This is a genomic window from Erwinia typographi (assembly GCF_000773975.1).
In the GTDB taxonomy this organism is placed as follows: Bacteria; Pseudomonadota; Gammaproteobacteria; order Enterobacterales; family Enterobacteriaceae; genus Erwinia; species Erwinia typographi.
In genome coordinates this window covers 1-40,605 of sequence record NZ_JRUQ01000022.1, presented here as the reverse complement: position 1 = coordinate 40,605, position 40,605 = coordinate 1, and the positions used below count along the sequence as shown (strand labels likewise).

Annotated in this window: 44 protein-coding genes and 1 other annotated feature; of the genes, 22 read left to right on the top strand and 22 right to left on the bottom strand. The window is 55.4% G+C overall.

The features are described from left to right. Positions 1-288: 288 nt before the first annotated feature. The 4 genes from NG99_RS06270 to NG99_RS06255 all read right to left on the bottom strand — a co-directional run bounded on the left by NG99_RS06270 (position 289) and on the right by NG99_RS06255 (position 2,171). On the bottom strand, positions 289-684 hold the full coding sequence (locus NG99_RS06270; RefSeq protein WP_034889653.1) for a RidA family protein: 396 nt from the start codon (positions 682-684) through the stop codon (positions 289-291). 360 nt (positions 685-1,044) lie between these two features. Continuing rightward, positions 1,045-1,263: an HHA domain-containing protein gene (locus NG99_RS06265; RefSeq protein WP_034889649.1), complete on the bottom strand. Its 219-nt coding sequence runs from the start codon at positions 1,261-1,263 to the stop codon at positions 1,045-1,047. 29 nt (positions 1,264-1,292) lie between these two features. Then, positions 1,293-1,673 carry an Hha toxicity modulator TomB gene (gene tomB / locus NG99_RS06260; RefSeq protein ID WP_034889661.1) on the bottom strand — a complete coding sequence of 127 codons (381 nt, stop codon included), beginning with the start codon at positions 1,671-1,673 and terminating at the stop codon, positions 1,293-1,295. Between the two features lie 144 nt (positions 1,674-1,817). After that, entirely contained in the window at positions 1,818-2,171 is a 354-nt protein-coding gene (locus tag NG99_RS06255) for a hypothetical protein (protein WP_034889645.1), read from the bottom strand. Positions 2,172-2,425: 254 nt separating this feature from the next. On the opposite strand from NG99_RS06255, the gene NG99_RS29125 reads away from it, so the two are divergent. Genes NG99_RS29125 through NG99_RS06240 form a run of 4 tightly spaced genes read left to right on the top strand, consistent with a single transcriptional unit; the run spans position 2,426 to position 5,020 of the window. Next, complete coding sequence (locus tag NG99_RS29125; protein WP_157032568.1) at positions 2,426-2,590, top strand: hypothetical protein; 165 nt, start codon at positions 2,426-2,428, stop codon at positions 2,588-2,590. After that, on the top strand, positions 2,590-3,276 hold the full coding sequence (locus NG99_RS06250) for a metal ABC transporter ATP-binding protein (protein ID WP_034889659.1): 687 nt from the start codon (positions 2,590-2,592) through the stop codon (positions 3,274-3,276). The genes NG99_RS29125 and NG99_RS06250 overlap by 1 nt, the downstream gene beginning before the upstream one ends. After that, a complete protein-coding gene (locus NG99_RS06245) occupies positions 3,276-4,145 on the top strand; it encodes a metal ABC transporter permease (RefSeq protein ID WP_408606390.1) in 870 nt (289 codons plus the stop codon). Before NG99_RS06250 ends, NG99_RS06245 begins: the two co-directional genes overlap by 1 nt. Beyond that, a complete protein-coding gene (locus NG99_RS06240) occupies positions 4,142-5,020 on the top strand; it encodes a metal ABC transporter substrate-binding protein (RefSeq protein ID WP_034889644.1) in 879 nt (292 codons plus the stop codon). The genes NG99_RS06245 and NG99_RS06240 overlap by 4 nt, the downstream gene beginning before the upstream one ends. A gap of 96 nt (positions 5,021-5,116) precedes the next feature. On the opposite strand, the gene ykgO is transcribed toward NG99_RS06240, so the two are convergent. From ykgO to NG99_RS06220, 4 genes are all read right to left on the bottom strand, one after another. Further along, complete coding sequence (gene ykgO / locus NG99_RS06235; RefSeq protein WP_034889641.1) at positions 5,117-5,257, bottom strand: type B 50S ribosomal protein L36; 141 nt, start codon at positions 5,255-5,257, stop codon at positions 5,117-5,119. Positions 5,258-5,266: 9 nt separating this feature from the next. Further along, complete coding sequence (locus NG99_RS06230; protein WP_034889638.1) at positions 5,267-5,524, bottom strand: type B 50S ribosomal protein L31; 258 nt, start codon at positions 5,522-5,524, stop codon at positions 5,267-5,269. A gap of 147 nt (positions 5,525-5,671) precedes the next feature. After that, complete coding sequence (locus tag NG99_RS06225; protein ID WP_034889635.1) at positions 5,672-8,824, bottom strand: multidrug efflux RND transporter permease subunit AcrB; 3,153 nt, start codon at positions 8,822-8,824, stop codon at positions 5,672-5,674. Positions 8,825-8,841: 17 nt separating this feature from the next. Next, positions 8,842-10,026: an efflux RND transporter periplasmic adaptor subunit gene (locus NG99_RS06220; RefSeq protein WP_034889632.1), complete on the bottom strand. Its 1,185-nt coding sequence runs from the start codon at positions 10,024-10,026 to the stop codon at positions 8,842-8,844. Between the two features lie 140 nt (positions 10,027-10,166). Here NG99_RS06220 and acrR point away from each other — a divergent pair, with 140 nt between their 5' ends. Beyond that, entirely contained in the window at positions 10,167-10,808 is a 642-nt protein-coding gene (gene acrR, locus NG99_RS06215; protein ID WP_034889629.1) for a multidrug efflux transporter transcriptional repressor AcrR, read from the top strand. 11 nt (positions 10,809-10,819) lie between these two features. On the opposite strand, the gene rsmS is transcribed toward acrR, so the two are convergent. From rsmS to priC, 3 genes are read right to left on the bottom strand one after another with little or no spacing between them, the layout of a single operon-like run. Further along, positions 10,820-10,969 (bottom strand): pleiotropic regulatory protein RsmS, encoded by a 150-nt coding sequence (gene rsmS / locus NG99_RS28070; protein WP_072017549.1) that lies wholly within the window; start codon positions 10,967-10,969, stop codon positions 10,820-10,822. Positions 10,970-10,995: 26 nt separating this feature from the next. Next, positions 10,996-11,241: a GlsB/YeaQ/YmgE family stress response membrane protein gene (locus NG99_RS06210; protein ID WP_034889626.1), complete on the bottom strand. Its 246-nt coding sequence runs from the start codon at positions 11,239-11,241 to the stop codon at positions 10,996-10,998. Positions 11,242-11,299: 58 nt separating this feature from the next. Continuing rightward, positions 11,300-11,830 carry a primosomal replication protein PriC gene (priC, locus tag NG99_RS06205; RefSeq protein ID WP_034889623.1) on the bottom strand — a complete coding sequence of 177 codons (531 nt, stop codon included), beginning with the start codon at positions 11,828-11,830 and terminating at the stop codon, positions 11,300-11,302. A gap of 47 nt (positions 11,831-11,877) precedes the next feature. On the opposite strand from priC, the gene NG99_RS06200 reads away from it, so the two are divergent. The 6 genes from NG99_RS06200 to htpG all read left to right on the top strand — a co-directional run bounded on the left by NG99_RS06200 (position 11,878) and on the right by htpG (position 17,966). After that, a complete protein-coding gene (locus tag NG99_RS06200; protein ID WP_034889620.1) occupies positions 11,878-12,276 on the top strand; it encodes a DUF454 family protein in 399 nt (132 codons plus the stop codon). Positions 12,277-12,433: 157 nt separating this feature from the next. Next, positions 12,434-12,985 carry an adenine phosphoribosyltransferase gene (gene apt / locus NG99_RS06195; RefSeq protein ID WP_034889616.1) on the top strand — a complete coding sequence of 184 codons (552 nt, stop codon included), beginning with the start codon at positions 12,434-12,436 and terminating at the stop codon, positions 12,983-12,985. An 81-nt stretch (positions 12,986-13,066) separates the two neighbouring features. Continuing rightward, positions 13,067-15,004 carry a DNA polymerase III subunit gamma/tau gene (dnaX, locus tag NG99_RS06190; protein WP_034889613.1) on the top strand — a complete coding sequence of 646 codons (1,938 nt, stop codon included), beginning with the start codon at positions 13,067-13,069 and terminating at the stop codon, positions 15,002-15,004. Next, positions 14,346-14,407: a sequence feature (DnaX frameshifting element), on the top strand. Its footprint overlaps the gene before it by 62 nt. Positions 15,005-15,055: 51 nt before the next feature. After that, positions 15,056-15,385, top strand: coding sequence for a YbaB/EbfC family nucleoid-associated protein (locus NG99_RS06185; RefSeq protein ID WP_034889610.1), 330 nt, complete (start codon positions 15,056-15,058; stop codon positions 15,383-15,385). Continuing rightward, the gene (gene recR / locus NG99_RS06180) at positions 15,385-15,990 is read left to right on the top strand and encodes a recombination mediator RecR (RefSeq protein WP_034889607.1); all 606 of its coding nucleotides are present in this window, start codon (positions 15,385-15,387) and stop codon (positions 15,988-15,990) included. Before NG99_RS06185 ends, recR begins: the two co-directional genes overlap by 1 nt. 98 nt (positions 15,991-16,088) lie before the next feature. Further along, positions 16,089-17,966, top strand: a complete 1,878-nt coding sequence (htpG, locus tag NG99_RS06175; protein WP_034889604.1) for a molecular chaperone HtpG — start codon at positions 16,089-16,091, stop codon at positions 17,964-17,966. A gap of 79 nt (positions 17,967-18,045) precedes the next feature. Here the strand turns inward: htpG and NG99_RS06170 are convergent, their stop codons facing one another. Then, positions 18,046-18,921 carry a LysR substrate-binding domain-containing protein gene (locus tag NG99_RS06170; RefSeq protein ID WP_034889601.1) on the bottom strand — a complete coding sequence of 292 codons (876 nt, stop codon included), beginning with the start codon at positions 18,919-18,921 and terminating at the stop codon, positions 18,046-18,048. A 200-nt stretch (positions 18,922-19,121) separates the two neighbouring features. Between NG99_RS06170 and NG99_RS06165 the strand changes: the two genes are divergently transcribed. From NG99_RS06165 to NG99_RS06135, 7 genes are all read left to right on the top strand, one after another. Further along, positions 19,122-19,832, top strand: a complete 711-nt coding sequence (locus NG99_RS06165; protein ID WP_034889598.1) for a hypothetical protein — start codon at positions 19,122-19,124, stop codon at positions 19,830-19,832. A 56-nt stretch (positions 19,833-19,888) separates the two neighbouring features. Then, complete coding sequence (locus NG99_RS06160; protein ID WP_034889596.1) at positions 19,889-20,287, top strand: NUDIX hydrolase; 399 nt, start codon at positions 19,889-19,891, stop codon at positions 20,285-20,287. Next, positions 20,287-21,162, top strand: coding sequence for a DUF6024 family protein (locus tag NG99_RS06155; RefSeq protein ID WP_034889593.1), 876 nt, complete (start codon positions 20,287-20,289; stop codon positions 21,160-21,162). The genes NG99_RS06160 and NG99_RS06155 overlap by 1 nt, the downstream gene beginning before the upstream one ends. Beyond that, positions 21,159-22,061 carry a DMT family transporter gene (locus NG99_RS06150; RefSeq protein WP_034889590.1) on the top strand — a complete coding sequence of 301 codons (903 nt, stop codon included), beginning with the start codon at positions 21,159-21,161 and terminating at the stop codon, positions 22,059-22,061. The genes NG99_RS06155 and NG99_RS06150 overlap by 4 nt, the downstream gene beginning before the upstream one ends. A gap of 92 nt (positions 22,062-22,153) precedes the next feature. Further along, positions 22,154-22,798 carry an adenylate kinase gene (gene adk / locus NG99_RS06145; protein ID WP_034889586.1) on the top strand — a complete coding sequence of 215 codons (645 nt, stop codon included), beginning with the start codon at positions 22,154-22,156 and terminating at the stop codon, positions 22,796-22,798. 118 nt (positions 22,799-22,916) lie between these two features. Further along, on the top strand, positions 22,917-23,903 hold the full coding sequence (gene hemH, locus NG99_RS06140) for a ferrochelatase (protein ID WP_034889583.1): 987 nt from the start codon (positions 22,917-22,919) through the stop codon (positions 23,901-23,903). Beyond that, on the top strand, positions 23,881-25,185 hold the full coding sequence (locus NG99_RS06135; RefSeq protein ID WP_034889580.1) for an inosine/guanosine kinase: 1,305 nt from the start codon (positions 23,881-23,883) through the stop codon (positions 25,183-25,185). The genes hemH and NG99_RS06135 overlap by 23 nt, the downstream gene beginning before the upstream one ends. 42 nt (positions 25,186-25,227) lie before the next feature. On the opposite strand, the gene ybaL is transcribed toward NG99_RS06135, so the two are convergent. Both ybaL and NG99_RS06125 read right to left on the bottom strand, forming a co-directional pair. Next, complete coding sequence (gene ybaL / locus NG99_RS06130) at positions 25,228-26,910, bottom strand: YbaL family putative K(+) efflux transporter (protein ID WP_034889576.1); 1,683 nt, start codon at positions 26,908-26,910, stop codon at positions 25,228-25,230. A 210-nt stretch (positions 26,911-27,120) separates the two neighbouring features. Beyond that, complete coding sequence (locus NG99_RS06125) at positions 27,121-28,323, bottom strand: MFS transporter (protein WP_034889573.1); 1,203 nt, start codon at positions 28,321-28,323, stop codon at positions 27,121-27,123. A 282-nt stretch (positions 28,324-28,605) separates the two neighbouring features. On the opposite strand from NG99_RS06125, the gene ushA reads away from it, so the two are divergent. Next, positions 28,606-30,291, top strand: a complete 1,686-nt coding sequence (gene ushA / locus NG99_RS06120; RefSeq protein WP_232298205.1) for a bifunctional UDP-sugar hydrolase/5'-nucleotidase UshA — start codon at positions 28,606-28,608, stop codon at positions 30,289-30,291. 63 nt (positions 30,292-30,354) lie between these two features. On the opposite strand, the gene NG99_RS06115 is transcribed toward ushA, so the two are convergent. Beyond that, a complete protein-coding gene (locus tag NG99_RS06115; RefSeq protein ID WP_034889567.1) occupies positions 30,355-30,786 on the bottom strand; it encodes a multidrug/biocide efflux PACE transporter in 432 nt (143 codons plus the stop codon). A gap of 88 nt (positions 30,787-30,874) precedes the next feature. On the opposite strand from NG99_RS06115, the gene NG99_RS06110 reads away from it, so the two are divergent. Continuing rightward, on the top strand, positions 30,875-31,744 hold the full coding sequence (locus tag NG99_RS06110) for a LysR family transcriptional regulator (RefSeq protein ID WP_034889565.1): 870 nt from the start codon (positions 30,875-30,877) through the stop codon (positions 31,742-31,744). On the opposite strand, the gene ybaK is transcribed toward NG99_RS06110, so the two are convergent. The 3 genes from ybaK to copA all read right to left on the bottom strand — a co-directional run bounded on the left by ybaK (position 31,741) and on the right by copA (position 35,796). After that, on the bottom strand, positions 31,741-32,220 hold the full coding sequence (ybaK, locus tag NG99_RS06105) for a Cys-tRNA(Pro)/Cys-tRNA(Cys) deacylase YbaK (RefSeq protein WP_034889562.1): 480 nt from the start codon (positions 32,218-32,220) through the stop codon (positions 31,741-31,743). The two genes, NG99_RS06110 and ybaK, sit on opposite strands and share 4 nt — an antisense overlap. Before the next feature lie 176 nt (positions 32,221-32,396). Beyond that, positions 32,397-33,197 carry a TraB/GumN family protein gene (locus NG99_RS06100; protein WP_034889559.1) on the bottom strand — a complete coding sequence of 267 codons (801 nt, stop codon included), beginning with the start codon at positions 33,195-33,197 and terminating at the stop codon, positions 32,397-32,399. Between the two features lie 91 nt (positions 33,198-33,288). Then, positions 33,289-35,796, bottom strand: coding sequence for a copper-exporting P-type ATPase CopA (gene copA, locus NG99_RS06095; RefSeq protein ID WP_034889557.1), 2,508 nt, complete (start codon positions 35,794-35,796; stop codon positions 33,289-33,291). Between the two features lie 96 nt (positions 35,797-35,892). On the opposite strand from copA, the gene cueR reads away from it, so the two are divergent. Next, entirely contained in the window at positions 35,893-36,303 is a 411-nt protein-coding gene (gene cueR / locus NG99_RS06090) for a Cu(I)-responsive transcriptional regulator (RefSeq protein ID WP_034889554.1), read from the top strand. A gap of 91 nt (positions 36,304-36,394) precedes the next feature. Here cueR and NG99_RS06085 read toward each other — a convergent pair whose 3' ends face one another. From NG99_RS06085 to NG99_RS06070, 4 genes are all read right to left on the bottom strand, one after another. Next, the gene (locus NG99_RS06085; RefSeq protein ID WP_034889551.1) at positions 36,395-36,850 is read right to left on the bottom strand and encodes an NfeD family protein; all 456 of its coding nucleotides are present in this window, start codon (positions 36,848-36,850) and stop codon (positions 36,395-36,397) included. Next, positions 36,847-37,764 (bottom strand): SPFH domain-containing protein, encoded by a 918-nt coding sequence (locus NG99_RS06080; RefSeq protein ID WP_034889548.1) that lies wholly within the window; start codon positions 37,762-37,764, stop codon positions 36,847-36,849. The genes NG99_RS06085 and NG99_RS06080 overlap by 4 nt, the downstream gene beginning before the upstream one ends. A gap of 95 nt (positions 37,765-37,859) precedes the next feature. Next, positions 37,860-38,717 carry a co-chaperone YbbN gene (locus NG99_RS06075; RefSeq protein ID WP_034889545.1) on the bottom strand — a complete coding sequence of 286 codons (858 nt, stop codon included), beginning with the start codon at positions 38,715-38,717 and terminating at the stop codon, positions 37,860-37,862. A 78-nt stretch (positions 38,718-38,795) separates the two neighbouring features. Beyond that, the gene (locus NG99_RS06070) at positions 38,796-39,572 is read right to left on the bottom strand and encodes an SDR family oxidoreductase (RefSeq protein WP_034889542.1); all 777 of its coding nucleotides are present in this window, start codon (positions 39,570-39,572) and stop codon (positions 38,796-38,798) included. Between the two features lie 601 nt (positions 39,573-40,173). Between NG99_RS06070 and NG99_RS06065 the strand changes: the two genes are divergently transcribed. After that, the coding region (locus tag NG99_RS06065) for an Ig-like domain-containing protein (protein WP_157032567.1) at positions 40,174-40,605 on the top strand (432 nt) is incomplete at its 3' end.

The following is a 40,605-nucleotide window of genomic DNA, read 5'->3' as shown; positions in this document are numbered from 1 at the left end:
AAATCTATGTACAGGCTCGGCAACCCGGCCTTTTTTGTGTCTGTCGCATGAGAAAACGGCTTGCCAGTGTCATCATTTGGTGATACAAATTCATTGCCTCACTGCTTTTTAGTGCATTGAAATACATCGGGTTTATTCTAAAAACCTTAGCTGGCAGGGCCCCCACCCAATTCTGCTAACTGCATGATGCCCACTCTATAATCCCCTTTGTTTTCGTACCTTGAAAATGTGGCGATAACACTTTTGTGAATCACTCAGGGCGCTCATCGCTGGCGTGTCTTATGTCCGTCACCAGGGCGGACAGGCAACACATTTTATTTCCACCAGCAGCCCCGGATGCGCCAGGTTGGTCACACCGACACAGGTCCACGCGCTTCTACCGCGTGGGAAAAGCTTATCCTTGACACGCCGAAAGGTATCCATGTGTTTTGCCATATCAACGTGATAGGTGGTCATCTCAACCACGTCATCAAAGCTGCAACCCGCTTCATTCAACACTAATTCCAGATTACGCCAGCAGGCAATGAATTGTTGTTCAGGGTCTGTAATCACTTCGAGTTCACTCGTCCGGCCCACCTGTCCGGCACAATAAAGCGTCTTACCGACCAGCACGGCGGGGACATAGCCCGTTCGTTCAGAAAGCTCCCGCATAGAGGCAGGAATAATGAATTTTCTGTCAGTCATATCGTATTTAATCCTTTCGTAGACGAGCGAACGGCTTGCACTAATCCCTCTGGCGCTTACGCAACGCCAGTCTCTGTAACAGGAGAAAAGGTTTAACACAGAAAGCAGGGAAAGTTGTCATATTAGTCAGCTCGAATCCATGCTCCGCTTTTTGGATGCAATCGATTACCCACCTGAATAGCTGGTAGCGCTGACATGCCTTCTGAAGAGGGTCAAAACGTAAATTATACAGCCGGCATGTTTAACTTTATGCATTTAATGCATTGAAGAGAAAAGTTTTTGTGGATAAAACTTAGCTGGCAGGAGGGCGACCCCATGTTGCCGCTCAATGCCAGCCAACACATCATTCAGACGCTAAACCTATCGGACGAATTTCCACACGGATACAGGGATTTTGTCGTAGAGCTTATTCATAGTCAGTTCAGCCAGACGGTGATCCGCAGCGGAATAAAATACGGCCAGCTCATTATCGGATAATTCGTATTTGTTTTTTTCGATCACGCGTTCAAGGGTATCGATTGACCGACAGCGTCTTAAACGCATCAGATAATCAGTTTTAGTGAGAAGTTTATCTGTCATTGTTAAACCGTTGAAAAAATAAAGGGTTGCTAAAATGAATGGCTCGTCTGTACAGGAACAAGAGCGCATTCCTCTGCGAAAATGCTAAAAAGACGTTTGGCTGACTTTTGCCAACGCTGCAAATCCTGAACGTTAATGCCGTAATTACTAAACAGCATAAACGTATCATCGAGATATTCATCTATCTGACTAATCAAGTCGCTATCTTCGATATGTTTGATTTTGTAATTCATGGTGAAGCCAGCAATATGCTCAATCAGTTCATTGAGCTGCAAATTGGCCGCAGAGGTAGGATCGTTAACCCAACCGTGATGACTGTCGCCTATTGTTGCCAGGCTTTCATCGTACAAATTTTCACACAAGAATTTCAGCTGGGCGATATCATGCCTTTTTGGTGAGTATTCGTCCATCTTTTTCCCCTCCATAGCGAGTGAAAGATGCCGATAGCGCGGGCTTTCAGCGATGAGTGTGCCAGGAAGCGATAATTAAGCTCAAGCAAATCTATTAATAAATATAACGTAATAAAAGGGTATTTGGGATGCTATTACGCAATATTACAATTCATCTGCTGTTGTGGCCTGCTGGTTGTCGATGAAATCGAAAATCAGGTGACCAGAGTACCATTTGAAATTGACCGTTTCAGTTATGGTCTGGTCTGCATCTATATCGAGACAGGCATTAAAAACGTTCCAGCGAAAGCTGTATGTCATCTTATAACGCGATTCAGCTAAATATTCTATAGAAATAATTTTTACGCTTTCGGGAACATATTGCGCATTCTGTGAATACCATAACAACGAACCGGTGAGTCCCTCCTCTAATTGGGGAATCAACGGCTGAATGTTTTCCTTCAGCTGAATCAGATCCTGTTCATTACCCGCGTAGAGAAAGGGAATGGTTTTGCGCATTTTTTCCTCACAGAGTTAATTAGCGCTTATAGAGATAATTGGTCGACACGAAGAAATAATCAAGTACCTGAACTACTTTCTTAACTATCTTAATGATTTGGTTATTAATTATCTTAGTAGAAAATGCCATTCTCCGCGATGCCCGTTCTAAGAAGTTGAAAAAAGTTTATATAACCCTGAGTAATGAATGACTTAAGTAAGGTAATAATTGGATACACTTTGCCTGAGGTAATTTAAGCAGGACGCCGTATGATATGATGTTATGTTATAACATCATGTCGGTTGTCGCTATGTCTCACTCTTCTTCTTCTTTAATTAGCTTTGGTACGCTACTCACCCAGTCTGCACTGGCGCGGCTGGCGCTGGCTGCTGCCATAGTGCTGCTGCTGCTGGCCTTAACTTATTGGGCGACGGCCTGATGATTACGCTGAATCAGCTAACCGTAGGTTACCAGGGGAATGCTGTTACCCCGGCGCTCGAGGGTGTTTTTGCCACCGGGTCGATGACTGCGCTGGTGGGGGCTAACGGCTCCGGTAAATCCACCTTACTTAAGACCATGGCCGGTTTGTTAAGACCTGTCAGTGGCTCGGTGAGTATGCCACGCCCGAGGATAAACCTCGGCTGGCTGCCGCAGCAATCAGAAATTGAGAAAACGTTCCCCATCAGCGTATTCGACCTGGTCGCCATGGGATGCTGGCAAAAATGCGGCTGGTTTGGCGCCATTAACCGTAGCCTGCGTGAGGCGATCATGACGGCGCTGGAAAAAGTCGGTATGCAGGCTTTTGCCACCGCCCAGCCTGGCACGCTCTCCGGCGGTCAGCTACAGCGAGTGCTGTTCGCTCGCCTTTTAGTGCAGGATGCGCCGCTGATGATGCTCGATGAGCCTTTCGCCGGCGTAGATAGTCAGACGACCGAACTCCTGCTGCACCTGTTGCAGGAGCGTCATCAGGCTGGCTGCACGCTGATTGTGGTGCTGCACGACATGGCTACGGTAGAAAAGTATTTCCCTCAAACGCTACGTTTAAAAAATAGCCATGCCGAATGGTCAGGTTTCGGCTCAGCGGTCACGCAGCTGAATTTTAATCGTACTCATGGAGCATCCTGATGCTGGCGATGCTTCATCCTTTTATTGAATTTGGTTTTATGCGCCGTGCGCTGGTTGCCTGCATGGCCCTCTCGCTTAGCGCGACGCCGCTGGGCGTTTTTTTGCTGCTGCGGCGAATGAGCCTGGTCGGCGACGCATTATCCCATGCGGTATTGCCTGGCGCGGCTATCGGCTATCTGATCTCTGGCTTGTCGCTGGTGGCGATGGGCGTCGGTGGAATTATTGCCGGGCTTTCCGTTGCGCTTCTTTCCGGGGCCGTCAGCCGCTATACCCCATTAAAAGAAGATGCCAGCTTTGCCGGTTTTTACCTTGGCTCGCTGGCGTTAGGCGTGACGCTGGTCTCGTTACGCGGCTCCAGTGTCGATCTGCTGCACGTACTTTTTGGCTCACTGCTGGCGGTTGATAACCCCTCCCTCCTGCTGGTTAGCAGTATCGCCGCCGTCTCACTGCTGTTGCTGGCGCTGATCTATCGCCCGCTGGTGATCGATGCTTTTGACCCCGGTTTTTTACGTGCGCAAAACCGTTGGACGGCGTTACTGGTGCACGGCATTTTCCTGATTCTGGTGGTCACGAATCTCGTTGCAGGCTTTCAGGTACTGGGCACGCTGATGTGCGTGGGGCTGATGATGCTGCCTGCTGCGGCCGCCCGGTTTTGGGGCAGGGGACTGCCGGGCATGATTGCTTCAGCGATGATCCTCGCGCTGATTGCCAGCTTGAGCGGGCTGATTGCCTCTTTCTATCTCTCACTGCCTGCCGGTCCGGCGGTGGTGCTCAGTGCAGCCATGCTGTTTTTTATCTCAATTCTAGTGGGGCCTCGCGGCGGTATTTTTCGGCTGCGGCCGTTTTCAGTTGGTAAGGAGAAAGTATGAAGAAGTTACCTGTAGCGCTGGCTCTGGCGGGGATTCTACTCACCCCAATGGTGATGGCAAAAACGGTGAATACCGTCGCCAGCTTTTCTGTGCTGGCGGATATTGTAAAAGAAGTGGGCGGCGATCACGTCAAGGTGAAAAGCCTGGTGGGGCCAGATGGCGACCCGCACAGCTTTGAACCTACGCCACAGGATAGCCAGGCATTGACTAAAGCGGATGTGGTTTTTGTCAGCGGTCTGGGGCTGGAAGGGTGGCTGGATCGGCTGATCTCCGCGTCTGAGTACAAGGGCAAAGTGATTGTCTCCTCAGAGGGGATTGAAACCCGTTCAATGGAGGAGGATGGCAAAACAATTACCGATCCCCACGCATGGAACAGCATGAAGAATGGCGTAGTGTATGCCAATAATGTGATGAACGCGCTGATTGCGGCCGATCCTGAAGATGCCGCGTATTTCCGCCAGCGTGGCTCAGCCTATGTTGCTCAACTGAATAAGCTGGATAGCTGGGCTGCCGCCAGCTTTGCCGCTGTTCCTGTGGCAAAACGCAAGGTGCTGACAAGCCATGATGCCTTCGGCTATTTCGGGCAGCGCTACGGCGTCAGCTTTATGTCGCCGGTCGGATTCTCCACCGAATCCGAGGCCAGCGCTTCCGATGTCGCGAAGCTGATCGATCAGCTTAAAACGGAGCATATCCACAGCTATTTCATTGAGAATCAGACCGATCCGCGTCTGGTGAAGCAGATTGCCGCGGCGACGGGCGCCCAGCCGGGTGGCGAGCTTTATCCTGAAGCTCTGACTAAAAAAGATGGGCCGGCAGCGACCTATGTTGCCGCCTTCACCCACAACGTGACGGCTATGGTCAGCAGCATGAAGTAATCGCGGAAGACGGCCAGCCGGCTGGCCGTTTTTTGCATCAGGCATAAAAAAAGCGAGCCTCAGTGCAACGGCTCGCTTTTTCAGCAACGGAGTAAATTAGCGTTTTTTCTTGCGGCCCTGTACGGCCTTGAAACGCGGGTTGCTTTTACAGATGACGTATACGCGACCATGGCGGCGCACGATTTTGCAGTCTTTGTGGCGTTTTTTAGCCGAAGCCAGTGAGCTTAATACCTGCATGATGGCTCCTTATTTCACTGACGTGAAGAAACGGCCAAAGCGCTGATTGAAGCGGTGCGCGCTGCCTTCTTTAGCAAACTCTTTCTGCTTGCCGGTGTAGTAAGCATGGGAGGCGGAGGAAACGTCCAGCGGCACGTAGGGCAGTGTCTTGCCGTCCAGTTCAATAGTGCGATCGGTTTTGATCGTTGAGCCTACGGTGAAATAAGTGTCTGCGCTGGTGTCGTGGAACGCCACGGTGCGGTAAGCCGGATGGATATCCTTTTTCATAAATCCCCACTGAATTGAGATATGTTATAACATAACAATAATTATGCGCGCGCCGCCGCAGGAATGCAACAGTAAAAAGGGCAGGGAAGAGAGGAAAAAAAAGAGGCCGCATAAGCGGCCTCTTGCAGTACAGCAACGGAGTGCTGATTAATGCGGGTGATGCTCTTCAGGATGACCCTTCTCAATCTCTTCTTTATTCTTGCCGAAGCGGCGGCGCACCACCACAAAGAACACGGGAACGAAGAAGATTGCCAGAATCGTTGCGGTCACCATACCACCCATAACCCCGGTACCTACCGCATTCTGCGCACCGGAACCTGCACCGGTGCTGATAGTCAGCGGCAGTACGCCGAGGATAAAGGCCAGAGAGGTCATCAGAATCGGACGCAGACGCATACGCACGGCTTCCAGCGTCGATTCAACCAGGCCCTTGCCCTCTTTCTCCATCAGGTCCTTGGCGAATTCCACGATAAGTATCGCGTTCTTCGCCGCCAGGCCAATGGTTGTCAGCAGGCCCACCACAAAGTAAACGTCATTGCTGAGGCCGCGCAAGGTGGTAAACAGCAGCGCACCGATAACCCCTAGCGGCACCACCAGCATGACCGAGAACGGGATAGACCAGCTCTCGTACAGCGCGGCCAGACAGAGGAACACCACAATCAGCGAGATAGCGTAAAGCGCCGGAGCCTGGTTACCAGAGAGACGTTCCTGGTAGGACATGCCCGTCCAGTCGTAGCCAATCCCCTGCGGCAGCTGAGAAGCCAGCTGTTCCATCAGGCCCATGGCTTCACCCGAACTCTTGCCTGGCGCGGCCTGTCCAAGGATCTCCATCGAAGGCAGACCGTTGTAACGCTCCAGACGCGGCGAACCATACTGCCATTTGGCAGAAGAGAACGCGGAGAACGGCACCATCTCTCCAGAGGCATTCCGCACGAACCATTTGTTGACGTCTTCCGGCAACATGCGGGAGTCCGCCTGACCCATTACGTAAACTTTCTTCACGCGACCGCGGTCGATGAAGTCGTTGACGTAAGAGCCGCCCCAGGACGCGCCCAGCGTGGTGTTGATGTCGGAAATCGAGACGCCAAGTGCCTCTGCCTTCTCCTGGTCAATCAACAGCTTATACTGCGGCGTGTCTTCCAGACCGTTTGGACGAACGCCGACCAGCGTATCGGGGTGTTTGGCAACGGCGCCAAGCAGCTGGTTACGGGCCTGAGTCAGCGCATCGTGGCCAAGGTTAGCCTGGTCAATCAGCTCAAAGTCAAAGCCGGTGGCGTTACCCAGCTCAATAATCGCCGGCAGGTTAAACGGAATGACCATGGCGTCTTTGATCGCGCCAAACGCTTGCATCGCGCGTCCGGCAATCCCATCAACCTTGTTTGCCGCGTCATGACGTTCGTCCCACGGTTTAAGGCTGACGAAGGCGATACCGGTATTTTGTCCCCGACCGGCAAAGCCAAAGCCGTTAACGGTAAAGACCGAGCGGACGTTGTCTTTCTCTTTGGTCAGGAAGTAATCCGTCACCTGGTCAAGCACTTTCTGAGTACGTCCCTGCGTTGCACCCGCCGGCAGCTGTGCCTGAGCCAGCAGCAGCCCCTGATCCTCTTCCGGCAGGAAGGAGGTCGGCAGCTTGATGAACATATAGGCCATGCCGACCACAATCAGCAGATAAATCACCAGATAACGCCCGGTGCTGCGGATAATGTGGCCCACGCTGTCGGTGTAGTGATGGGTGCTTTTGTCGAACATGCGGTTAAACCAGCCGAAAAATCCGGTAGTGATACCGTGGTCGCCCTGCTTGATCGGCTTCAGCATGGTGGCACACAGCGCTGGCGTCAGCACCAATGCCACAATTACCGAAAGCACCATTGCCGAAACAATCGTGATCGAGAACTGACGATAAATCACCCCGGTCGACCCACCAAAGAAGGCCATCGGGATAAATACCGCTGACAGCACCAGAGCAATCCCCACCAGGGCGCCCTGAATCTGATCCATCGACTTACGGGTGGCTTCCTTCGGCGGAAGGCCATCTTCAGCCATCACGCGCTCGACGTTCTCGACCACGACGATGGCGTCATCCACCAACAGGCCTATCGCCAGCACCATCCCGAACATCGTCAGGGTGTTTATCGAGTAGCCAAAGGCACTGATGATGGCGAAGGTTCCCAGTAACACCACCGGTACGGCAATGGTTGGGATCAGCGTGGCGCGGAAGTTCTGCAGGAACAGATACATCACGATAAACACCAGCACGATCGCTTCAATCAGGGTTTTTACCACTTCCATAATTGAGATTTTAACGAACGGCGTAGTGTCGTACGGATAAACGGTCTTCAACCCGTCTGGGAAGAAGGGTTCCAGCTTAGCCAGCTCGGCTTTTACCGCTGCTGCGGTATCCAGGGCGTTCGCGCCTGTCGCCAGCTTGATACCGATACCGGAGGCCGGTTTACCGTTGTAACGCGCAACAATCTCGTAGTTTTCACCGCCCAGCTCAATTTTCGCCACGTCCTTCAGCAGCACGCGTGAGCCATCGGCATTCACCTTCAGCAAAATTTTGCCGAATTCATCGGTTGAGGTCAGACGGGTTTGCGCAATGATTGAGGCGTTAAGCTGCTGGCCTGGCACCGGCGGCGAGCCGCCTAACTGACCGGCTGCAACCTGGGAGTTTTGTGAATCAATGGCGCTGATCACATCTACCGGGGTCAGCTGAAAGTTATTGAGCTTGTGCGGATCCATCCAGATACGCATCGCATACTGCGCACCGAATATCTGGGTATCACCCACGCCGAGCGTACGACTGATGGGATCTTTGATATTCGACGCCACGTAGTCGGCGATGTCGTTCTGCGTCATGTTGTCGTTATCACTGACAAAACCGGCAACCATCAGGAAGCTGCTGGAGGATTTCTGAACCTGAATCCCCTGCTGTTGAACTTCCTGCGGCAGCAATGGCGTAGCCAGCTGCAGTTTGTTCTGCACCTGTACCTGAGCGATATCCGGGTTGGTGCCTGACTCGAAGGTCAGCGTCAGCTGCAACGTACCGGAAGAATCACTGTTCGATGACATATACATCAGGCCATCGATACCATTCATGTTTTGTTCAATAACCTGAGTTACTGAGTCCTGCAGCGTTTTAGCATCGGCACCAGGATAGGTAGCTCGAATCTGCACGGCCGGTGGCGCAACATTGGGGTATTGCTCAATCGGCAGTTTTAGAATCGACAGCACACCCATCAGCATGATGATGATGGCGATTACCCAGGCAAATATGGGGCGATCGATAAAGAACTTAGCCATGTATCAGCGGCTCCTGTTTAAGACTTCGGTTGTTCAGAACCAGCCTGTTTAGCCTCGTCTGTACTCACTTCCTGCGGAGTAACCTGCGCACCCGGTTTCGCTCGCTGAACACCAACAGTAATCACTTTGTCGCCTTCTTTCAGGCCACTGGTCACCAGCCATTTATCACCGATAGCCTGATCGGCCGTCAGGGTGCGAACTTCCACTTTGTTATCTGCGCCGACAATCATCGCCGTCGCCTGGCCCGTTGGCGTACGGGTAACCGCCTGCTGCGGCACTAACAGCGCGCTTGGGTTGGTTCCCTCATCGAGACGGGCGCGAACGAACATGCCCGGTAGCAGCGAGTGGGTTGGATTCGGGAATACCGCACGCAGCGTGATAGAGCCGGTCGTCTCGTCTACGGTGACATCAGAGAATTCTAATGTTCCGCTCTGACCATACTCATTACCATTTTGCAGTAGCAGTTTTACCTGAGCTTTCCCGTTAACCTGCTCCAGCTTGCCGGAATTCAGCTCATCCCGCAGACGCATAAAGTCTTCGCTCGACTGAGTGACGTCAACATAGATAGGGTCAAGCTGCTGCACGGTAGCCAGCGCGGTGGTCTGAGCGCTTTGAACCAGCGCCCCTTCCGTCACGGAAGATTTACCAATGCGTCCGCTGATAGGGGAGGTCACTTTGGTATAGGCCAGGTTGATGCGCGCCGTTTCAACGTTGGCCTTCGCAGCCTGAACGGCGGCGGCCGTCTGGCTTTCGGTGGCCTTCGCCGTGTCATAATCCTGCTGGCTGATGTACTTCGTTCCCAGCAGCGGCTGGTAGCGTTTGACGGTGACGGCAGCGATCTGCGCGTTGGCCACGGCCTGCGCTAAATCCCCTTTGGCACTGTCATAAGCCGCCTGGTACGTCGCCGGATCGATCTGGTAAAGAGATTCCCCAGCTTTGATGTCGCTCCCTTCTACGAAATTACGTTTCAAAATAATGCCCGAAACCTGCGGGCGAACTTCTGCAATACGGAACGAAGAGGTGCGACCCGGAAGGTCGGTAGTAATATTTAGCGGAGCGCTTTTCAGCGTAACAACACCCACTTCGGGTGCCTGTTGCTGTCCGGCCTGTTGCGCTTCTTTGTTGTCACATCCTGTCAGCACTAAGCTGCCTGAAAGCATCAGGACGGCCGCCAGAGGCGTTAACCCTCTGTTTTTGTTCATAAATAAACCTCGAGTGTCCGATATCGATTGTCCAATGGATCACAAACCCATAAACCCATTGCTGCGTTTAAATTATGGTCGTGCTATGGTACATACATTCGCAAATGTATGTAAGTACACCCTTTTGTAAAAATCACCCTATGGCACGAAAAACCAAACAACAGGCGTTAGAAACGCGAAATCACATTATTGACGCGGCAATTGAACGGTTTTCCGAACACGGTGTGTCCAAAACGTCACTGGCTGATATCGCGGCTGCGGCAGGCGTGACGCGCGGGGCAATTTACTGGCATTTCAAAAACAAAACTGACTTGCTCAATGAAATTTGGGCCCAGTCCGAATCAGGGCTGGAAGACTTAGAACATGAGTATCAGTTAAAATACCCTTCCGATCCACTGTCCGTTGTGCGCGCAATGATTATCTATGTCCTTGAAGCCACGGTCAGAGACCAGCGCAGACGCTCACTTATGGAAATAATTTTTCATAAATGTGAATTTGTGGGCGAAATGACCACTTTACAGCTGATGCAGCAAACCCTGTACCTTGAATGTTACGAGAAGATTGAAGACGTGCTTCGCCAGTGTATTGAAGCCGGACAGCTGCCGCCCGCTCTCGACACGCGCCGCGCTGCCGTGGTGATGCGAGCCTACATTACGGGGTTAATGGAAAACTGGTTATTTATGCCCGAGAGCTTTGATTTGGCTGCCGATGCGCCGCAGCTGGTTGAAGCCCTGATTGAGATGCTGCGACATACGACCACGCTGCGTGCGGCTCCTCGCTAAATGCCCGACGGCTAAGCCTGGCTGGCCACTTTCTTTTCAAAATCCTTTTGCACTATTGCCAGTGCGGCAAGCACTGTTTTTGCAGCAATGTTGTTCTCTTCCAGCAGCATGATCAAATCCACCGCCAGCTTGACTTCTTCAGGGGCGTTTTCCAGCGACATAGCCTGTTCCTCAAGGTTTTCCGGGACTAAATCCGTAGCTTTTTCACCACCAGCACCATCATTAACGCCCCAGCAAGCGCTATCAGTATCGCTCTGGGCTCCATTTCAGCCAGGGTGCCATAATTAAAGAAGGCGCTGACATAGCCGCCGATCAGGGCGCCCACCACTGCCAGTACCAGGGTGGGGATCAGGCCGCCAGGCCGCCCTGGGAAAAAACGTCGGGCAAGAAATCCTGTCAGCAACCCAATGATTATCCAGGAGAGAAGTCCCATCTGCGGTCCTCAGAAAGAAATTTATGCAAGTATAGTCGCCCGGTTCAGCTGTCTGACGTTAGCGATCGTCTTTTTCGATCGCTCGCTCAATACGTTTGGTGGCCTGCAAACAGCGTTGCAGCCTGCCTTCCTGCGCCGCTATCTCGCGCTGCAAGGTCTGCTGCTGGGCCAGCGTTTCACAACGGTTCAGCTGACTTTCCCGATCGGCAATCATCGTGCGCAGGCGTCGTTCGTAATCCTGATGCTTTGCCAGCTTTTCGTAGAGACTCTCGCCGAGCGGCTCGGCAACGATCTCGCTTTTGCGCAGGGTTTGCGTCGCCAGCTCCCGCTGCAAAGCGCCCATCTGTAGCACCACGCGCTCGGCCATCCAGGCTACGCGATCGGTTCGCTGGTCAGCCACGCTTTGTTTCAGCAGAGCGAGGCTTTGTCGGATCTCCAGCAGATAGTCTCCCAGTCGGGTGCTGTGCGAGTGAAACAGCTGCTCATCAAAACGCGCTTTGGGCGTACGCCTGCCGCTATGAGGGGCGACGGCTTCAGCCAGCTGTTCCAGCTTTGCTTCCAGCTGCTGAAGCAAGAGGGCACTTTTCATGTTGGGGTCTCCAGTGATTGCCCTGCTTATGTTACGCTCAGACCTTCGTGCGGAATGGGCTTCAGGCAACGCAACGTATCATTCTACTGATTATTGGCTGGTTGGCGATGGGATTAGCGACGCTGGGCGTGATTTTACCGCTGTTGCCGACTACGCCCTTTCTGCTACTGGCTGCCTGGTGCTTTGCCCGTAGCTCTCCCCGGTTTCACCACTGGCTGCTGCACCGCTCGGTGTTTGGTCCTTATCTGCGTCACTGGCAACGGTATCGCGCCCTGCCGCCCGGGGCTAAAGGACGTATGGTGACGTTTACCCTAATCACCTTTGCCGTTTCATTGTGGCTGGTCAAAATCCTCTGGCTGCGGCTGATGTTACTTTGTATGCTTTGCCTTCTGCTCCTCTTTATGGTCCGGCTTCCGGTTGTTGAGGAAAGGCAAGAAAAACCGTGATTTTGTGGCGTCTGGTTGCAATTGCCCGACGCTTTGCATAAATTTGGTCGTTTTCGTGTGCGGCTTCCCTGGACGCTTCATTTTGCCTGGCGATTTTTTCATCGTCAGCGCAGAGGAAGCCGCGCGAGTCAGATTTGTATTTACCAGGCATAACACTATGACCGCAACTGCGCAGCAGCTTGAATTCCTTAAAAACAGCATCAAAAGCATCCCGGATTACCCTAAGCCGGGCATTCTGTTTCGTGACGTGACCAGCCTGCTGGAAGATCCCCAAGCGTTTGCGCTCAGTATTGAACTGTTGGTGGAGCGTTATCGTGATATGGGCATCACCAAGGTGGTGGGCACCGAAGCTCGCGGCTTCTTATTTGGCGCGCCGGTTGCTTTAGGCCTGGGCGTCGGTTTTGTTCCCGTGCGCAAGCCGGGCAAGCTGCCGCGTAAAACGTTCGCCGAATCTTACGAGCTGGAATACGGCACTGACCAGCTGGAGCTGCACTGTGACGCGATTAGCGCCGGTGATCGCGTGCTGGTGGTCGACGATCTGTTAGCCACTGGCGGTACGATTGAAGCGACCGTCAAACTGATCCGCCGTGCAGGGGGAGAAGTGAAACACGCCGCCTTTGTTATCAATCTGTTTGATCTGAGCGGTGAAGCCCGCCTGAAGGCGCAGGGCATTGAGTCCTTCAGCCTGGTGAACTTCCCCGGTCACTGATCCGTCAACGTTCAGCCTCGCCGTAAAGGTGGGGCTGTGTTAGCATTACCCTCCGGTTCACTCAACACATCCCGCTAATTAATGAGCTATCAGGTACTGGCCCGCAAGTGGCGTCCACAAGCGTTTACTGATGTCGTCGGTCAGGAGCATGTCCTGACAGCGCTGGCTAATGGCCTGTCGCTCGGCCGCATCCATCACGCCTATCTGTTTTCCGGCACCCGCGGTGTGGGAAAGACCACTATTGCCCGCCTGCTGGCGAAAGGGCTGAATTGCGAAACGGGAATTACTGCCACCCCGTGCGGCCAGTGTGATAACTGTCGTGAAATTGAGCAGGGGCGCTTTGTCGATCTGATCGAGATCGATGCCGCGTCCCGTACTAAGGTCGAAGACACGCGCGACCTGCTGGATAATGTCCAGTACGCCCCTGCGCGCGGTCGCTTTAAAGTCTACCTGATTGATGAAGTACACATGCTCTCGCGCCATAGCTTTAACGCGCTGTTAAAGACGCTGGAAGAGCCGCCCGAGCATGTGAAATTCCTGCTGGCGACCACCGATCCGCAAAAATTGCCGGTCACCATCCTGTCGCGCTGTTTGCAATTCCATCTGAAAGCGCTGGACGTTGAACAGATCCGCGGCCAGCTTGAATACGTCCTGCGGGAAGAGAAAATTGACGCAGAGCCTCGCTCGCTGCAACTGCTGGCGCGCGCCGCCGATGGCAGTATGCGCGACGCGCTGAGTCTGACCGATCAGGCGATCGCGATGGGAGAGGGGCAGGTCACTACCGCGACGGTTAATGCCATGCTCGGTACGCTGGATGACGAGCAGCCGCTGGCGCTGATTGAGGCGCTGGTCAATGCGCAAGGCGAACAGGTGATGTCGCTGTTGAATCAGGCCGCGTCGCGCGGGGTGGAGTGGGAAGCCCTGCTGGTTGAAATGCTGACCCTGCTGCACCGGGTGGCGATGATTCAGCTGCTGCCCTCTGCTCTGGGGCAAGACTATGCGCCGGTTGAGCAGCGTCTGCGCGAGCTGGCCCGCGTGCTGCCGCCAGCAGACGTACAGCTTTATTACCAGACGCTGCTGGTGGGCCGTAAAGAGCTGCCGCTGGCGCCGGATCGCCGGATGGGCGTTGAGATGACGCTGCTCCGCGCGCTGGCTTTCCACCCTAAACAGGTGATTGCGGAGCCGCTAGCCCGCCCGACTATGCTGCCGCAGGCTCAGCCTGCCCCGACGCCGCCTGCGCCAGCGATGCCTCCGGCGGCGACTACGCCAGCCCACACGGTGCAGCAGGCCGAGCCGCCGCCGGGCAACATGTCGGACACCACCAGCCAGCTGTTGCAGGCGCGAACGCAGCTAATGCGGCAGCAGGGAGCGACCAAACCAAAAAAAGCTGAGCCGGCGGCGCAAGGTGCGCGGCCGGCAAGTTCGGCGCTGGAGCGGCTGGCTTCAGTTACCGAGCGCAGTCAGAAGCGGCAGGCTGCCGCTGAGCCTGCCGCACCGGTAAAAAAAGAAGCCTATCGCTGGAAGGCGCAGGTCCAGGACGAGGTGAAACCGCAGCCGGTCGCCACGCCAAAAGCCTTGCGTACCGCGCTGGAGCATGAGAAAACCCCAGAGCTGATGGCCAGGCTGGCTGCCGAATCGCTGCTGAGGGACGCATGGGCCGCCGAGATTGCCGGTCTGACGCTGCCCAAGCTGGTTCAGCAACTGGCGCTGAATGCCTGGAAAGAGGAGACGGAAAGCGGAATATGTCTGCACCTGCGCTCCAACCAGCGTCACCTGAATTCCCCGTCGGCGCAAAAAGCGCTGACCGAAGCTATCAGCGCCGTCGCCGGTAAGCCGGTTGAACTGACGCTGGTAGAAGATGATAATCCGGCGGTATTAACGCCGCTGGAGTGGCGTCAGGCGATTTATGAAGAAAAGCTGGCGCAGGCGCGCCAGTCGATTAGTGCGGATAATCATATTCAGACGCTGCGTCGGTTCTTCGACGCGGACGTGGATGAAGAGAGTATTCGCCCCGTTTGAAACGCTGCACGATCGCCTGGCGGCGTGCGGCCCGATCTGAGAGAGAAAACTATGTTTGGAAAAGGCGGACTGGGTAACCTGATGAAACAGGCCCAGCAGATGCAGGACAAAATGGGTCAGGTGCAGGAAGAGATCGCGGCCCTGGAAGTGACTGGCGAATCGGGCGCAGGCCTGGTCAAGGTCACCATCAACGGCGCGCATAACTGCCGTCGCGTTGAGGTCGATCCAAGCCTGCTGGAAGATGATAAAGAGATGCTGGAAGATCTGGTCGCCGCCGCGTTTAACGATGCCGCGCGCCGTATCGCCGAAGTGCAGAAAGAAAAAATGGCCAGCGTTTCCAGTGGAATGCAGCTGCCGCCTGGCTTCAAGATGCCGTTCTGATGCAAACCAGCCCGCTCCTTGAAAGTTTGATGGAGGCGCTGCGCTGTCTGCCGGGCGTTGGGCCGAAGTCGGCCCAGCGTATGGCGTTTCAGCTGTTGCAGCGTGACCGCAGCGGCGGCATGCGTCTGGCTCAGGCTCTGACGCGCGCCATGTCGGAAATTGGTCACTGCGCCGACTGTCGGACCTTTACCGAACAGGAAGTCTGCACCATCTGCGCTAACCCGCGCCGACAGCAAAACGGGCTGATTTGCGTGGTGGAAAGCCCGGCGGATATTCACGCCATCGAGCAGACCGGGCAGTTCGCCGGACGCTACTTTGTGCTGATGGGGCACCTCTCGCCGCTTGACGGCATCGGCCCCAATGACATTGGTCTCGATCGGCTGGAGCAGCGGCTGGAGAAAGAGTCGATTCAGGAAGTGATCCTCGCCACCAACCCCACGGTGGAAGGCGAAGCTACGGCCAACTACATCGCCGAGATGTGCGGGCAGTATGGCGTTGACGCCAGCCGCATTGCTCACGGCGTGCCGGTAGGCGGTGAGCTGGAAATGGTCGATGGCACCACGCTGTCGCACTCTCTGGCCGGACGTCACAAGATTAGATTCTAGCCATTCAACGGCACGATTCGTCGTGCCTGCTTGAAATTCTTCCTTTCGCCCCCACACTACTTTTCAACGTTTATCCATCTGTATTAGTTGAGGTAGCAATGACCATGAAAGGACAAGAGACGCGTGGCTTCCAGTCAGAGGTAAAACAGCTTCTGCACCTGATGATCCATTCCCTCTATTCAAACAAAGAAATCTTCCTGCGCGAGTTGATCTCCAACGCCTCCGATGCCGCCGACAAGCTGCGCTTCCGCGCGCTGTCCACGCCGGATCTTTATCAGGGCGACGGCGATCTGCGCGTACGAGTTTCCGTTGATAAGGAGCAGCGCACGCTGACGCTAAGCGATAACGGCATCGGCATGACGCGTGATGAAGTCATTGAAAACCTGGGCACCATTGCTAAATCCGGGACGAAATCCTTCTTAGAATCGCTGGGGTCCGATCAGGCTAAAGACAGCCAACTGATTGGTCAGTTTGGCGTAGGTTTCTACTCGGCGTTTATCGTGGCGGATAAAGTATCGGTTCGCACTCGTGCCGCTGGCGCGTCGGCTGATGAAGGCGTGTTCTGGGAATCCGCCGGTGAAGGCGAATACACCGTTGCCGATATCACCCTCGAGGATCGTGGTACTGAAATCACTCTGCACCTGCGTGAAGGTGAGGACGAGTTCCTCGACGCCTGGCGCGTCCGTAGCATCATCAGCAAATATTCCGACCATATCGCTTTGCCTGTCGAAATCGAGAGCCACAACGAAGAAGACGACACCACCAGCTGGGAAAAAATCAACAAGGCGCAGGCGCTGTGGACGCGGAATAAGTCCGATATCAGCGAAGAAGAATACAAAGAGTTCTACAAGCATGTTTCCCACGATTTCGCCGATCCGCTGACCTGGAGCCATAACCGGGTTGAAGGGAAGCAGGAATATACCAGCCTGCTTTATATCCCCACTCAGGCACCGTTTGACATGTGGAACCGCGACCACAAGCACGGGCTGAAACTGTACGTGCAGCGCGTGTTTATTATGGACGATGCCGAGCAGTTTATGCCGAACTACCTGCGCTTTGTGCGCGGCCTGATAGATTCCAGCGATCTGCCGCTGAACGTCTCCCGTGAAATTTTGCAGGACAGCCGTATCACCCAAAGTCTGCGCAACGCGCTGAGCAAGCGTGCGCTACAGATGCTGGAGAAAGTGGCGAAGGATGATGAAGAGAAATATCAGCAGTTCTGGCAGCAGTTTGGCCTGGTACTGAAAGAAGGCCCGGCCGAGGACAGCAGCAACGGCGAAACTATCGCTAAACTGCTGCGCTTCGCCAGCACCAGCGGCGAGGGTTCTGCCCAGACCGTGTCGCTGGAAGACTACGTCAGCCGCATGGTGGAAGGCCAGGAGAAGATTTACTATATCACTGCCGACAGCTATGCCGCCGCGAAAAGCAGTCCGCATCTGGAACTGTTCCGCAAGAAAGGCATTGAGGTGCTGTTGCTCTCCGATCGCATCGATGAGTGGATGATGAGCTATCTGACCGAGTTCGACGGCAAACAGTTCCAGTCCGTCAGCAAGGCGGATGATGAGCTGAGCAAGCTGGCCGACGAAGAGGGTAGCGAAGAGCAGAAAGAAGCGGAAAAAGCGCTGGAGCCGTTTGTTGAACGGGTGAAAACGCTGCTGGGCGACCGCGTGAAGGAAGTGCGTCTGACTCACCGCCTGACCGATACGCCAGCGATTGTCACCACCGAAGCGAATGACATGAGCACCCAGATGGCAAAACTGTTTGCCGCCGCGGGCCAGGCCGTCCCGGAAGTGAAGTATCTGTTTGAGCTGAACCCGGATCACGCGCTGGTGAAGCGCGCCGCAGACACTCAGGATGATGCACGCTTTGCCGAGTGGGTTGAGCTGCTGCTGGATCAGGCCATGTTTGCTGAGCGCGGCACGCTGGAAGATCCTAACCAGTTTATCCGTCGCATGAACCAGCTGCTGCTGGGCTAATTGTTCACACCCTCCTCACGAGGCGGAATCTGTTCCGCCTCGTTTTTAGCTCACTGACTCTCGCCATCTCAGGGGCCATTTACCCCACCATCGCGGCTTCTTCCAGCAGCCAACGGCGAAACGCCTCGATTTCCATCTCTTCCCGGCGTGAGGCCTTAACCATCATCCAGGTGGCCCGGTCGACCTCAGCAAACCCCAACGGCGCAATCAGCGTACCTTCCCGCACCTCTTTCTTTACCAGAATTTGCGGCGTCATGATGATCCCCAGCCCGTTTCTGGCGGCCTGAATAGCCAGCGTCAGATTATCAAAGTGTTTGCCTGCCCAGAAATCGCCCCGCGCGCCGGTCTTTTTCGCCCACTCCGCCCAGGCGTGCAGCTTGGTATCCGCGTGCAGCAGCGGCAGGGTGGAAAAGTCGGTTTCATAAGTGAAACGGTTGGCGAACGAGGGGGCGCAAACCGGGCCAATGTAATCCACAGTAATCAGCGTGGCGGTAATATCCTCCTGCACCGGCTGCTCGTGGCTGAGGATCAGCACGTCGGACTGCTCGCGGCGCACGCGCTCAATATCCACATGCGTCTGAAACGTCAGCGCAATATCTTTATAGCGCTCGGTAAAGCGGCTGATCCTCGGGATCAGCCACTGGGCCAGAAAGCTTGGCGCGCAGGAGACGGTCAGGCTGTTGAGGTTTCTTTCGCGGATCTTCTCACAGGTTGTTTCGATCTCCCGGAACGTTTGCATACAGCACACCTTCAGGCGTTCGCCGTCAGCGGTCAGCTGAACCCGACCATTAGCCCGTAAAAACAACGGTTTACCAAGCCACTCCTCCAGTTGCTTGATCTGGTGGCTGACGGCGCTGTGGGTGACGTTCAGCGACTGCGCCGCCAGGCTAAAATTTTGATGCAATGCCGCCTGGTGAAAATAGCGCAGAGCGCGCAGGGAAGGTAGGCCGGACATGATGACCCCTGTGAGAAAAAATAACAGTTAGTGTCTGTTTATATCATTTTAAAGTCCAGCTTGTTTTCCCTAGTCTGAGGTTGAAGACGGCAGGATCTGCGCCGCAGCGAAGCGACGGCCCTGCCGATATCACTCCTTAAGCAGCCGTTTCTTCCAGAAATCCCACTATTACATTCAACAGCTACGTGAAGGAAAGGAAAATGACCAATCAGCATTCCGTAAAAACACAGCTCGTAATGTTTACCGGGGGAAGGGATAGCACGCTGGCAGCGTGTTATCTGATGTTACAGGGTATCCCTGTGCACCTCTGGTCAGGAAACAGTGGATGTTCACTGCATCGTGGCATTTTATCGCACCGTGTGGAGGAGTTGAAAAGCCGCTTTGGCGACCTGGTCGTCGACCATACCGTGGTCGACATCAGCGGGGCCTTTCGCTCTATCGCGATTGAACATCTGGAAGAGGACATCCTTAAGTACCGGAAAAACCTGGTATTGCTGGGAGAGAAGCTGGCTATCCACGCGCATCTGGTGGATTTCTGTCGCCGTAACGACATCAATACCATCAACGATGGCATCACCCATTATCAAATGGAGTTCCCGGAGCAGCGGCAGGTAGCGAAATCGTTTTTGATGGAGATGATGGCGCAGTTTGATATTAACTATCAGTCGCCAATCTATGAATTCGCTCAGTCGGCGGAAGACGTGAAGTATCGCCTGCTACAGCTCGGGATTTCCACCAAATCGCTGGAAGGTATCAGCATTTTTGCCGACAGCTTCTCCACGCCGAGTGATGAGGTGATCCTTTCTTATCTGAAAGATAAAACCCCTCTGGCCCTCAACATCGTGCGTTTTCTGTCGGGAGAAACGCTGGCGGCCCCGCTAATGGGAAAAATGACCAGCGCCGCGGCCTGAGACGCTCTCTTTGCGCGACGTAACCTCCGGGTTACGTCTTTTTCTGGAGCCTGAGTATGAAAGTCATCGTGAAGTGCGCCGCCGTGATTATTTTTCAGCGTTCTCTGCTGCTGACGCGCAAACGCGGCACCTCTGTCTTCATCTCCCCCGGCGGCAAGCCGCTGCCGGGGGAAGACCATCTGTCCTGCCTGCGGCGTGAGCTTCAGGAGGAGCTGGGGGTACAAATCAAAACCTTCCGGCCCTTTGGTCTGTTTCATGGCCTGGCCGAGTTTGAGGCGGCGGCCATTGAGAACCATGTCTATCACGTTGAAATCGGCGGTCAGCCCAGCGCTGGTTCAGAAATTGAAGAAATTGCCTGGGTGAATTACCGCAGGCCGCCTTGTGAGATCGCGGTAGGCTCGATTTTCCGCGATAACGTTATGCCACTGCTTTATCAGCAAGAGTTGATCAACTAATGGACGCATCCTCCTTATCTCCCCAATTACAGTCGCTTCATGGCGATCAATTTTTTAAGCGAGCGCGTATGTACAGAGATGAATTACGTGAAGAGATCTCCCGCGTCTATAAATTGCAGGAATACGACATTTTCTTCGTGCAGTCGGTGCGGGTGGGGTTGGTTATCCTGTCGCATCTTTTCCACAAGCAGGAGACCACGCTTTGCCTGGCGAAACATGCGCATTATCAGCCGGTCAGCGAGCTTTTCCATCATCCTGCTTCGCAGTTTTCCGGGCCTGGCAACGTGCCGATTATTACCCACGTCAATCCTTACACCGGGGCAATAAATAGCCTGAGCGACTGTAAAGGGAAGGGCGTAGTAGATGCTTCCCACAGCTTTGCGACTAACCTGCACAGCGATCTGGTTGAGCACAGCTCAATTTTTGTCGCGCCGCTGCACAAACACGCCTCGCTGGCCGTGGGGTTGGCGATGATAGCGCTGAGGCCGGAGCACTTCAGCACGCTGATGCGCAGCGAACTGCGGCTGTTTGAAGAGTCCACCGCCTCTTCCCGGCCGCTGGAGGAAGCGTTGAGCAATATCCGCAGCGCCAGCTGGCAGCCCTATAATGTGGCGCAGGTGATGAAGGTGCAGATGAAGGACGTGGCCGGGATGGACTTCAACTCGATCAGCCAGCCAAATCTGCCGTTCAGCTGCTTTAACGTGCCGCCGCTTAGCGAAGCGCTGGAGCGACAGGTCAAAGCTGCGGGCGCCAGCTATTTCCCGCATTCAAAAACCATCCGGCTTTCCTGCTGGGCAAGAGGCGACGGAAAAAAGCCGGTCGATATGACCGCGCAGGTTGAACGCAATCTGGCTCAGCTATGGGAGCAGCAATGAAACGGAATACTCAGGTAAACGGCAATATGATCGGCATTCTGGGCGGGGTGATCCTCAGCACGGACTCTGTCTTTATCCGCATGATGAACATCCCTGACTCATGGACGATCGTGGCGCTACGGGGCGTTTTTATGTGGGCTGTCTGCCTGCTGGTTTGGGCATTCTGGGGCAGAAGCCGCAGCACCCTTGGTCAGCCCTGGCTGACGAAAGACAATGCGCTGGCGACGCTGTTTTTCTGCATCGCGTCTGCCTGTTTTGTCAACGCGCTGAACCGGGGGAATGTAGCAACGGTACTGGTGATCATCTCCTCGACGCCGTTTATTTCCGCGCTGATCTCCAGGGTATTTTTTCACATCAAAAGCGATCGCAGCGTGATGATCGCCGCTCTGGCCGGGGTGGCTGGGGTGATCATCGTCATGTCCGGCCGAACGGAGGGGCACCATGCTCTGGCTAACGCCTTTGCGCTGGCTACGGCCGTTTCAATGGCGCTGGCCTTTATTTTTGCCTCACGGATCAAAGGCGGCACGGTGGGGCTGCCCTCTCTGGGCGGTCTGCTGGCCTCGCTGGTGATTGCGCTGCTAATGGGGCCTGAACTGGGTGAAAATCTGAAAACGCTGAGTTTTGCGCAATACGGCTGGTCGCTGGCCGAAGGTGCGCTAATCATGCCGTTGGCGATGGGGTTAATCACTTTATCGACCCGTTATGTTTCCCCAGCCAATGCCGGCCTGTTCCTGCTGCTGGAAACTGCGCTTGCCCCGCTGTGGATGGCTCTGTTCCTGGATGAAATGCCTACAATACAGGCGGTTATTGGCGGGGCGACGATCGTGGCCGCGGTGATTTTACAAACGCTCCACGCCCGTGCTCAGGTTGACCCGGCACGCTATGCCGATGCAGGTTAACCGCTGCGTTCCTTGTGGATACAGGGCCATAATGGTATGTTCTTCGCCTGGATAATGAGATCATTTAAGCGATTCGCAAGGGGATTTACGCAATGCGTATTATTCTGCTCGGTGCACCGGGTGCAGGTAAGGGGACTCAGGCTCAGTTCATTATGGAGAAATACGGTATTCCGCAAATCTCCACGGGCGACATGCTGCGTGCGGCGGTAAAAGCCGGCAGCGAACTGGGAAAACAAGCCAAAGAGATCATGGACGCCGGTAAGCTGGTTACCGACGAATTGGTTATTGCGCTGGTCAAAGAGCGTATCGCCCAGCAAGACTGCCGTAACGGTTTTCTGCTGGACGGCTTCCCTCGTACGATTCCTCAGGCTGACGCCATGAAGGACGCGGGGATCAAGGTTGATAACGTGTTGGAATTTGCCGTACCAGACGAACTGATCGTTGAGCGCATCGTGGGCCGTCGCGTTCATGCCCCTTCTGGTCGTGTGTATCACGTCACCTTTAATCCACCAAAAGTGGAAGGCAAAGACGACGTGACTGGCGAAGAGCTGACCACGCGTAAAGACGATCAGGAAGAAACCGTGCGCAAGCGTCTGGTGGAATATCACCAGATGACGGCTCCGCTGATTGCTTATTACAGCAAAGAAGCGGCCGCCGGTAACACCGCGTATCACAAAATCGACGGGACGCGCAAAGTGGCCGAAGTCAGTGCCGAGCTGGCAAAAATCCTCGGGTAAGTCGTAAAGGGTCAGGCTTTGTCTGGCCCCTACCGCAGCAATTGGTTTTCCCCCCGCATTTTTCCGCTAGAATAAGTCTTCGTTTTCAACACCTGTAATGCCCGGATAAGGAATAATAATGAGGCAAGACAAACCCGGCGTGCTGTTGGTGAACTTAGGCACGCCTGATGCGCCCACTACGTCAGCTGTCAAACGCTACCTGAAACAGTTCCTCAGCGATCCGCGCGTCGTAGATACCCCGCGCTGGTTATGGTGGCCGCTGCTTAATGGCGGCATTTTGCCCATCCGCTCGCCGCGCGTTGCTAAGCTTTACGCCTCGGTATGGATGGACGAAGGTTCGCCGCTGATGGTGTACAGCCAGCGGCAGCGTAACGCGCTGGCCGCCCGTCTGGATATGCCCGTTGAGCTGGCGATGACCTACGGCAAGCCGAGCCTGAAGAGCGGGCTGGACAGCCTGATGGCGCAGGGCGTGAACCGGCTTATCGTCCTGTCGCTCTATCCGCAGTTCTCCTGTTCAACCATTGCTGCCGTCTGGGACGGAATAACCAAGGTGTTTGCCGGTTATCGCAGCCTGCCGTCGGTGGAATTTATTCGTGATTATGCGGAGCACCCGGCCTATATTGCGGCGCTGAAAGCATCCGTCGAGCGCTCCTTCGCTACCCATGGCAAGCCCGACCTGCTGGTGATGTCGTTCCACGGCATCCCGCAGCGCTTTGCCGACGAGGGCGATGACTATCCTCAGCGCTGCCACGATACCAGCGAAGCGCTGAAAGCCGCACTGGGCCTCAGCTGCCAGAATGCGATGCTGACCTTCCAGTCCCGCTTTGGCCGCGAGCCGTGGCTGACGCCCTATACCGACCAAACCATGAAGTCGCTGCCCGCGCAAGGCATCAGCCATGTGCAGATTATGAGCCCGGGCTTCTCCGCAGACTGTCTGGAGACGCTGGAAGAGATCAGCGAGCAAAATCGTGAATTCTTCCTGCACGCGGGCGGCAGCAAATTTGAATATATTCCTGCCCTGAACGATGATCCATTGCATATAGATATGATGGTCGAGCTGGTCAACGGGCGGAGAGAGCCAGATGAAATTTCCCGGCAAGCGTAAATCCAAACACTACTTCCCGGTCAGCGCGCGCGATCCTTTGCTTCAGCAGGCGCAGCCTGAGCAGGAAGCGATGGGAAGCTGGATCGTCGGCATCGATCAGACGCTGGTGGATATCGAAGCGAAGGTGGATGACGAGTTTGTGGCCCGCTATGGGCTGAGCAGCGGCCACTCGCTGGTGATAGCCGATGACGTGGCGGAAGCGCTCTATAACGAACTGACCAGGGAAAACCTGATTACCCACCAGTTTGCCGGCGGCACCATCGGCAATACGCTGCACAATTACTCGGTGCTGGCGGACGATCGCTCGGTGCTGCTGGGCGTAATGTGCAATAACGTGCAGATCGGCAGCTATGCCTATCGCTATCTCTGCAATACCTCAAGCCGCACCGACCTGAACTATCTTCAGGGCGTGGACGGGGCGATTGGCCGCTGTTTTACCCTGATAGGGGAGAACGGAGAGCGAACCTTTGCTATCAGCCCTGGGCTGATGAACCAGCTGCACAAAGAGAGTATCCCGGAAGAGGTGATTGCCGGAGCCTCGGCGCTGGTTTTAACCTCCTATCTGGTACGTTGCGCCCCCGGAGAGCCAATGCCCGAAGCGACCATGCAGGCGATTGGCTTTGCCAAAAAGCACAACGTCCCGGTGGTGCTGACCCTGGGCACGAAATATGTGATTGGTGATAATCCCGACTTTTGGCAGGCTTTCCTGCGCGATCATGTCTCGATCCTGGCCATGAACGAAGACGAGGCCGAGGCGCTGACCGGGCTAAGCGATCCGCTGATGGCTTCAAATATGGCGCTGGACTGGGTTGATCTGGTGCTCTGCACGGCGGGCCCGAACGGCCTGTTTATGGCTGGATTTACCGAGGAGGAGGGCAAGCGCGTTACGCAGCATCCTTTGTTGCCCGGCGCGATCCCGGAGTTTAACCAGTACGAGTTCAGCCGGGCAATGCGCCACAAGGATTGCCAACAGCCGCGGCGGATTTTCTCCCATATTGCGCCCTACATGGGAGGCCCGGAGAAAATCATGAATACCAACGGGGCAGGCGACGGAGCGCTGGCCGCGATGCTGCATGACATTACCGCCAATAATTACCACCGCCTGAAGGTGCCGAACTCCAGCAAACACGGGCGCAGTTATCTGACCTACTCTTCGCTGGCGCAGGTCTGCAAATATGCCAACCGGGTCAGTTATCAGGTACTGAATCAGCATTCGCCGCGCCTGTCGCGCGGCCTGCCGGAGCGGGAAGATAGTCTGGAAGAATCCTACTGGGAACGTTAAAGGTCTCCCCGGCTGAGGTTAACCAGCGGCCGGGGAGAGGGTTCAGATTGGGCACTCTACCGGCGGCTCACTGCGTTCGCTCTCCATCAGTATCAGCATACTGTTAGCAATTTCCCTTTCTCCCATCACCACCTGATTGGCGCCGCGTTCGGTGATGTAATCCACCTCATCGTCGTAGTGCGCCCTGGCAATGATCTCAATGTTTGGCCTTTTTTCCCGCGCGGCGGCAATAATCTCGCCAGCTTCGTAGCCGTTAGGAATGGTCAGCAGCAGCCAGCGTGCGCAGTCCAGACGCGCCAGTTCCATGGTTTCCGCCCGCGCAGCATTACCCAGCACCGCGTTGATCCCTTGTTCTCGCAGAGCCTCGACTCTGGTACGGCTGTTCTCAACCACCACAAGAGGAACGTCAGCTCCAATTAGCTTTCTTCCCAGCAGGCCGCCAACGCGGCCAAAGCCAACGATAATGGCATGATTGCAGAGATCGACCGGGATCTGCTTCTCTTCCTCAACGGCCTCTCCTGGGTTTTGATCGTCCAGCGTTTTAATTTTGTCGAGATAGCCCTGCAGCATCGCAAACAGAATCGGGTTGAGCATAATTGACAGGATCGCCCCGGCCAGTACCAGATTGCGCGCCTCTTCGGAGAGCAGATTGAGGGAAATGCCCAGCCCGGCGAGGATAAAGGCAAACTCCCCGATTTGCGCGAGGCTGACGGAAATCGTCAGCGCCGTGCTCTGCGAGTGCCCAAACATCCGCACCAGCAGCAGCGCCGCCAGTGATTTGCCCAGCACAATAATCGCCAGCACGCCAATGACCGCCAGCGGCGATTTCAGCAGAACCATCGGGTCGAACAGCATACCTACCGAGACGAAGAACAGCACGGCGAACGCATCGCGCAGCGGCAGCGTGTCGTGTGCGGCGCGGTGGCTGAGTTCTGATTCGTTCAGCACCATACCGGCAAAGAAAGCGCCCAGCGCAAACGAGACGTCAAAGAACTCGACGGCACCGAACGCGATGCCCAGCGCCAGGGCGAGAACGGCAAGCGTGAACAGTTCGCGCGAGCCGGTGGCCGCGCTGCGGGCAAGTATCCACGGCACTACGCGGCGACCTACCACCATCATCAGCACCATAAACGCTACCACCTTGCCAATGGTAATCAGCAGATCCAGCAGCACCATGCTGACGCTGGCGTTGCCTTCTTCAAACATCCCTGCAATAGCGGGCAGCAGCACCAGCGCCAGCACCATCACCAGGTCTTCTACAATCAGCCAGCCGATGGCGATTTGCCCACGCTGGCTGTCAATAAGCTGACGCTCTTCCAGCGCGCGCAGCAGCACCACCGTGCTGGCTGTGGAAAGGCAGAGGCCAAACACCAGGCCGGTTAACCACGGCCATCCTATCGCCCAGGACAGCCCCATCCCCAGCAGCGTAGCCACCGCGATTTGGGCGATAGCGCCCGGAATAGCAATCGCTTTCACCGCCATCAAATCTTTCATGGAGAAATGCAGACCCACGCCAAACATCAGCAGGATCACCCCCAGCTCGGCCAGCTCGGGGGCCAGGTTGGTATCCGCAACAAAGCCAGGGGTGAAAGGGCCGGCAAGGACGCCCGCTAATAAATAGCCGACCAGAGGAGAAATACGCAGCCGGTTAGCCAGCATACCGAAGAGGAAGGCGAGGACCAGGCCCCCCACAATGGTGGTGATAAGCGGTGTGGTATGGTGCATGCCTCTCTCCTTTGTGTGAAAGTGTGTCAGCTTGTAAGCGTATAACATATTTCGGCGTCGCGCTTGATATAAATGGTGATAATGGCAATAAATATCAATTATTCAGGAAAAAATCAGGGGAAGGGGAGTTTTGGCTACTTATCAGGGCGATAGCCTGATATGTTGCAGAAAAAAGACGGCGCAGATATCAATCATCCGCGCCGGAGAAGCTTATTTAGCCCTGTTATCAGGCAGGAATAGGGTCAGAATCCCAAGAAGCGGCAGGAAAGCGCAGATTTGATAGACAGTATTAATACTGGTGTGGTCAGCAATCACGCCCAGAACTGCGGCTCCCAGCCCTCCCATGCCGAAGGCAAAGCCGAAGAACAGACCCGAGACCATGCCGATGCGGCCCGGCATCAGTTCCTGCGCGTAGACGAGAATGGCTGAGAATGCTGAGGCCAGCACGAAACCGATCACCACCGACAGTACGCCGGTCCACCACAGCGAAACATGAGGCAGCAAAAGGGTAAAAGGAGCTACGCCAAGGATCGACACCCAAATAACCCGCTTACGGCCAACCTTGTCTCCAATCGGGCCGCCAATCACGGTGCCTGCGGCGACGGCAAACAGGAAGGCAAACAGATGGAACTGAGCGTTCTGCACCGAGAGGCCGAATTTATGCATCAGGTAGAAGGTGTAATAGCTGCTCAGGCTGGCGAGATAAAAGTATTTTGAAAAAATCAGCACCAGCAGAATGGCTATAGCAAACGCTACTTTCCGGCGGGGAAGCGTTGTCAGCTCTTTTGGCCTGGCATTGTTTTTAGCAACCCGGTGCTGAGCCTGATACCAGCGGCTGATTTGCAGCAGCACCACAATCGCCAGCAGCGCCGCGAGGGTAAACCAGGCCACATTGCCTCTGCCGTAAGGGGCGATAATCAGCGCCGCCAGCAGAGGGCCGAGCGAGCTGCCGAAGTTGCCGCCGACCTGGAACAGCGACTGGGCAAGACCATGTCGTCCGCCGGAAGCCATGCGCGCCACGCGGGAAGATTCGGGATGGAACACCGAGGAGCCTGTACCCACTAACGCAGCGGCGAGCAGGATTGTAGGGAAGTTGCCGGCCAGCGCCAGCAGAATCAACCCGCTTAGCGTGAAGCCCATGCCGATTGGCAGCGACCACGGCTGCGGATGTTTATCGGTATAATAGCCAATCACCGGCTGAAGTAGTGAGGCTGTTACCTGAAACGTCAGGGTAATCAGACCAATCTGCACAAAGCTGAGGGTAAACTCAGTTTGTAGCAGTGGATAGATCGCCAGAATCAGCGACTGAATCATATCGTTAAGCAAATGGGCCACGCTGATGGCGCCCAGAATACCGAAGGCCGTCCGCGAGACGGGAGAAGAAGAGGACGAAAGAGTGCGTTCGCTTGCCATTAGAGAACCTGTAGCTTCAGACGGTTGTAGGGGCAGAAAGTGAGTTTTTGCGAGGTCTGGCCGGTATTAAAAACGGTGATAAGCCATCATGATGACCCCACCCGGTTATCCTGCGGCATAATCGACAAATAGTCACAAAAAAATGACATAACCGACATATATTTTGACAATTACGTTACGTTAAAAACGCATTAGCGATTCATAACAAGGAGATTTGTTGTGCTTTCATTGAAAAAACGGTTTCTGCCGGCTCTGGCGGTAGTTTTATTAAGCGCGCCGCTGATGGCGCAGGCCTGGATTAAAGATCGGGTATATAAATTTACCGTGCTGCATACCAACGATCACCACGGGCGCTTCTGGCAGAACGAGCATGACGAATATGGTCTGGCCGCGCAGAAAACCATGATGGACCAGATCCGCTATGACGTTCAGGCGCATGGCGGACAGGTATTAATCCTCTCCGGCGGCGACATCAATACCGGCGTACCGGAGTCAGACTTGCAGGATGCCGAGCCTGATTTTCGCGGCATGAATCTGGTGGGTTACGATGCGATGGCCATTGGCAACCATGAGTTTGATAATCCTCTTTCCGTACTGCGCCAGCAGCAAAAGTGGGCAAAATTCCCGCTGCTTTCGGCCAATATCTATCAAAAAAGCACCGGCAAGCGTCTTTTTCAACCGTACGCTCTGTTTAACCGCGTTGGTCTGAAAATAGCGGTGATCGGCCTGACCACCGACGACACGGCAAAAATTGGCAACCCGGAATACTTCACCGATATGGTGTTTCACAAGCCAGCCAGCGAAGCGAAAGGGGTGGTGGAAGAGCTGAGGAAGAAAGAGAAGCCGGATGTAATTATCGCGGTTACCCATATGGGCCATTACGATAACGGCAACCACGGTTCTAACGCACCGGGCGATGTGGAGATGGCGCGCGAGCTACCGGCTGGCTACCTGGATATGATTGTTGGCGGCCATTCGCAGGACCCGGTCTGTATGGCTCGGGATAACGTCAGCCAGGCGAATTATGTGCCGGGCACCCCCTGTACGCCCGACCGGCAAAACGGGACCTGGATCGTGCAGGCCCACGAGTGGGGGAAATATATTGGCCGTGCCGACTTCACCTTCCTGAACGGCAAACTTACCCTGGATCACTACGAGCTGGTGCCGATCAACCTGCGTCATAAGGTGAAAAACGCTGATGGCAGCGTTAGCTGGGTGAACTACACCCAGGAAATCGCGAAAAACCCGGCGATGATGAAGCTGCTGACGCCCTTTCAGAAAAAAGGGGAAGCGCAGCTGGGGGTGAAAATTGGCAGCGTAACCGGGCATCTGGAAGGGGATCGCAGCAAGGTTCGCTTCGTTCAGACCAATCTTGCCAGAGTGATCCTCGCATCGCAGATTGAACGCACTAAGGCCGATTTTGCGGTGATGAGCGGCGGCGGCGTGCGCGATTCGATTGAGTCCGGCACCATTACCTATAAAGATGTGCTGAAGGTGCAGCCGTTCGGCAACACCCTGACTTATGTCGAGATGAAAGGCAGCGAGGTGGAAAAATACCTCGCCGTGGTCGCCAATAAGCAGGTGGATTCCGGGGGGTACGCGCAGTTTGCCAACGTCAGCCTGATCGCGGATGGCACTGGCGTCAGCGAGGTTAAAATCAAAGGCGAGCCGCTACAGGCGGACAAAACCTACCGAATGGCGACGCTGAGCTTCAATGCGACCGGCGGCGATGGCTATCCGGCGGTGAACCAGCTACCGGGCTACGTCAACACGGGATTTGTGGATGCGGAAGTGCTGAAGCAGTACATCCAGAGCCACTCTCCGCTCAACGCGGCCGACTTCGCGCCAAAGGGTGAGATTGTTTATCAGCAGGCCGCACCAGAAGAGGCGAAGCCAGCCCCGACGGATGAAAAACCGGCCAGGCCGAAAGTCTGGCGTATCCCTAAGGTTGATACCGCGATGCGTTAACCTCGCCGCAGCGAAATGAAAAACGGCACCCCAACTGGCGGTGCCGTTTTTGTGCCTGTCAGGTTAGATTCGGCACTGTCTGCGTTGCATAAGCTTGGTGCGCAGCATGTCATAAAGCCAGTTGTAGGCCACCGTGTAGGGCAGGAAGAACAGGAAGAAAGAGATCTCCAGTAAAAACGCCTGCCAAAGCGTGATCCCCAGCATCCAGGCCGCAATCGGCAGGCCGATGCCGATAAAGCCCCCTTCAAAGCCAAGGGCATGAAGAATGCGCAGCTTCAGCCCGCGTTTTACCGCTGGCGGCACTATCCGGTCAAACATAGCGTTGTAAACAATGTTCCAGCCCATTGCCACGGTTGACAGCATGATGGCTAACGCACCCATCTGAAACAGCGGCTTCTCCATGATCCAGGCGGCCAGAGGAGAAACCAGCAGAATTGCCAGCACCTCAAACCCTGCGGCATGATAAAAACGTTCTTTCAGCGATTTGGTACGCATAAATGCTCCTTAGTTGATACCAGCCGCTATTTTCCCCGGTTTCTCTGCTAAGATAAAATGATTACCTATCGAGAAAAGCGATACCTTCGTGCGATATTCACCGGAATCATTGCAGGCTTTTGTCCAGACAGTAGAAAGCGGTTCGTTCTCTGCTGCCGCAAGGGCGCTGCGCAAAAGCCAGTCCACCATCAGCACCGCGGTGGCTAATCTGGAAATGGACCTGGGATTTACCCTGTTTAATCGCGATGCCCGCACGCCGGTTTTGACCGAAAATGGACGACGGGCGCTGGCGCAGATTCAGGAGATCCTTGAGGCCAGCTCGCGGCTTGATGAGCTGGCCGTACGGCTGGGCGGCGAGGTCGAACCCTGCCTGAGCCTGGCCGTCTCGGACTTCTGGCAGGCGGATTATCACGAATCGCTGCTCAAGCGTCTGGATGCCCGCTACCCGGAAATCGAGTTTGAATGCATGATTGCGGAGGATGCGGATGTGCTCGATCTGATTCAGGCGGGCAGGGTACATATTGGCGTAATTTGCGCTCAGCGTGATTATCCGGCGGATATTGCCACCGCCCGGCTACAGGTTGAAGCGCAGATGGCTATCTATCTGCACCAGGATCACCCGCTGGCGCAGAGTCCGCGCGTTAACAAATCAGCGCTTAAAAACCTGCGTCAGCTCTGCCTGAATACTCTCGCGGAAAAGGAACGGTATCAGCCGGGGAAAGGAATCTGGCTGGCGCCTTCATATTTGCTGCTGCTGGAGATGGCCGAACAGGGCTTTGGCTGGAGTATTTTACCGCGCTGGCTGGTGGAGCAGTTTGGTCACCAGCTTCTGCGCCAGCTGCCGGTTGACGGCTGGCCGCAGAAAATTTCGGTAGATGTGGTCTGGTCGCGCCGTACGCCGCCGGGACCAGCAGGCCGCTGGCTGATCGACCAACTGCTGGCCCAGACGGCGGGCTAATCGCGCCGGGCAATCCCGGCAAAACGCGCATCAAGCAGTCGGGCCAGGTCCTGCGGCGAAAGCTCAATTTCCAGCCCGCGTTTGCCGCCGGAGACAAAAATAGTGGCGAATTGCTGGGCGAGGCTGTCCACCACGGTGGGCAGACGTTTCTTTTGCCCCAGCGGACTGATCCCCCCCAGCAGGTAGCCGGTGGTGCGCTGGGCGAGCTGAGGATCGGCCATCTCCGCCTTTTTCGCGCCCAGCGCCCTGGCCACGTTTTTCAGATCCAGCTGGCTGGACACGGGCGTGACGGCAACGGCCAGCGTTTTGCTGTCCCCGTTCAGCGCTACCAGCAGGGTTTTATACACCTGCTCCGCATTCTGATTTAGCTTACGTACGGCCTCGTCACCGAAATGGCTGTCGTTGCTGTCGTGTTCGTAAGCGTGTAGCTGAAAACTGACCTTTTGTTTTTCCAGGATTTTTACGGCTGGTGTCATACTTCATATCCTTCTGCAAGCGTCCGGCTGGCCCGTTAGCTATGAAAAATAGTGGCGAAAATCCAGGCTTTGAGCGACAATCTGCCCCCCGTCAGCAACCTGATTGCTGACGGATAACTAAAATCATAAAAAATTCCTCTTTGACGGGCCAGTAGCAATATTGGCCTTTTTTTTCGCTATTTTTTCAGTAAATCGGGCAGATTTCCTTCGCCGTAAAGGTGCAGCGCGCCCACCGCCACGACATATTTACCCTCCGGCAATGCCTCCAGCGTTTGCGCCCAGCGTCGATTCCTTTGCAGCATCAGCACATCGTTCAGCGCGCTGTTGAAGGTGGTTGGCAGCGCTGTACGCTTCTGGTTGGGCGGGCTTTCCAGCCACCAGCCAATCATGGTTTGCAGCAGCCGCGCATTGGTATGCCAGTGGGTCAGCGTGTCCTGGAGCAGCGTCAGGCCATTATCCGGCAGCGCCTTAAGCAGCGCCAACTGGGTCTCCGGCCCTTCCAGCTCAATTACCGGCTTTTGCCGCGCCCTGGCCGCCTTCAGCAGCTGGAAGTCAATGCCGTAATCAGCGCGCAGCCCCAGACGTTGAGCCTGCTGAGCCTGGAGCATCAGGGCTACCTGCCAGGCCGGAAGGGTGTCGATAGCCTCCGGGCTGATGGCGACCTCTTCACAGAGCTGCCGGAGCCTGGCAAGTTCTTCTCTGGTCAGACGCTCCGCCAGCGGCAGGCAGGTTTCGCTGTCGCTGAACGGTGAAACGCTGGCGGTGATATCCGCCTCAACTATTAGCGCATCCGCTCGTTCCAGCCGGGTCTGTAACAGGGCGGGGAGGGGCATCATCTCCTGAGTGCCCATGTGAATGCTGCCCACCAGGTGGAGCTGGCCGTTGCGGTCGGTAGTGACATCCTGTGCCGGATAGGCGTAGCGCACCGGCAGGAGTTTCCGCCAGAGAAAGGACGCCAAGCGCATTAGTTTTCCCATACTTTCCGCCTTATCAGTTATGCAGCCATGCTAACGGTTTAACTGGCTGAGTAACAGGTAAAAACGGCGCATTTATCCGCTACAATTCCCTTTATTTTACCGGCGGTCGATAGCGGATCAGGCGATTGGCGTTGCTGACCACGGTGATGGATGACAGCGCCATCGCCGCGCCTGCCACGACCGGGCTTAGCAGAGTACCGGTCAGGGGATAAAGCACCCCGGCGGCAATCGGAATACCCAACGCGTTATAGATGAACGCGCCGAGTAGGTTCTGCTTCATATTGCGCAGCGTGGCTTTGGCAATCGCCAGCGCATCCACCAGCGCGTGCAGATCGTGGCGCATCAGCGTCATTCCTGCCGTTTCAATTGCCACGTCGCTGCCGCTGCCCATGGCAATCCCCACGTCAGCCTGGGCCAGCGCGGGAGCATCGTTGATGCCATCGCCGATCATCGCTACCGTGCGGCCCTGCTGCTGGAGATGACGAATGGCTTCGGCTTTCCCCTCCGGCAGGACGCCAGCGATCACGTTATCCACGCCGGCTTCCCTGGCGATAGCTCCGGCGGTGATCGCATTATCGCCAGTGAGCATGACCAGCTGATAGCCACCGTCGCGCAGGCGCTTAAGCGCCGACACGCTTTCTTCCCTCAGCGGATCGCGGATGGAAAACAGCGCCACAATCCGCCCCCCGGCGGCCAGTAGCACGGGCGTAACGCCTGTGGCGGCCTGCCGGTCGATCTGTTCACCGATGTCATCAGGGATCATCTGCGGCGCCATCAGACCCCGGCTACCCAGCAACAGGTCGATATCATTAACCTTACCGCTCACGCCCTGTCCCGCCAAAGTACGAAATTGCTCAACGGCAGGCAGACGCTGTCCGCCCGCTTTTTCGAGCAGGGCATGGGCTAACGGATGGGAAGACCCCTGTTCCAGCGAGGCGGCCCATTGAATAACCTGCTGCTCCGTAGCGTGGTTATACAGGGCGATCTCTACCACCCGCGGTTTGCCTTCAGTCAGCGTGCCGGTTTTATCAAATACCAGGGTGGAAAGTGTGCTGGCGCGCTGTAGCGCATCCGCATCGCGCACCAGCACGCCATATTCTGCCGCGCGTCCCACGCCAGCAATAATCGACATCGGCGTGGCCAGCCCCAGCGCGCAGGGGCAGGCAATAATCAGCACGGTAGTGGCAATGACCAGGGTGTAAACAATTTGCGGAGCAGGGCCGATAAAGAACCAGACGGCGGCACTCAGTGCGGCGATGGCGACAACGGTGGGCACAAACACCGCTGATATTCTGTCCGCCAGCCTGCCGATTTCTGGCTTACTGCTCTGCGCCTGGCGCACGCTGTTAATAATTCGCGACAGGGTGGTGTTTTTACCGACGGCGCGGGCGACGAACAGCACGCTGCCATCCTGCATCACCGTACCGGCGTGGATCTCATCGCCAGCGCTCTTCTGCTGCGGCATCGCTTCGCCGGTCAGCATCGCTTCATCAAGCCAGGCTTCGCCCTGGCTAAGCGTGCCGTCAACGGGAACGCGGTCGCCGGTAGTCAGACGCAGCGTCATGCCCGGCTGAACCTCGCTCAGCGGCAGCTCTTTTTCACCGGCTTCCGTCACCACGCGCGCCGTTGGCGGCGTAAGATCCAGTAATTTTTCCAGAGCCTGAGACGAGCGCTGCCTGGCGCGCTGCTCCAGCATATGTCCAAGATTGATCAGCCCGATAATCATCGCGCTGGCTTCGTAATAAAGATGTCGGGCTGCATGAGGAAATGCCTCTGGCCACAGGTTGACGGCGATCGAAAACAGCCAGGCCGCCAGGGTGCCAAGCGCGACGAGCGTATCCATCGTCGCGGTGCCTTTCAGCAGGCTGCGCCAGGCGCTGCGGTAGAAATGGCCGCCCGCCAGGATCATGACCAACAGCGTGGCGACGCCCACGGCCAGCCAGCCCGTCCGGTTGCTGTCAGTCAGCATCATAGGGTTGCCAACCATGCCCCAGAGCATAAGAGGAATGCCCAGCGACAGGGCCAGAGCCGCCTGCCAGCGAAAACGGCGTATGGCGCGGCGAGCTGTCTGCTGCTGTTTCTCGCGCCGCTCGCCGTCATCAACAATAATTTCAGCCGCGTATCCCGCGTTTTTGACGGCGGCGATCAGCGCAGAAGGATCGGCATCACCCATAACCAGCGCGCTGCGTTCGGCAAGATTGACCCGCGCCTGGCTGACGCCGTTTACCTGCTGCAGGGCATTTTGTACCCGGCTAACGCAGCTGGCGCAGCTCATACCGTCAATCAACAGCTGAAAACTCTCCGCCGTCGCTGCCGGAAGCTGGTGGGGGACCGCTGTCAGCGCTTCCGGCTGTGACTCTGATTCTGTCAGCGGTTCAGATTTTGGGAAGGTGTCGTCCTGCGCCAGGCTGGCGTGATAGCCGGCCTGCTCGACCGCAGCAATCAGCTCATTCGCCTCAGCACTGCCGCTGATGCGGGCTTCGGTGATGGACACGTCCGCCAGCTCCACATCGGCACGCTGTTCCAGCGCCTCTTTTACTCTTTTCACACAGTGACCGCAGGACAGGCCGTCCAGCCTCAGAAGGGTGGTCTGTGACATATTGAACACTCCAGATTATCCGGTTTGACCCTGACAGGGTTTTACAGTAGTAATGAAGGTTAAACCTTCCATCAAGGGGAAGGTCAAGGGAAGAAAATGAACATCAGCGACGTGGCGAAAAAAACCGGTTTAACCAGCAAGGCGATCCGTTTTTATGAAGAAAAGGGACTGGTCACCGCCCCCTTACGCAGTGAAAACGGCTACCGCAGCTACACCGCGAAGCACCTTGAAGAGCTGACGCTGCTACGTCAGGCGCGGCAGGTAGGCTTTAACCTGGAAGAGTGCCGCGAGATGGTCACGCTTTTCAACAACCCGCAGCGCCACAGCGCGGATGTCAAGGCGCGCACGCTGGATAAAGTAGCGGAAATCGAAGCGCATATCCGTGAGCTTAACCTGATGCGTGACCGGCTGGTTGCGCTGGCGGCAAGCTGCCCTGGCGATGACAGCGCCGACTGCCCTATTATTAATGACCTTGCCGGCTGTTGCCATGCTAATAAAGCTGTCTGAGTCCGGTCCGATAAGTCTGCGCGGCTGATGCACCGATCTTCAACTCGATCAAACCGCTGAAACTCTTCTGTGTGCCAGGCTCTGTGCCTGGTTACAGGCTGGCCCGTCTGACTATCTTTAGCGTCACACCTTCCACGGCGACCACCGTTACTGGCGTGCCTGCCGGAAAGTCTTCTGCCGCCTGCACGCGCCAGCCGCTGTCGCCTATGCGTACGTGACCAAAGCCATCGACGATGGCTTCATCCAGCGTCAGCTCGCGGCCAATCAGCTGATTTCCACGCTGATTAAGCCCCGAAGGGGGCTGCTGACGGTCCCGGCCCTTTAGCCAGCGATACCACCACAGCGCGGAAAGAACGGTGAGCAGCGCAAAACTCACGCCCTGCCATTCCCACGGCAGCGGCACCAGCCAGACCAACAGGCTGACCAGGATCGCCGCCACACCACTCCACAGCAGATAGCCGCTGGCCCCTAACATCTCAGCGGCCAGCAAAATACCTCCCACGCTCAGCCACAGCCACCAGGGCGTTGCCAGCAGTTCTGCGATCATTTTGCACCCCGATCCTTTTTGGTCTCGCTCAGCAGCTCGGAGATGCCGGCAATAGATCCCATCAGGCTGCTGGCTTCCAGCGGCATCAGCACCATTTTGCTGCTGTTCGAGGTGCCAATTTTCTGTAAAGCATCGGTATATTTCTGAGCGACGAAGTAGTTGATGGCCTGAATATCACCGGCGGCGATCGCTTCGGAGACCATTTGGGTCGCGCGGGCTTCCGCTTCGGCGCTTCGTTCACGCGCCTCGGCCTGTAGAAAGGCCGACTGCCGCTCTCCTTCCGCCTTGAGGATCTGCGACTGCTTCTCGCCCTCAGCCCGCAGGATCGCGGCCTGGCGTACGCCTTCGGCCTCCAGAATGTCGGCTCGCTTGGTACGCTCCGCTTTCATCTGCGCATTCATCGAGGCAATCAGCTCCGCCGGAGGCCGCACGTCGCGGATCTCAATACGGGTGATTTTCACGCCCCACGGGTTAGTGGCTTCATCCACAATCCGCAGCAGACGCGTGTTGATGTTATCGCGCTGCGAGAGCATCTCGTCCAGCTCCATCGAGCCCAGCACGGTGCGCATATTGGTCATCGTCAGATTAACGATAGCCAGCTCAAGATTGCTGACCTCGTAGGCGGCGCGCGGCGCATCCACCACCTGCGTAAAGCAGACGGCATCAATGGTGACGCTGGCGTTGTCTTTCGAAATGATTTCCTGCGAGGGGATATCCAGCACCTGTTCCATCATGCTGATCTTGCGACCGACACGATCCATAAATGGCACCAGAAGATTGAGACCGGGCTGGAGTGTTTTGGTATAGCGTCCGAAACGCTCCACCGTCCACTGATAGCCCTGAGGGACAATTTTAATACCTGACCAGACGACGATCAGCGCCAGAATGATAATGACAGGAATGACTGTAAGCATATAACCTCCAGATTGTTTTACCCGGACCAATTCATTCGGCCCAATCCCGCCATTGTCCAGCCTGCTACCGCAGCAGGCTGAACAATCCAGGAAAATCAGTACAGTAAAGAGTAAAGCTGCCGACGGTATTTCGCCGCCAGCGCATCGCCTGTTCCCAGCGCGGCAAGGATCTCCTGCAGCATTTTACGCGCCTGACCATCCGCAGCAGCAAGATCTTTTTTCAGGTGGCCAAACAACAGCTCCAGTGCCTCTTCATTGCGTCCAACCTGATGCAGTTGCAGCGCCAGCTTGGTCGCCAGCTCGGCGTTCTCCGGCTCGGCTTCACTCTGCTGTTGCAACAGCTGGATCTCCGGCGTGTCTGCCGCCTGCTTCAGCAGGTCGATCTGCGCAATCAGTCCCTGATAGCGGGTATCTTTATCCTGCAAAGGGACCACGTCCAACACCGCTTCCGCCTCTTCGCTGCGGTTTAGCGCGATCAGCGCTTCGGCCAGCAGGAAGCCCATTTCGCTGTTCTGATTGCTCAGTTGCCAGGCTTCCTTCAGCAGCGGCAGAGCTTCCAGCACTTTGCCTTCGTGCATCAACTGCATCCCTTCCTGCGCCTTCAGCTCCTCTTCTTTTGGCAATACTTTGTGCAGCAGGGCACGAATCGCCTCTTCCGGCTGCGGCCCCTGGAAGCCATCCACCGGTTGACCATTCTGGAACAGATAAACGGTGGGAATAGAGCGCAGGCCAAACTGCTGCGCCACGCCAGGCTCGGCATCGCAATCTAATTCGGCGAGCACAAACTGGCCGGCATATTCCTGGGCCAGGCGTTCCAGAACGGGCGTCAGTTCCTGGCAGTGCTGGCTGCGGGCCGACCAGAAGTAAAACAGCACCGGAACCTGCATCGACTGCTCAAGCGTCTGCTGCAGGTTGGTTTCGTTGATGGTGACAATAGCGGCTTGTGGTGACATGAATTCGTCTCTTTTACAGGGTTTCTTACTTTATTGGGGCACACCGTAGTGCTTCAAGGTTTATCGCAGCTTTCTGCTTTATTTCCCGCGTAGAATGCGATCCAGCATCCAGCCCGGCAGCAAACGCCGTAACGCCGACATCGCGTGGGCGACAATCGTCACCGGATAGCGCAAACGCGGATGCTTACTCTCTAAAGCATGGCGCAGTTTTGGCAGAATTGCCTCAGGCGGCAGCGTGAAACGGCCAGCAATACCGGGGTTTTTCACCGGTTTATCCTGTTGCGCCTGGGTGACATTGTCGGTGAAGCGGGTTCTGATTGGGCCAGGCTCAATCAGGCTGACGCGAACGCCACTGTCGTGCAGCTCCATGCGTAACGCATCTGACCAGGCTTCAAGCGCGTATTTGCTGGCCGCATAGACGCCCCGTCCAGGGGTAGAGATCAGCCCAAGAACCGAACTGGTATTCACGATACGCGCATCGCCGCTGGCGCGCAGCGCTGGCAGCAATAATAGGGTCAACTGGTGGGTGCCGAACACGTTAGTGGCAAACTGCTGTTCCATTTGTTCACGACTGATGGAGTCAAGCTGACCATAAACGCCATAGCCGCCGTTGTTAAAGAGGGCGAACAGCTGGTTATCGCTCAGTTCGAGGATTTCAGCGGCGGCACGACTCACGCTGTCTCGATCGTTAAGGTCCAGCTCAATGCCGGTAAAGCCAAGTTGGTTCATACGCTGAACGTCTTCCGGTTTCCGACAGGCGGCGAAAACACCATAGCCACGCCGCAGTAAATCGTGGGCGGCAGCCAAACCAATGCCGCTGGAACTGCCGGTTATAACGATGTTTTTTTGGGGCATAAGAGAGCAGGTTCCATGGTTCAATATGGCTGAGTTTCTGGAAATAATTATAACAGAGAAGGCAGACCGCTTACAGACGCTGAGTTAATTACAGGCGCTTGCTGGTAATTATTATCTGATGTTACCCATAGTAGTCTGGTCGACTTTTACTCTGCGGGTTTTGTCAGGATCCTCACATGGAGAGTTCCTTTTTCCTTTGATCTCTACGGGCGTCCTTTATTCAATGTGAACAGGTAAAGGGGGAAGGGGGCGAACTGTAGCGCTGAAGGTATCATTGGTACATCATTTTGTTTTATATGAAGATTAAATAATATCACTTTTAATTATTTTATTTTAATTATATCAATATAATTAAATCAATTTTTTTTGGTATTTAAAATAGTATTTTATTGATTTTTACTGGTTTGTTTTCTTGAATTTGCCAGAAAAAACAAAGTGCAATCTCTTTAAGTTGAGTTGCTTAATTCTGGGGTAAGGGATATATTTCCATTAATGTGCTGCATATTCTAATTGGAAGCGTCAGGCCCCCGATCTTTTAACTCGAAGCGATCGGGGTTTAATAACGGTTGTTATCTCTTTATTATAAATGTTAAGGAAAGTTATGGATAACTCAACGAATTCGCACAATAGTGCATCTTTATCAAATAAGTTGATAAATTCCTCCCGAATCTTTGGCCGGAGGTTGGATCATTATAAATATCCACCTTTGGTTATAACTGACAGCACGGGAGATATCACCGGCGAGGTCGCTGATGGCGATGTTACCGGTATTACTCATCCCCGTATCGCTGGCAAAGCTGAGCCAGGTAGCGTGATTTTTATTCGTAATAACGGTGAGTCGATCGGCGTTGCTACCGCCGATGCCGAGGGTAACTGGAGCTTTGAACCTGAAGCTATGGGCGAGGGAATGAATCTGATTACGACCCAAGTCAGGACCCCGGATGGTTATACTGTAGAGGGCGCGACGGCTTCATTTTTTATTGATGCTTCTCTGATAATTAACCCAGAGCCACAACCACAACCAGAGCCACAA

Bases quoted from the DNA above. Each gene is read 5' to 3' on its own strand.
- NG99_RS06270 (WP_034889653.1), bottom strand. From the start codon at position 684: ATGACTGACAGAAAATTCATTATTCCTGCCTCTATGCGGGAGCTTTCT.
- NG99_RS06265 (WP_034889649.1), bottom strand. From the start codon at position 1,263: ATGACAGATAAACTTCTCACTAAAACTGATTATCTGATGCGTTTAAGA.
- tomB (WP_034889661.1), bottom strand. From the start codon at position 1,673: ATGGACGAATACTCACCAAAAAGGCATGATATCGCCCAGCTGAAATTC.
- NG99_RS06255 (WP_034889645.1), bottom strand. From the start codon at position 2,171: ATGCGCAAAACCATTCCCTTTCTCTACGCGGGTAATGAACAGGATCTG.
- NG99_RS29125 (WP_157032568.1), top strand. From the start codon at position 2,426: ATGATGTTATGTTATAACATCATGTCGGTTGTCGCTATGTCTCACTCT.
- NG99_RS06250 (WP_034889659.1), top strand. From the start codon at position 2,590: ATGATTACGCTGAATCAGCTAACCGTAGGTTACCAGGGGAATGCTGTT.
- NG99_RS06245 (WP_408606390.1), top strand. From the start codon at position 3,276: ATGCTGGCGATGCTTCATCCTTTTATTGAATTTGGTTTTATGCGCCGT.
- NG99_RS06240 (WP_034889644.1), top strand. From the start codon at position 4,142: ATGAAGAAGTTACCTGTAGCGCTGGCTCTGGCGGGGATTCTACTCACC.
- ykgO (WP_034889641.1), bottom strand. From the start codon at position 5,257: ATGCAGGTATTAAGCTCACTGGCTTCGGCTAAAAAACGCCACAAAGAC.
- NG99_RS06230 (WP_034889638.1), bottom strand. From the start codon at position 5,524: ATGAAAAAGGATATCCATCCGGCTTACCGCACCGTGGCGTTCCACGAC.
- NG99_RS06225 (WP_034889635.1), bottom strand. From the start codon at position 8,824: ATGGCTAAGTTCTTTATCGATCGCCCCATATTTGCCTGGGTAATCGCC.
- NG99_RS06220 (WP_034889632.1), bottom strand. From the start codon at position 10,026: ATGAACAAAAACAGAGGGTTAACGCCTCTGGCGGCCGTCCTGATGCTT.
- acrR (WP_034889629.1), top strand. From the start codon at position 10,167: ATGGCACGAAAAACCAAACAACAGGCGTTAGAAACGCGAAATCACATT.
- rsmS (WP_072017549.1), bottom strand. From the start codon at position 10,969: ATGTCGCTGGAAAACGCCCCTGAAGAAGTCAAGCTGGCGGTGGATTTG.
- NG99_RS06210 (WP_034889626.1), bottom strand. From the start codon at position 11,241: ATGGGACTTCTCTCCTGGATAATCATTGGGTTGCTGACAGGATTTCTT.
- priC (WP_034889623.1), bottom strand. From the start codon at position 11,830: ATGAAAAGTGCCCTCTTGCTTCAGCAGCTGGAAGCAAAGCTGGAACAG.
- apt (WP_034889616.1), top strand. From the start codon at position 12,434: ATGACCGCAACTGCGCAGCAGCTTGAATTCCTTAAAAACAGCATCAAA.
- dnaX (WP_034889613.1), top strand. From the start codon at position 13,067: ATGAGCTATCAGGTACTGGCCCGCAAGTGGCGTCCACAAGCGTTTACT.
- NG99_RS06185 (WP_034889610.1), top strand. From the start codon at position 15,056: ATGTTTGGAAAAGGCGGACTGGGTAACCTGATGAAACAGGCCCAGCAG.
- recR (WP_034889607.1), top strand. From the start codon at position 15,385: ATGCAAACCAGCCCGCTCCTTGAAAGTTTGATGGAGGCGCTGCGCTGT.
- htpG (WP_034889604.1), top strand. From the start codon at position 16,089: ATGACCATGAAAGGACAAGAGACGCGTGGCTTCCAGTCAGAGGTAAAA.
- NG99_RS06170 (WP_034889601.1), bottom strand. From the start codon at position 18,921: ATGTCCGGCCTACCTTCCCTGCGCGCTCTGCGCTATTTTCACCAGGCG.
- NG99_RS06165 (WP_034889598.1), top strand. From the start codon at position 19,122: ATGACCAATCAGCATTCCGTAAAAACACAGCTCGTAATGTTTACCGGG.
- NG99_RS06160 (WP_034889596.1), top strand. From the start codon at position 19,889: ATGAAAGTCATCGTGAAGTGCGCCGCCGTGATTATTTTTCAGCGTTCT.
- NG99_RS06155 (WP_034889593.1), top strand. From the start codon at position 20,287: ATGGACGCATCCTCCTTATCTCCCCAATTACAGTCGCTTCATGGCGAT.
- NG99_RS06150 (WP_034889590.1), top strand. From the start codon at position 21,159: ATGAAACGGAATACTCAGGTAAACGGCAATATGATCGGCATTCTGGGC.
- adk (WP_034889586.1), top strand. From the start codon at position 22,154: ATGCGTATTATTCTGCTCGGTGCACCGGGTGCAGGTAAGGGGACTCAG.
- hemH (WP_034889583.1), top strand. From the start codon at position 22,917: ATGAGGCAAGACAAACCCGGCGTGCTGTTGGTGAACTTAGGCACGCCT.
- NG99_RS06135 (WP_034889580.1), top strand. From the start codon at position 23,881: ATGAAATTTCCCGGCAAGCGTAAATCCAAACACTACTTCCCGGTCAGC.
- ybaL (WP_034889576.1), bottom strand. From the start codon at position 26,910: ATGCACCATACCACACCGCTTATCACCACCATTGTGGGGGGCCTGGTC.
- NG99_RS06125 (WP_034889573.1), bottom strand. From the start codon at position 28,323: ATGGCAAGCGAACGCACTCTTTCGTCCTCTTCTTCTCCCGTCTCGCGG.
- ushA (WP_232298205.1), top strand. From the start codon at position 28,606: ATGGCGCAGGCCTGGATTAAAGATCGGGTATATAAATTTACCGTGCTG.
- NG99_RS06115 (WP_034889567.1), bottom strand. From the start codon at position 30,786: ATGCGTACCAAATCGCTGAAAGAACGTTTTTATCATGCCGCAGGGTTT.
- ybaK (WP_034889562.1), bottom strand. From the start codon at position 32,220: ATGACACCAGCCGTAAAAATCCTGGAAAAACAAAAGGTCAGTTTTCAG.
- NG99_RS06100 (WP_034889559.1), bottom strand. From the start codon at position 33,197: ATGGGAAAACTAATGCGCTTGGCGTCCTTTCTCTGGCGGAAACTCCTG.
- copA (WP_034889557.1), bottom strand. From the start codon at position 35,796: ATGTCACAGACCACCCTTCTGAGGCTGGACGGCCTGTCCTGCGGTCAC.
- cueR (WP_034889554.1), top strand. From the start codon at position 35,893: ATGAACATCAGCGACGTGGCGAAAAAAACCGGTTTAACCAGCAAGGCG.
- NG99_RS06085 (WP_034889551.1), bottom strand. From the start codon at position 36,850: ATGATCGCAGAACTGCTGGCAACGCCCTGGTGGCTGTGGCTGAGCGTG.
- NG99_RS06080 (WP_034889548.1), bottom strand. From the start codon at position 37,764: ATGCTTACAGTCATTCCTGTCATTATCATTCTGGCGCTGATCGTCGTC.
- NG99_RS06075 (WP_034889545.1), bottom strand. From the start codon at position 38,717: ATGTCACCACAAGCCGCTATTGTCACCATCAACGAAACCAACCTGCAG.
- NG99_RS06070 (WP_034889542.1), bottom strand. From the start codon at position 39,572: ATGCCCCAAAAAAACATCGTTATAACCGGCAGTTCCAGCGGCATTGGT.